Source organism: Rhizobium laguerreae, from assembly GCF_002008165.1.
Taxonomy (GTDB): domain Bacteria; phylum Pseudomonadota; class Alphaproteobacteria; order Rhizobiales; family Rhizobiaceae; genus Rhizobium; species Rhizobium laguerreae.
This window is the reverse complement of the sequence record NZ_MRDM01000002.1, coordinates 54513-109419: the sequence shown is the minus strand read 5'-3', so window position 1 is coordinate 109419 and position 54907 is coordinate 54513. Positions and strand designations below refer to the sequence as shown.

General features: G+C 59.0%; 55 protein-coding genes and 9 pseudogenes (1 of these 64 running past the window's edge). 32 read left to right on the top strand and 32 right to left on the bottom strand.

Annotation, left to right across the window (positions count from 1 at the left end):
- Together BS630_RS00695 and BS630_RS00690 are read left to right on the top strand one after the other, a co-directional pair.
- On the top strand, positions 1-507 hold the 3' portion of the coding sequence (locus BS630_RS00695; protein WP_077975807.1) for an adenylate/guanylate cyclase domain-containing protein. It extends 1200 nt beyond the left edge of the window; 507 of the gene's 1707 nt are visible here — the last part of the coding sequence; the start codon falls outside the window, past its left edge; it ends in the stop codon at positions 505-507.
- Positions 508-575: 68 nt separating this feature from the next.
- Positions 576-1316: a phosphotransferase enzyme family protein gene (locus tag BS630_RS00690; RefSeq protein WP_077976272.1), complete on the top strand. Its 741-nt coding sequence runs from the start codon at positions 576-578 to the stop codon at positions 1314-1316.
- Between the two features lie 9 nt (positions 1317-1325).
- Here the strand turns inward: BS630_RS00690 and BS630_RS00685 are convergent, their stop codons facing one another.
- The 3 genes from BS630_RS00685 to BS630_RS00675 all read right to left on the bottom strand — a co-directional run bounded on the left by BS630_RS00685 (position 1326) and on the right by BS630_RS00675 (position 2871).
- On the bottom strand, positions 1326-1820 hold the full coding sequence (locus BS630_RS00685; RefSeq protein WP_077975806.1) for an SRPBCC family protein: 495 nt from the start codon (positions 1818-1820) through the stop codon (positions 1326-1328).
- The gene (locus BS630_RS00680) at positions 1801-2163 is read right to left on the bottom strand and encodes an ArsR/SmtB family transcription factor (RefSeq protein WP_077975805.1); all 363 of its coding nucleotides are present in this window, start codon (positions 2161-2163) and stop codon (positions 1801-1803) included. Before BS630_RS00680 ends, BS630_RS00685 begins: the two co-directional genes overlap by 20 nt.
- A 66-nt stretch (positions 2164-2229) precedes the next feature.
- A complete protein-coding gene (locus BS630_RS00675; protein ID WP_077975804.1) occupies positions 2230-2871 on the bottom strand; it encodes a dihydrofolate reductase family protein in 642 nt (213 codons plus the stop codon).
- A 143-nt stretch (positions 2872-3014) separates the two neighbouring features.
- On the opposite strand from BS630_RS00675, the gene BS630_RS00670 reads away from it, so the two are divergent.
- The 5 genes from BS630_RS00670 to BS630_RS00650 all read left to right on the top strand — a co-directional run bounded on the left by BS630_RS00670 (position 3015) and on the right by BS630_RS00650 (position 5749).
- Positions 3015-3371, top strand: a complete 357-nt coding sequence (locus tag BS630_RS00670; RefSeq protein WP_020048970.1) for an ArsR/SmtB family transcription factor — start codon at positions 3015-3017, stop codon at positions 3369-3371.
- Positions 3346-3834 (top strand): SRPBCC family protein, encoded by a 489-nt coding sequence (locus BS630_RS00665; RefSeq protein WP_183594459.1) that lies wholly within the window; start codon positions 3346-3348, stop codon positions 3832-3834. The genes BS630_RS00670 and BS630_RS00665 overlap by 26 nt, the downstream gene beginning before the upstream one ends.
- Before the next feature lie 491 nt (positions 3835-4325).
- The gene (locus tag BS630_RS00660; protein WP_077975803.1) at positions 4326-4658 is read left to right on the top strand and encodes an ArsR/SmtB family transcription factor; all 333 of its coding nucleotides are present in this window, start codon (positions 4326-4328) and stop codon (positions 4656-4658) included.
- Positions 4651-5124 carry an SRPBCC family protein gene (locus BS630_RS00655; RefSeq protein WP_077975802.1) on the top strand — a complete coding sequence of 158 codons (474 nt, stop codon included), beginning with the start codon at positions 4651-4653 and terminating at the stop codon, positions 5122-5124. Before BS630_RS00660 ends, BS630_RS00655 begins: the two co-directional genes overlap by 8 nt.
- Before the next feature lie 4 nt (positions 5125-5128).
- On the top strand, positions 5129-5749 hold the full coding sequence (locus BS630_RS00650; protein ID WP_183594452.1) for a glutathione S-transferase family protein: 621 nt from the start codon (positions 5129-5131) through the stop codon (positions 5747-5749).
- Positions 5750-5877: 128 nt separating this feature from the next.
- Here the strand turns inward: BS630_RS00650 and BS630_RS00645 are convergent, their stop codons facing one another.
- Positions 5878-6228 carry an ethanolamine utilization protein gene (locus tag BS630_RS00645; protein ID WP_077975801.1) on the bottom strand — a complete coding sequence of 117 codons (351 nt, stop codon included), beginning with the start codon at positions 6226-6228 and terminating at the stop codon, positions 5878-5880.
- 244 nt (positions 6229-6472) lie between these two features.
- On the opposite strand from BS630_RS00645, the gene BS630_RS00640 reads away from it, so the two are divergent.
- Positions 6473-6847 carry a VOC family protein gene (locus BS630_RS00640; protein ID WP_077975800.1) on the top strand — a complete coding sequence of 125 codons (375 nt, stop codon included), beginning with the start codon at positions 6473-6475 and terminating at the stop codon, positions 6845-6847.
- Between the two features lie 84 nt (positions 6848-6931).
- Here BS630_RS00640 and BS630_RS00635 read toward each other — a convergent pair whose 3' ends face one another.
- Positions 6932-7291 (bottom strand): VOC family protein, encoded by a 360-nt coding sequence (locus BS630_RS00635; RefSeq protein ID WP_077975796.1) that lies wholly within the window; start codon positions 7289-7291, stop codon positions 6932-6934.
- Between the two features lie 77 nt (positions 7292-7368).
- Positions 7369-7498: pseudogene (locus BS630_RS38495) on the bottom strand (LysR family transcriptional regulator); the annotation flags it as partial.
- A gap of 342 nt (positions 7499-7840) precedes the next feature.
- Between BS630_RS38495 and BS630_RS00630 the strand changes: the two are divergent.
- Positions 7841-8779 (top strand): sialate O-acetylesterase, encoded by a 939-nt coding sequence (locus tag BS630_RS00630; RefSeq protein ID WP_077975794.1) that lies wholly within the window; start codon positions 7841-7843, stop codon positions 8777-8779.
- Between the two features lie 140 nt (positions 8780-8919).
- Here the strand turns inward: BS630_RS00630 and BS630_RS00625 are convergent, their stop codons facing one another.
- Both BS630_RS00625 and BS630_RS00620 read right to left on the bottom strand, forming a co-directional pair.
- On the bottom strand, positions 8920-9393 hold the full coding sequence (locus tag BS630_RS00625; protein ID WP_077975793.1) for an AtaL-like protein: 474 nt from the start codon (positions 9391-9393) through the stop codon (positions 8920-8922).
- A 38-nt stretch (positions 9394-9431) separates the two neighbouring features.
- Entirely contained in the window at positions 9432-10301 is an 870-nt protein-coding gene (locus BS630_RS00620; RefSeq protein WP_077975792.1) for an SDR family oxidoreductase, read from the bottom strand.
- Between the two features lie 104 nt (positions 10302-10405).
- On the opposite strand from BS630_RS00620, the gene BS630_RS00615 reads away from it, so the two are divergent.
- From BS630_RS00615 to BS630_RS00605, 3 genes are all read left to right on the top strand, one after another.
- On the top strand, positions 10406-11296 hold the full coding sequence (locus BS630_RS00615) for a LysR family transcriptional regulator (protein WP_077975786.1): 891 nt from the start codon (positions 10406-10408) through the stop codon (positions 11294-11296).
- A gap of 351 nt (positions 11297-11647) precedes the next feature.
- Complete coding sequence (locus tag BS630_RS37765; protein WP_245310377.1) at positions 11648-11803, top strand: hypothetical protein; 156 nt, start codon at positions 11648-11650, stop codon at positions 11801-11803.
- A gap of 172 nt (positions 11804-11975) precedes the next feature.
- A complete protein-coding gene (locus BS630_RS00605) occupies positions 11976-12560 on the top strand; it encodes a GNAT family N-acetyltransferase (RefSeq protein ID WP_077975785.1) in 585 nt (194 codons plus the stop codon).
- 90 nt (positions 12561-12650) lie between these two features.
- On the opposite strand, the pseudogene BS630_RS00600 reads toward BS630_RS00605, so the two are convergent.
- Together BS630_RS00600 and BS630_RS37760 are read right to left on the bottom strand one after the other, a co-directional pair.
- A pseudogene (locus BS630_RS00600) lies at positions 12651-12767 on the bottom strand (CopG family transcriptional regulator); the annotation flags it as partial.
- Between the two features lie 710 nt (positions 12768-13477).
- Positions 13478-13576, bottom strand: a pseudogene (locus BS630_RS37760) (CopG family transcriptional regulator); the annotation flags it as partial.
- A gap of 163 nt (positions 13577-13739) precedes the next feature.
- Here BS630_RS37760 and BS630_RS00595 point away from each other — a divergent pair.
- Entirely contained in the window at positions 13740-14285 is a 546-nt protein-coding gene (locus BS630_RS00595; protein ID WP_077975783.1) for a BA14K family protein, read from the top strand.
- Between the two features lie 222 nt (positions 14286-14507).
- Here the strand turns inward: BS630_RS00595 and BS630_RS00590 are convergent, their stop codons facing one another.
- The 3 genes and pseudogenes from BS630_RS00590 to BS630_RS36235 form a co-directional block, all read right to left on the bottom strand.
- Positions 14508-15425, bottom strand: coding sequence for an RNA polymerase sigma factor (locus BS630_RS00590; RefSeq protein WP_077975781.1), 918 nt, complete (start codon positions 15423-15425; stop codon positions 14508-14510).
- Positions 15422-16165 (bottom strand): SDR family NAD(P)-dependent oxidoreductase, encoded by a 744-nt coding sequence (locus tag BS630_RS00585; protein WP_077975780.1) that lies wholly within the window; start codon positions 16163-16165, stop codon positions 15422-15424. Before BS630_RS00585 ends, BS630_RS00590 begins: the two co-directional genes overlap by 4 nt.
- A 98-nt stretch (positions 16166-16263) precedes the next feature.
- Positions 16264-16404, bottom strand: a pseudogene (locus tag BS630_RS36235) (sulfite exporter TauE/SafE family protein); the annotation flags it as partial.
- 326 nt (positions 16405-16730) lie between these two features.
- Here BS630_RS36235 and BS630_RS00580 point away from each other — a divergent pair.
- Positions 16731-16919, top strand: coding sequence for a hypothetical protein (locus tag BS630_RS00580; protein WP_077975779.1), 189 nt, complete (start codon positions 16731-16733; stop codon positions 16917-16919).
- 335 nt (positions 16920-17254) lie between these two features.
- Here the strand turns inward: BS630_RS00580 and BS630_RS00575 are convergent, their stop codons facing one another.
- Positions 17255-18001, bottom strand: coding sequence for a glucose 1-dehydrogenase (locus BS630_RS00575; protein WP_077975778.1), 747 nt, complete (start codon positions 17999-18001; stop codon positions 17255-17257).
- A 106-nt stretch (positions 18002-18107) separates the two neighbouring features.
- On the opposite strand from BS630_RS00575, the gene BS630_RS00570 reads away from it, so the two are divergent.
- Positions 18108-18452, top strand: coding sequence for an ArsR/SmtB family transcription factor (locus tag BS630_RS00570; RefSeq protein ID WP_077975777.1), 345 nt, complete (start codon positions 18108-18110; stop codon positions 18450-18452).
- Positions 18453-18581: 129 nt separating this feature from the next.
- Here the strand turns inward: BS630_RS00570 and BS630_RS00565 are convergent.
- The 3 genes and pseudogenes from BS630_RS00565 to BS630_RS00555 all read right to left on the bottom strand — a co-directional run bounded on the left by BS630_RS00565 (position 18582) and on the right by BS630_RS00555 (position 22066).
- Positions 18582-19359 (bottom strand): annotated as a pseudogene (locus BS630_RS00565) (IS5 family transposase).
- Positions 19360-19467: 108 nt separating this feature from the next.
- The gene (locus tag BS630_RS00560) at positions 19468-20022 is read right to left on the bottom strand and encodes a c-type cytochrome (protein WP_245310376.1); all 555 of its coding nucleotides are present in this window, start codon (positions 20020-20022) and stop codon (positions 19468-19470) included.
- Positions 20023-20260: 238 nt separating this feature from the next.
- The gene (locus BS630_RS00555; RefSeq protein ID WP_077976269.1) at positions 20261-22066 is read right to left on the bottom strand and encodes an amidohydrolase; all 1806 of its coding nucleotides are present in this window, start codon (positions 22064-22066) and stop codon (positions 20261-20263) included.
- A 202-nt stretch (positions 22067-22268) separates the two neighbouring features.
- Between BS630_RS00555 and BS630_RS00550 the strand changes: the two genes are divergently transcribed.
- A complete protein-coding gene (locus BS630_RS00550; RefSeq protein ID WP_077975775.1) occupies positions 22269-23138 on the top strand; it encodes a LysR family transcriptional regulator in 870 nt (289 codons plus the stop codon).
- 153 nt (positions 23139-23291) lie between these two features.
- Here BS630_RS00550 and BS630_RS37755 read toward each other — a convergent pair whose 3' ends face one another.
- Together BS630_RS37755 and BS630_RS37750 are read right to left on the bottom strand one after the other, a co-directional pair.
- Positions 23292-23714, bottom strand: coding sequence for a hypothetical protein (locus BS630_RS37755; protein WP_245310375.1), 423 nt, complete (start codon positions 23712-23714; stop codon positions 23292-23294).
- A 152-nt stretch (positions 23715-23866) separates the two neighbouring features.
- The gene (locus BS630_RS37750; protein ID WP_376774625.1) at positions 23867-24304 is read right to left on the bottom strand and encodes a hypothetical protein; all 438 of its coding nucleotides are present in this window, start codon (positions 24302-24304) and stop codon (positions 23867-23869) included.
- A 149-nt stretch (positions 24305-24453) separates the two neighbouring features.
- Here BS630_RS37750 and BS630_RS00535 point away from each other — a divergent pair, with 149 nt between their 5' ends.
- Positions 24454-25437, top strand: coding sequence for a phosphotransferase enzyme family protein (locus BS630_RS00535; protein WP_077975773.1), 984 nt, complete (start codon positions 24454-24456; stop codon positions 25435-25437).
- A gap of 367 nt (positions 25438-25804) precedes the next feature.
- Here BS630_RS00535 and BS630_RS00530 read toward each other — a convergent pair whose 3' ends face one another.
- Entirely contained in the window at positions 25805-26539 is a 735-nt protein-coding gene (locus BS630_RS00530) for an NADPH-dependent F420 reductase (protein WP_077975772.1), read from the bottom strand.
- A 135-nt stretch (positions 26540-26674) separates the two neighbouring features.
- Between BS630_RS00530 and BS630_RS00525 the strand changes: the two genes are divergently transcribed.
- Positions 26675-27058 (top strand): winged helix-turn-helix transcriptional regulator, encoded by a 384-nt coding sequence (locus BS630_RS00525; RefSeq protein WP_077975771.1) that lies wholly within the window; start codon positions 26675-26677, stop codon positions 27056-27058.
- Between the two features lie 86 nt (positions 27059-27144).
- Here the strand turns inward: BS630_RS00525 and BS630_RS00520 are convergent, their stop codons facing one another.
- Entirely contained in the window at positions 27145-27801 is a 657-nt protein-coding gene (locus tag BS630_RS00520) for a TetR/AcrR family transcriptional regulator (RefSeq protein ID WP_077975770.1), read from the bottom strand.
- Between the two features lie 126 nt (positions 27802-27927).
- Here BS630_RS00520 and BS630_RS00515 point away from each other — a divergent pair, with 126 nt between their 5' ends.
- Complete coding sequence (locus BS630_RS00515) at positions 27928-28806, top strand: SDR family oxidoreductase (protein ID WP_077975769.1); 879 nt, start codon at positions 27928-27930, stop codon at positions 28804-28806.
- A gap of 76 nt (positions 28807-28882) precedes the next feature.
- Here BS630_RS00515 and BS630_RS00510 read toward each other — a convergent pair.
- Both BS630_RS00510 and BS630_RS00505 read right to left on the bottom strand, forming a co-directional pair.
- Positions 28883-29313, bottom strand: a pseudogene (locus BS630_RS00510) (GFA family protein).
- A 19-nt stretch (positions 29314-29332) separates the two neighbouring features.
- The gene (locus tag BS630_RS00505) at positions 29333-30025 is read right to left on the bottom strand and encodes a winged helix-turn-helix transcriptional regulator (RefSeq protein WP_077975768.1); all 693 of its coding nucleotides are present in this window, start codon (positions 30023-30025) and stop codon (positions 29333-29335) included.
- A 165-nt stretch (positions 30026-30190) separates the two neighbouring features.
- Here BS630_RS00505 and BS630_RS00500 point away from each other — a divergent pair, with 165 nt between their 5' ends.
- Positions 30191-31348 (top strand): acyl-CoA dehydrogenase family protein, encoded by a 1158-nt coding sequence (locus BS630_RS00500; protein ID WP_077975767.1) that lies wholly within the window; start codon positions 30191-30193, stop codon positions 31346-31348.
- Between the two features lie 266 nt (positions 31349-31614).
- Here BS630_RS00500 and BS630_RS00495 read toward each other — a convergent pair whose 3' ends face one another.
- The 3 genes from BS630_RS00495 to BS630_RS00485 all read right to left on the bottom strand — a co-directional run bounded on the left by BS630_RS00495 (position 31615) and on the right by BS630_RS00485 (position 36254).
- Positions 31615-32724, bottom strand: a complete 1110-nt coding sequence (locus tag BS630_RS00495; RefSeq protein ID WP_210283368.1) for a sulfite oxidase — start codon at positions 32722-32724, stop codon at positions 31615-31617.
- A gap of 324 nt (positions 32725-33048) precedes the next feature.
- Complete coding sequence (locus tag BS630_RS00490; protein WP_077975766.1) at positions 33049-34935, bottom strand: adenylate/guanylate cyclase domain-containing protein; 1887 nt, start codon at positions 34933-34935, stop codon at positions 33049-33051.
- 431 nt (positions 34936-35366) lie between these two features.
- Positions 35367-36254: a LysR substrate-binding domain-containing protein gene (locus tag BS630_RS00485; protein WP_077975765.1), complete on the bottom strand. Its 888-nt coding sequence runs from the start codon at positions 36252-36254 to the stop codon at positions 35367-35369.
- 116 nt (positions 36255-36370) lie between these two features.
- Between BS630_RS00485 and BS630_RS00480 the strand changes: the two genes are divergently transcribed.
- The 4 genes and pseudogenes from BS630_RS00480 to BS630_RS37745 all read left to right on the top strand — a co-directional run.
- Positions 36371-37075: an SDR family oxidoreductase gene (locus BS630_RS00480; RefSeq protein WP_077975764.1), complete on the top strand. Its 705-nt coding sequence runs from the start codon at positions 36371-36373 to the stop codon at positions 37073-37075.
- Positions 37076-37163: 88 nt separating this feature from the next.
- Positions 37164-37733, top strand: coding sequence for a pyridoxamine 5'-phosphate oxidase family protein (locus BS630_RS00475; RefSeq protein ID WP_077975763.1), 570 nt, complete (start codon positions 37164-37166; stop codon positions 37731-37733).
- 273 nt (positions 37734-38006) lie between these two features.
- Positions 38007-38852, top strand: a complete 846-nt coding sequence (locus BS630_RS00470) for a class I SAM-dependent methyltransferase (protein ID WP_077975762.1) — start codon at positions 38007-38009, stop codon at positions 38850-38852.
- A gap of 75 nt (positions 38853-38927) precedes the next feature.
- A pseudogene (locus BS630_RS37745) lies at positions 38928-39074 on the top strand (kinase); the annotation flags it as partial.
- A 16-nt stretch (positions 39075-39090) separates the two neighbouring features.
- On the opposite strand, the gene aac(3) reads toward BS630_RS37745, so the two are convergent.
- The gene (gene aac(3), locus BS630_RS00465; RefSeq protein WP_077975761.1) at positions 39091-39906 is read right to left on the bottom strand and encodes an aminoglycoside 3-N-acetyltransferase; all 816 of its coding nucleotides are present in this window, start codon (positions 39904-39906) and stop codon (positions 39091-39093) included.
- 351 nt (positions 39907-40257) lie between these two features.
- Here aac(3) and BS630_RS00460 point away from each other — a divergent pair, with 351 nt between their 5' ends.
- Entirely contained in the window at positions 40258-41379 is a 1122-nt protein-coding gene (locus tag BS630_RS00460) for an NADH:flavin oxidoreductase/NADH oxidase (RefSeq protein ID WP_077975760.1), read from the top strand.
- Between the two features lie 183 nt (positions 41380-41562).
- On the opposite strand, the pseudogene BS630_RS00450 reads toward BS630_RS00460, so the two are convergent.
- Positions 41563-41811, bottom strand: a pseudogene (locus BS630_RS00450) (transposase domain-containing protein); the annotation flags it as partial.
- Positions 41812-42082: 271 nt separating this feature from the next.
- Here BS630_RS00450 and BS630_RS00445 point away from each other — a divergent pair.
- Entirely contained in the window at positions 42083-42271 is a 189-nt protein-coding gene (locus tag BS630_RS00445) for a hypothetical protein (protein ID WP_077975759.1), read from the top strand.
- A gap of 154 nt (positions 42272-42425) precedes the next feature.
- On the opposite strand, the gene BS630_RS00440 is transcribed toward BS630_RS00445, so the two are convergent.
- Positions 42426-43076 carry a pyridoxamine 5'-phosphate oxidase family protein gene (locus BS630_RS00440; protein WP_077975758.1) on the bottom strand — a complete coding sequence of 217 codons (651 nt, stop codon included), beginning with the start codon at positions 43074-43076 and terminating at the stop codon, positions 42426-42428.
- A 348-nt stretch (positions 43077-43424) separates the two neighbouring features.
- On the opposite strand from BS630_RS00440, the gene BS630_RS00435 reads away from it, so the two are divergent.
- Positions 43425-45110 carry an adenylate/guanylate cyclase domain-containing protein gene (locus tag BS630_RS00435; protein ID WP_231285164.1) on the top strand — a complete coding sequence of 562 codons (1686 nt, stop codon included), beginning with the start codon at positions 43425-43427 and terminating at the stop codon, positions 45108-45110.
- Positions 45111-45795: 685 nt separating this feature from the next.
- On the opposite strand, the gene BS630_RS00430 is transcribed toward BS630_RS00435, so the two are convergent.
- Entirely contained in the window at positions 45796-46176 is a 381-nt protein-coding gene (locus BS630_RS00430; RefSeq protein WP_077975757.1) for a hypothetical protein, read from the bottom strand.
- A gap of 875 nt (positions 46177-47051) precedes the next feature.
- Between BS630_RS00430 and BS630_RS00425 the strand changes: the two genes are divergently transcribed.
- On the top strand, positions 47052-47582 hold the full coding sequence (locus tag BS630_RS00425; RefSeq protein ID WP_077976266.1) for a metallophosphoesterase family protein: 531 nt from the start codon (positions 47052-47054) through the stop codon (positions 47580-47582).
- Between the two features lie 205 nt (positions 47583-47787).
- Entirely contained in the window at positions 47788-48609 is an 822-nt protein-coding gene (locus BS630_RS00420) for a DUF1206 domain-containing protein (protein ID WP_077975756.1), read from the top strand.
- A 27-nt stretch (positions 48610-48636) separates the two neighbouring features.
- Here BS630_RS00420 and lov read toward each other — a convergent pair whose 3' ends face one another.
- Positions 48637-49674, bottom strand: a complete 1038-nt coding sequence (lov, locus tag BS630_RS00415) for a blue-light-activated histidine kinase (protein WP_077975755.1) — start codon at positions 49672-49674, stop codon at positions 48637-48639.
- A 206-nt stretch (positions 49675-49880) separates the two neighbouring features.
- Between lov and BS630_RS00410 the strand changes: the two genes are divergently transcribed.
- From BS630_RS00410 to BS630_RS00400, 3 genes and pseudogenes are all read left to right on the top strand, one after another.
- Positions 49881-50906, top strand: a complete 1026-nt coding sequence (locus tag BS630_RS00410; RefSeq protein WP_077975754.1) for a sensor histidine kinase — start codon at positions 49881-49883, stop codon at positions 50904-50906.
- A gap of 41 nt (positions 50907-50947) precedes the next feature.
- Positions 50948-51414: pseudogene (locus tag BS630_RS00405) on the top strand (DUF1214 domain-containing protein); the annotation flags it as partial.
- A gap of 206 nt (positions 51415-51620) precedes the next feature.
- The gene (locus tag BS630_RS00400) at positions 51621-52820 is read left to right on the top strand and encodes a glycosyltransferase family 2 protein (protein WP_077975753.1); all 1200 of its coding nucleotides are present in this window, start codon (positions 51621-51623) and stop codon (positions 52818-52820) included.
- 72 nt (positions 52821-52892) lie between these two features.
- Here BS630_RS00400 and BS630_RS00395 read toward each other — a convergent pair whose 3' ends face one another.
- Positions 52893-54512, bottom strand: a complete 1620-nt coding sequence (locus BS630_RS00395) for an arylsulfatase (protein WP_077975752.1) — start codon at positions 54510-54512, stop codon at positions 52893-52895.
- Positions 54513-54907 lie beyond the last annotated feature (395 nt).

Genomic DNA, 54907 nt, shown 5'->3' with positions numbered 1-54907 from the left:
AACGATGCCGGCTGTCGTTACGTTCTGGGGACCATTTTGGCTTATGAGCGGCAATGGGAGGAATCGGAGGCCGCCTTCGCCAAGGCCCTGGAGCTGGATCCCAACCACGCCGACACCTGGGCCGCCATGTCGGACATGTCCGTGCTGGACGGCAGGATTGCCGACGGACTAGCGCAAATCGAAAAAGCTCTGCGGCTCAATCCCCATCCAACCTGCTGGTATCTTTGTCATCTTGGGCAGGCGCAGTACGCAGCGCGTGACTATGAGGCGGCAGCCGCTACCCTCCGCAGGGAAGACACGTATCGGACCAACTCACGCAAATTCCTGGCTGCTGCGCTTGCGCAGTTGGGCCACCTTGAGGAGGCGCGGCGAGAAGCAGAATTGTTCCTGATCGCCCACCCTCACTTCACGGTCGGCCATTGGCTCAGCTCCCAGCCGCTGCGCGATGCATCTGTACGAGACCACTTTGTCGACGGCTTTCGAAAGGCCGGCCTGCCGGAGATGTGACAGCGGGTGGGAACAATCGCGACGCGTATTTCTTTCGTCATTTGATCATGGCCTCCAAGGTATCGCCAATGGGATGGGAAGCACTCGGGCAATGGGGTGAAGACGCGGTTCGCATCGAACGGCTCGCCGGTGGAGTTGCCAACGACGTGTGGAGCGTTCGCGTCCACGGGCAGCTCGCGGTCGCTCGTCTCGGCTCCAGGAGCGACGCTGATCTTGCATGGGAAGCCGAGCTGCTCCAATACCTCGACCGTGAAGGCATGACCGTTCCAGTGCCAATTCCGACGACTGACGGCCGGCTGTTCGTGGACGGTCTGGTGGTGATGAAATACATGGAGGGCGGACCGCCCGAGACGGGGTCCGACTGGCGTCGCGTGGCCGACACTCTGCGCGAGCTGCATCGGCTGACGCAGGGCTGGCCGCAGCGCCCGGGCTGGCGATCGTCGACCGACCTCCTGCATACTGAGACCGGAACGAGGATCAACCTTACCGCGATGCCGCCTGAGGCTGTTATTCGATGTCGAGCAGCGTGGGCGCGGCTCACCGGGCGTCAGACATGCGTCGTCCACGGCAATCCCAATAGCCCCGGCAACGTCCGCATCACCGCAGATCGGGTCGCGTTGATCGACTGGGATGAGTCACATGTCGACGTCCCCGACCTTGACCTGGCGCTGCCCGACAACGCCGCCGATCTCGACGACGGCGCACATGACATCGCCGCGCAAGCCTCAGCCGCATGGGAAGCCGCCGTCTGCTGGCAGGACGAATACGCCGTCAAGCGGCTTGCCGAGGTTCGAGCGGTGTTGAGTTGAAAGGGGCTGTCACACGCCCGCGCTGAGCGTGATGAGAAGTTCATCCAACTGCTCGAACTGCTCGGGCAGCGCGTCTTCCATGCCGACGAACGACTGGTCGAGCGCTTCCTTCGAGGGATAGAGTTCCTGCAGGACCAGCAGCGTCCTGCCGTCCTCTTCCTCGAAGGTCACCGTGGTGACGGCGCCCTCCTCCCCGCCTTCGTCATTGGTCCAGACGAGGCGCGATGGCGGCGACACGTCGAGATACTTGCCGAAGAAGGCCATGGCGTCGGCGGCGTCGTGTCCGAACGTGATGCGATAGCTGCCCCCGGTGCGAACATCCATCTCGCAGGAAAGCAGGGGCACGCCCATCGACTTCGGCGCCCACCACAGCTTGAACAATTCGGGCTTGGTCCACGCGTCGAATACGAGGTGAACCGGGCCGTTGAAGGTGCGCGTCACCACGAGTTCAAGCTCCGACCTCCGTTCGACCACCGTGCGGCCGTTACTCGCTCTTTCCCCCATCGATTTTCTCCTTCCGTTTCAGGGCCTCGATGACTTGATCAAGCGCGTCGAAGCGTGCGTTCCAGATCTGGCGGCGCGCTTCGATCCAGGCCGCCTCTTCCTCGAGCCCGCGTGAGCCGAGCCTGCAGGTCCGCACGCGCCCGACCTTCTCCGTCGTCACCAGCCCTGCCTGCTCCAACACGCCGATATGCTTCTTCATACCCGTGAGGGTCATGTGGAATGTCTCTGCGAGCTCAGTGATCGAAGCATCCGCACTGCCGAGCTGCTCCAGAACGCCGCGTCGCGTGGCGTCCGAGAGCGCGGCAAAGGAGGCACTAAGGCGAGCTGTCGAAAACTGAACCATATAGTTCAGTGTTTAGCACGCGGAGCGGCGTCATGCAAGGGGCCGAGATCGGCCGGAGGATAGCGGCTAGCGTTGGAAAGTGAGGTGCATGGTGCCGCTCGGTGACGTTTCCGCCTTGACGGTGCAGCCAGCTTCCAGGCCGCGCAGGTCGTCCCACAGGCGGATGCCGCGCCCGAGCAAAATCGGCGTGATCGCAACATGAAGGCGGTCGACAAGGCCAGCTTTGAGATAGTCGCGAACGACGGTAGGACCACCGCCTATCCTCACATCCTTGCCGTTTGCGGCCCTTACAGCCTGCTGGAGCGCATCATCAGGGGTGGCATTGAGGAAGTGGAAAGTAGTGCCACCGGCCATCTCCAGAGAGGCTCGTGGCTTGCGGGTGAGGACGAAGACCGGACACCCGAACGGTGGCTCGTCGCCCCACCAGCCACGCCAGTTCGGATCGTCGGGAAAGTTGTGGAGACCGAACATGCCGGCGCCCATGATCTCGGCGCCCACATTCTCGAAATATTCCTTCGCATAGTCGTCGTCGAGACCTGTGGTCCCTTCCCTCGTCGTATCCTTGAGCACGCGCTCACGGAACGTCCGCGTTGCCGCATACGCGCCGACGAGACGCGGCCAGTCCTCGCCGAACGGGGCTTCAGGCGTCTGGTCCGTCGTTGTCGCGAAACCATCGAGCGAGATCATGAGATCGACACGAACTACCACTGGAGTCCTCCTTGCGGGTTGTTGCACCATATCTGCCCCACCATTCAGGATACTAAGGCAACTACCTTCATATTCGGGGCCAGATACTAAGGCAAGTACCTTTTTATCCTTGACCGCCGCCACCGACCATTTTACGGATTGATATGCCTTACCATTCGACCCCTCTCGACCTCGCCTTTCACGCTCTCAGCGACCCGACCCGCCGTGCCGTGGTGTCGCGGCTGGTCGACGGCGAGTTGCCTGTCAGCGCGCTTGCCGAGCCTTTCGACATGGCGCTGCCCTCCTTCGCCCAGCATCTCAAGGTGCTGGAAGATTGCGGCCTGATCGCCAGTGAGAAGCGCGGGCGCAGCCGCTGGTGCCGGCTAGAGCGGGCGCGCTTCGACGAGGCGGCGGACTGGATGGTAGCGGAGCGCCGGCGCTGGACCGAGCGGTTGGATCGCCTGGAAGTCTACCTGGACAAAACCGAAGAGGATGATGAAGGACATGGCAAGCCTGTTTGAGACATGGTCGCTCGACCGCGAAATCGTACTGGTGAAGGTGCTCAACCACCCGCGCGACAAGGTCTTTGCCGCCTGGATGGATCCCAAGGCGCTTGGCGAATGGTACGGCCCGGCCGGCCTCAGCATCGAGAGCCACGAAGCCGATATCCGCGAGGGCGGGCTCTGGCGGTTCGACATGGTGGGCGTGTTCGAGGGCCGGGAGCAGCGCTTCCCCAACCTCATGCGCTTTCTGGAGATCGTGCCGAACGAGCGGATCGTGATGGATTATGGCACGCCCGACCCTGACGACCCCGACCGTTTCCGCGCCACGGTGACCTTCGATGAGCAGGCCGACGGCAAGACGGTGCTGACCATGCGCCAGCTCCACCCCAGCGCCAAGCGCCGTCAGGTGGTCATCGGCTTCGGCGCGGTGGAATACGGGCTGCAGACGCTGGATGGACTCGCCGCCTGGCTGGACCGCTGAGCGCCAGGCGCCGCGCGCGGCTGGCAAGGGGAAGGAAGGCGCTGCTACACTTGTCCTCTTCTCCTCAGCGGGGAAAGATGCCCGGAAGCAGAAATTCCGGCCAGCCGCCAGGGCAGAAAGATTGGCAAAAGCGCCGCCTCGATCTCCCTCCTTATCATGTGGTTGCTGGCGCCACCTGATTGCAGCGGCAGCCACCTTCGAGCCTCACTCAACCTCCCTTTGGTTAGCGAAACCCCTCCTCCGTCATCCCAGGCCCTGAGCCTGGGATCCATGCTTGCTGCTGATTGAGGAGGCCAGAGTGGATCCTCGGGTCAAGCCCGAGGAGGACGGAGCGCGGGGTGGCGTCTGCAGCAGGAACAAGCGACCTATCCCGACATGATCGGGAGCCATCAACACCGATTTTGTCCCATGATTTCGACCATGCAAAATTACCCTTTGACATTACGCTATCCACAATATATCCATATGGCTATATAGCTAGATGGTGATATATGGACGACAAGCTCGATGCGATTTTCTCCGCACTCGCCGATCCCACGAGGCGGGCAATTCTTGGGCGGCTTGCGAACGGCAAGGCGACGGTGGCCGAACTCGCTGATCCCTTCGAGTTGTCTCAGCCTGCCATATCGAAGCATCTCAAGGTCCTGGAACAGGCCGGGTTGATCCGCTCCGGCCGTGAAGCGAACTCACGTCCCCGCGTCCTCGAGCCGGCCGCGTTGAAGACCGTTGCTGCTTGGATCGCCGATTACAGACGCTTCTGGGATCAAAGCTTTGACCGTCTCGATGACTATCTGTCCAAGGTACAAGGATACGAAAATGACTAATCCAGAGACCAACACCGACAACACCCACCACGTGGTTCTTGTTCGAAAGTTTGATGCTCCATGCGATTTGGTTTTCAGAGCATGGACCGACCCGAAAGCGTTGGCGCAATGGTGCGGTCCGCACGGTTTCAAGGCGGTGGGCGACCGACTTGAAGCCTGGCCCGGCGGTAGACACCGCGCCTGTCTGATCGCGCCAGATGGAGAAGAGCATTGGGTCGGCGGACAATATCTGGAGGTCGAGCCGCCGCACAGGCTTGTCTTCACACATGCCTGGGAGTCCGCAACCGGCGAAAATAGCCCGGAAACAGTCGTCACCATCACCTTCAGGGACAGCGACGGAGGCACGGAAATGACTTTTCGGCAGAGTGGATTTGATAGCGCATCGTCACTTGAGGGTCATGAAGACGGCTGGTCGCAAAGTTTCGAGCGATTGAGCTTGTTTCTCGGGACTGAATCCGAAGGGTGAGATCATGCCTAAGGCCGCGATGAAGCTCTATTATTGCGAGACGCTCAATCCCCGGAAGGCCTGCGCCGCCGCTCGTTTTCTCAAAGCAGACGTCGAGTTCGTCAGGGTTGACCTGGCAAACGGAGAACAGCGCACCGCAAAATTCCTGGCGCTTAACCCGAACGGGAAAGTCCCGGTGCTGCAGGATGATGCCGGAACTTTATGGGAAGCGAACGCGATCATGTGCAGGCTGTCTGACAGCGTCGCATCGGATTTCTGGCCGCATGACCACCGCCAGATCGACGTGCTGCGCTGGTTGAGTTGGGATGCCAGTCACTTCACCCAGCACGGGGCAACGCTCTGGTTTGAAACCCTGATCAAGCCGTTGTTCGGCGGGGAGCCTGACGGCGCCGTGATCGAAAATGCGAAGACGAGTTTTCGGCTCCATGCGCGCGTGCTCGACGATCATTTGGCCGAGAACAGCGTCGCCGTCGGGGCGACACTGACTGTAGCAGACTTCGCATTGGCCGCTGCACTTCCTTATGCGACTTCTGCTGAAATTCCACTTGCCGAGTTTCGGCATATACAGGCGTGGTACGGACGGCTTGAAGAACTGGATGCGTGGCGGAACCCTTTCCCAGCCTAAGAGGGCACGGGCGAAGGACCTTTTTGCCAGGGTGAAAGGCGTTGGCAAAGGCACGTGAATTAATCGAGATCGGCCAGCTGATGTCACAGGAGAAAGATCGCGACGGCAATGAGAAAAAGCACTGCGCTTCAGGCGTGCGCGGGGCGCCAATGCGGATAGGTGACATAGGCGGTGAGCGCGCCCTCCTCATGCGTGCTGATCGTCACCGTTTCACCTTTGGGCATGTAGACGATCTCGCCCGGCCCGGCGGTGACCGTTCCCGCCTCTGTCGCGACGGAAAGACGCCCTTCCAGAACGATCATGACGTCGTCAACAACAATCGTTTCGGTCAGGCTCTGGCCGGGCGCGTAGCGTCCATAGCCGATAGTGATCGGCCCTCCATGCCGCTCGTCGACCAGATTGCCGACGGAGATGTCGGCCTTCTGTCCGGGGGAACGATCGAGGACCGCATCGGTAATTGCGAATTTCTGCATCTTCATCGTCTTCCTCCATGCCGTAGGCAGAGCTAGGGCGGAGGAATTGATACGCCAAGACGGATGATGGAATTCTCGGGCGAGCAATTCCGCTCCGCCGCATGCGGCCATGGCATAGAAGCGCCGACAGCGGACATTGCGGCCCGCGCAAAACATCCTATTTTGCGATGTCGGGAAACTACGGAAAACAAGGCCGCTTCAATCGGGCGCTTTGCAACCGATCTACTGGCTGCCTTACTGGAGATGAAGCATGTTCACCCACGTGATGATTGGAAGCAACGACTTGGAGCGGGCCAGAAAATTCTACGACGCCACGTTCGCTGCATTGGGAGGCAAGCCCGGCGAGATGGATGCAAGAGGCAGGCTGATCTATGCCCACGAGGGTGGTCGGCTGATGATCACGAAACCGATTGATGGCAAGCCGGCGACCGCAGCCAACGGTGGGACTATCGGTATCGCCGCCGCCAGCCCCGACCATGTTCTAGCGTGGCATGCCGCCGGTACCGCGCATGGTGGCACAGCGATCGAGAGCCCGCCGCGGGAACGTCCGAACGGGTCGTTCGTCGCATATCTTCGCGATCCTGACGGAAATAAACTGAGCGTGCGGTCGCAGCCGACGAAGTGAGTTAGCCTTCAGCTGCGCCTACTGGACAGCGTGGTCAGACGGCAGAATTTCGTTCGCTCACATGCAGGAGCGACCCATTCGCCCTCAACCCTGCGCCGGCTCCCACAGCTCGACTGGGTTACCTTCGGGATCATGAATCCGGGCAAAGCGGCCTACCTCCGAGTTCCACTCGTCCCGTGTTTCAACCGTGATCCCGCTTGCCATTAGGTTGGCGATCAACCCGTCGAGATCGTCCACGCGGAAATTGACCATCCATTGTTGTTCCGCACGACCGAAATAATCGGTGTCCTTCGAGAAAGGACCGAATATCGTCATGCCGGCCTCCTGCTGCCAAACCGACTTGTGCAGGTCGTCAATACCGAGATGCTTTTGATACCACTCAGCCAGGCCGGCCGGGTTGGCCGCCCTGAAAAACACACCGCCGATTCCAACGGCCTTCGGCATAGGATTCTCCTCATCTTGAAACAGAAATATGCAATCAATCGGGGACGCGTGCAACCGCCGAGGGCAAACACGCGCTCTCAATATCCAGCCATGGCTTCTGCCACCGCAGCGTCGGAGACATCCTTTGCCACCTCGGCGATCAATGATCTCAGCCACCGGTGGGCGGTCGTTTCGGTAGCGGACATGCCATGCCTGTTCTACCGGGAAGTAGCTGTTCGGGGCGATGGTGAACTGCCGTGTCGCTCGCGCCGGATCGAACGCCTGCTGGGCGGCTCGCTGTATTATCTGGACCCGCCCATAACAGGTACGATCTAACCCATCCGGATGATTGTAATCACTGGTCCGATCTGTAGTTTAGAGCAGGTTTCCGGCGACTCCGCGCGAAATGGTCGTCGATGGGGGCTCGATCTTCGCGACGAACTGTCTTTTCAAAGATCATGCCCGAAGAAAGCAGATGTGGCTGGTGTGTAAAGGAACCTTCATGGCTGGAGCAGCCTTGATCGGCCCGATAGGCTCCATGTGATCGGATGATGTTTGAAAGGTAACGACATGCGCAAAACAATGGCAGTCGGCCTGGCCGCCTTGATCGCCATCTACTTTCTCGGCGGCATGAGCGCGAGACGTGAGATCTTTCCTTGGCCACAACTTTCCGCGCTGAAGAAACAGGTTGTCGGAGAGAAGGTGGGGGCTCCAAGCCGTTACACGTTCGACGACAAGGAACGGCTCATCGGCGATGAATCGAAAACGCTTGTGACCTGCCCGGCGCAGACCGACCGAACTGCCGTCTTACTCATTCTTGGCCAATCGAACGCGGCCAACTACGGAGGACAACGGCACCGGTCGAATTATGGCGCTCGCGTTGTAAACGCCTTTGACAAAAAGTGCTTTGTCGCAGCGTCGCCACTTCTTGGGTCGACCAATACCAGGGGAGAATACTGGACGCTTCTTGCGAATAATCTGATCGCATCGGGACAAAACGACAACGTCATCCTCGCGCCTCTCGCCTATTCCGGATCTGAGGTCGCGCGATGGGCGGCAGATGGTGACTTTAATCCCGTGCTGGTCGATACAGTGAAACAGCTTCAGGATTCCGGTTACCGGATAACGAACGTCCTCTGGGTGCAAGGAGAGGCGGACCTCGTTATCGGCACCACTGCGGAGGCCTACCAGGAACGTTTCATGTCGATGGTCGACACGTTGCGTCAGCACGGCGTCGAAGCACCCGTTTACATTTCGATCGCATCGAAATGCCTCGAGCCGAGCAACGGTGGTTTCAAGGAGCATATTCCGGACAATGCGGTGGTGCGGGCGCAACTGGCCCTGTCAAAAAGCGGCCACGGTATTCGAGAGGGCGTCAATTCCGATGCGTTACTCGATGGAGACGACCGCTACGACGATTGCCATTTCGGGGCCACAGGCGGGGAGAAAGCGTCACAGGCATGGCTGAACCTTCTGCGCTCCGATGGCCGCCTGGAAAGCTCGCGATAGTCTTGCCTGAACTGGTTTTGGCGCCTTCGCGAGTGGCGGCCTCGGGCCCTGCCCGGTATTCGACACCTTGTCGCTTGTGCCCCAGCAAGGCAGGGCGCCTCGTTAAGAGGTCGCCCTGTTGTTCGTGTTTCTTTTGATGATCAGAGCTTTCCCTCTGCCAGCAATTCGCGGGTTCGCTTCAGTGTCGACAGCAGGGCGGCCTTGTAGCCGGTTTCGCCATCGAATTGCGCCTGCTCGGCCTGCTCTTCCGGGCCATCCGGCTGTTTGCCGCGCAGGCCGAGATAGCAGTAGAAGCGCAGTTGCAACCGGCCATCTTCATCTTCGAAAAGCTCGTTGACGATCGCTCCCTCGCGTGGCCCCGCCGCCTGAAAGAAGGTGACTTTGCTTTGCGGCTCCAAGGTGATGATCTCGCGCAGATCCAGCCCGGCAATCGTCGCCTCGCGCACGAAGTGGGTTGGGCTTTCCTCCACGACATCGCAGCGGGTGCAGAGACCGGCGGGAAGAAAGGGCCGGGCGTCGCGTGCCTTGCGTTCGAGACCTTGCCAGGCCTCGCCGCGCGTCAACGGGGTTTCGCCTTCCGGGTTCACCGGAACTGTGGCGGTCGAATAGATCATGACTATACTCCTTGTGGTCAGAGATCGCTGTTGCTGCCTCAGGCGGAGGCAACGGTTTCCGAGGCGAAGGCGCGATAAGAGCGCAGCGGGCGGCCGAGCAGCTTTGTCAGACGTTCGACGTCGCCGGTCTCGGGCAGCATTCCGTCAGTCAGGAAACGCTCGCCCATCAGCCGCATGTCGTAGGCCATCCAGGCAGGCATGAACTGCTTGAGGTTCTGCTCGAAGCCCTCGGTATTGTCGCCGCCATAGGCGATCGGGCGGGCGAGCACGTCCGACCAGATGGCGGCGATATCGGCTCCGGTGAGTGTCTCCGGACCGACGAGGTTGATCCGCTCGAGCGCCAGCGGCTCCGAGGCCTGTTCGCGGCGCAGCAGCTCAAGGGCGGCGATCTCGGCGATATCACGGACGTCGATCATGGCGAGACCCTTGGCGCCGACCGGCATCGGGTAGGCGCCGTAGCCGGTGATGACGTCTTTGACCGTCAGATCGTTCTGGATGAAGTAGGCCGGGCGCAGGATCGTCGCCTTGAAACCCATCTGCTCGATCATCCGCTCGACGCCGAACTTACCGGCGAAATGCGGCACGTTCACGTAGACGTCGGCATGGATCACCGAGAGATAGACGATCCGCTCGATGCCGGCCGACCGGGCAACATTCAGCGCAATCAAAGCCTGGGTGAATTCGTCCGGCGCCACGGCGCTGAGCAGGAACAGCGTCGATACGCCCGACATGGCGCTGCGCAATGAGTCGACATCGAGGAAGTCGGCCTGCACGACGCTGACACCAGCCGGGAAATCGGCTTTCGACGGGTCGCGGACAAGGGCGCGGACATCGGCGCCGCGCTTGACGAGGTGTTCGACGACTTGGCGGCCGACATTGCCCGTGGCGCCGGTAACGAGAATGGTCATGGTTTTTCTCCGTGTTGGGTTGCTTGACACCTCGAATATGTGTGGTTCACTGGTAGTCTGATAGACGGTGATTTTAGACAGACCGTCTCGCTGATGGAACGGACATGGATCTTCTTGCGCTTGCCGATTTCAATCTTGTTGCCCGCCACGGCGGTTTCGGCAAAGCTGCACGGGCGACCGGCCGGCCGAAGGCGACATTGTCGCGCCGCGTCGCCGAGTTGGAAAGCGGTCTCACTCTGCGGCTGTTTGAACGGGGTGCGCGTAATCTGAAGCTCACCGAAGAAGGACGGGCGCTGTTCGAGCGGACCGGGGCGCTGCTTGCCGAGCTGGACGAGACGGCTGCGGCGATTGCCTCGGGCGGTCAAAAACCCAAGGGCAGATTGCGGATCAGCGCCCCTTTACATTTTTCCCAGACCGCCATGGGCAGAATCGCCGCCGGCTTTGCCCTCCAATACCCGGAGGTCAGGCTCGAGGTAACAAGTGAGGACCGGGCCGTCGATATGATCGAGGAAGGCTATGATCTGGTCATCCGGGTCAATCCCGATCCCGACGAAAGCCTGGTCGGACGGGCGTTTCTGCGCGACCGCCTGGTGGTGGTGGCAAGCCCCGATCTACCTCGCCCGACCGGCGGACGCGCCGCTCCCGGCGTTGCGCGTGGCGCAGCCGAAGCGCAGACATGGCAGGTGAAGACATCGGGCGGCCGGTCGACGATCAAGATCGAACCCGTGCTCACCTTATCGACGCTCATCACCATCCGCGATGCGGTGCGCGCCGGCGTCGGCGCAGGCCGTCTACCCATTTCGCTGGTGAGCCACGACCTGGCGGACGGCACTCTGGTCAATTGGGGAGATATCGACGGCCCCGAAATCGCACTCTGGACGCTCTACCCATCGCGGCGACTGCTCAGCGCGCGCGTCTCGGCGTTCCTCGACTTTCTGAAGCAGGCCTTCCCCAACGGCACGCCCGAGGAACTGGCCGCCTATATCGGCAGGTGATGGCCGAACCCGCTTTCGGGCGTAGAGAGTCTGGTCCATAATCGACGAGATCGACATCCGAAGGAGAGCAGTGTGTTTCGTTATCTACTTGGCGCAGTATTAGCGTCCGCGCCGCTCGCTGCCGCCAATGCACAACCTCCAAATTTTTGCAGAACCAGTGTCAAACCTAACGAACCTATCGAGTCGCGTTTCATGGGAATCGAGTACGCGCTGATCATGCATGTGCTTGCGGAGAGATATTGCGGGGCGGAGCCGAAGTCGATGCGCCCGCGATTTTTACAATATGTCGAGAAATAAGGCTGTGGTCCTGGAACCGAGATCTATTCCGATCTCGAGGCGGCGATTGCCAAGATGGAGGGAGCGAGCCTGAAGCTTCTCGCTCAGAATGGAGAAGCCGGACTGACGATCTCCGAACCGCAGGTGCAGGAGTGGGCGTCGGCCACGACGAAAGAGCTTGGGGGATGCGACGCATTGAAAGCCGCGCATGATGCCGAGCTTCAGCAGTAGGTCGCGATAACAGAAACTGTTAGCGGCATGCATTGCGGCTCGGTGAATAGGTTCAAACGGGAGCCACTGAGCCAGTAGCAGTCGGTTTCGCTCCCACGCCATAGCGGTTAAGATGGGTTAGCTGAGAGCGGGCGCGGTCGCTGCGTCGGACCACCTACGTCAGGAGGGCAGTATGAAATCGCCAACAGTGAGAGTGATGGCCGCGGCCGAGGAAGATCTGGCGATCGAAACGGTCCTGCTGGCGTTTGCAGCGGATCCTATGGCACGATGGACCTGGCCGCATGCACACCAGTACCTTGCGGCCATGCCGCGAATGATCCGGGCGTTCGGGAGCAGCGCCTTCTCTAACGGAAGCGCCTTTTGCACCGACGGCTACGCCGGGACGGCGCTGTGGCTACCGCCGGGAGTGCATTCCGACGAGGAAGGACTTGGTGCGGTGCTCGAGAGCACGGTTGCGCGCGCTCTTGCCCCCGAAACCGCGGCCATATTCGAGCAGATGGCCACGTACCACCCGACCGAACCACATTGGTACCTGCCCCTGATCGGCGTCGACCCGGCTCATCAAGGCAAAGGTCACGGCGACGTCTTGATGGCGTACGCGCTCGCACGGTGCGATCACGACCACGCGCCAGCCTATTTGGAATCCTCGAACCCGCGCAACATTCCGTTCTACCGACGCTACGGCTTCGAACCGCTCGGCGCGATCCAGCTCGGTTCGTCGCCGACGCTCGTCCCGATGCTGCGGCGGCCGCGTTGAGCTCCAGTTCGATCAGATAAGTTTGTGGCATACGGGCGCCGAGCGCGCGGCCCCCAACATCCGAAGCCTGGCAGCAGTGATGCAACTGTATCAAGCCGTCTCGTCCACTTCTTCGTCGAGATTGTGCACCGGCAGATAGGCGTTCTTCTCCATCCACTCGCCGACGAGATACCTGATGGCGTCTTCTCGCGTCATCACGAGTTCGCTGCAACTCCACTATCTAGTCGGAAAAGTAGCCGCGTAAAATTTGAGAAATGCTCGAAAAAGGAAAGCATATATTCCGATTAACATGAGCGCCCCAAATGAAATCCCTAAGTACAACACTGCAAACACATGGTCTTTTCTCCCTAACACCCACTCATAAACAAAGCACTTCCCAATAGTGCAGCGATCAGAGCCGGGAAATTTCCATAGAATTACATTGAATATAATGTATGCAGACAATAAAATAACAAAACTTTTTAGGAGGATCGGAGATTCGTTGGGCGTTTTAAGGTTTGCAACCGGCGTTAGGCGAAAACCACTGGCATGCATTATAATAAAAAAGCATAGACTTGAGATTATCTGACTGCCTATTAGAAGAATAGTAGTGTTCTGATTTGAAAGAATTAACTGACACGCGCTCGCAGTCAGACCGCTCGGAAGAAGTATGGCACCTAAAAATGCCTCGCCGCTCGTTGGCATTTTCTTTGCTATAGCGATACCGCAAGCATACGCAGCCCAAACTGTTACTACAATTGGAACTGGGCCAATGACCCACGGCAAAGCCAAAAAAAGACATCTATCCCACGAAGCTTGTACAGGCGCAGCATTTCAAGCATGACCTGCAACTATCGATTTTTTAGCAATGCTGAGGTCACGCTCCAATGTCAATGCTAGCAGGTCTCGAGAGCGATTGATTACGGCCTTGCGCAGCCGAGCGCGGCCTGGCGGAGCATGATCTGGAGATCCGCTCGCGAGATATCCGCGATACGATCGGCGGCGTCTTCGAGGAGGGTGGCGGTGTGGGTGGTCAAGTCGGCTGAACTCTGGTTGGCGGCCACGACAAGAAAAGCCTTCCTGCGAAATTCCTCGAATCAAAGTCGATTTTAGAGTAAAATTAACCAGTGCATAGAGAGGGCGGAAACGTCCTTGCGCGCCGCATGCGTCGCGCAGCGCTTACGAAGGAAAGATGAGCCAATGAAAAGGTTAGCAATCGTTATCCTGTCGCTGGTGACGGCGCTGACGAGCGTCCCGCAGGCCATGGCGTTTCCCACCATTGCCGTCCCGAAGATCGAAGCCCCGGAGGCGCAGCCGGTCCAGTACAGAAATTATCGCGGTGGGTACCGAGGCGGTTATCGAGGCTATCGCGGGCGTGGATACCGCCATGGTGGCGACGATTGGGCCTGGGCACTCGGCGGGCTCGCGACCGGCGCAATCATCGGCGGAATGCTGGCGCAGCCCAGGTATTATGGCCCCAGCTACTACGGTGGGGGCTACTACGACCGGGGCTACTACGGATCGCCCTATTACGGTCCGCCGCGCTACTACGGGTCGACCATTTACCGTCCGCGCTACTACGCGCCTTACCGCCCGCGCTACTACGCGCCGCGTTACCGCCAGGTCTATAGTGGCGGCAACGGACATACGCGCTGGTGCTATGCGCGCTACCGGTCCTACAGGGCTTACGACAACACGTTCCAGCCCTATTACGGTCCGCGACGGGCGTGCATCTCGCCCTATTGATGATTGCGGGCGCGCATGCCTGGGCGCTCGCCGTTGAAGCGTGGCGCGATTTTCGGGACTGAGGGCGATACCCACGGTTCCGGTCAGGCCAAGCCATTGCCGCAGCAGGCATGCGCCCTTTTGACGGTCATAGAGGCCGTTGTTGCCTCGGACCGAAAGCGGCCATCGCATTGCTTTGACACGACGATCTATGCGCCGACACAAGCGGTGAGAGCGCCAGGCCTAATAGCCGCGTTGCGATGCGGCCCGCGTCACAGCCGCGTCCTCCATGACGTAGGTCGCATATCGGTGGTCGCGGATCAGTGTTATCTTTTGATCCCTCCATTCAAGCAGCATGAAATATGCAGGAGCAGCGGACGGCGCAGCCGAGACCAGCAATATTTCCCTGCCCTCCAGAGAAGCCGGTTCGATCCAAACCCGCGGATAGTCCGCATAATAGGAAAAGAACCGGCCAACGTTCGCCGCACCGGAGACCTGCGGCCGTCGTGCCTGACGAAGCTGAACATCCTCGGCAAGCAGGCTGCGCAGGGCCGTCCAATCCCTCGCGTTGAAGAGCGCTGCGAAATTCAGAACCTCGGCACTTGGGGGCTGCGGAACGTCGGACTCTCTAGCGGAGATGGATCGCAATCCTGCCCGACCACGCGAGAGATGGGCTTTGACAGCATCGATACTCAGATCCAATAGTGCGGCGATGTCTGCGATCGGCTCTCCGAGCACATCCTTGAGGATCACCGCGCTACGCTGCGGCACCGGCAATTTGGCATAGTGAGCCAGGGCGATCCGCACCGTGTCCTGCCTTATCAACGCATCCTCCGGATCGACAGCAGTGACATCAGCCAGATCAAAGGCCGTCTCCAGCGGCTCCGACCGGCGGGTACTTCGCTGGCGCAGCGCATCGATGGCGCGATTGTGAACGATGCGAAACAGCCAGGGTCGCAGCGGCGTCTCGGACGAGATCGAACCGACCGTCGCGAACGCACTGACCAACGCGTCCTGTATCACGTCCTCGCCGTCGATCACCGAGCCGACCAATCGCGCGGCATAGCGATGCAGTTCCGGGCGAACTGCATCCGCCTCCTTGGCCAGCGCCGCGTAGAGTGTGTTCTTCGCTTCTGCTTCGAGGGCAGCTTCATCCATCATTCGATGACCGTCACGCCCGTATCTCCACGCACGGCGTAGATCATGGCCTCTTCCAGTGCCGTCTTACCGATCAGTTCGGCTACAGTATCGCCAAAGCCGCGCGGTGTCATGTCCGGCCAGGTCGCGGCCTGTTCGGCGAATGTCCGGCCCGCCGCCACAGCATAGCCGGAGATTCCGGCGTTGCCCACGCCGGTTCCTGCGAACATCTGCCGGGGAACAATGACCCGGAAACGCAGGCGGAGGCCGAGCTGCGTCGACAAGCCCTCGGCATATTTTGCAATGAACCACTGCGCCCGTTTTGCTCCTGCATAGCCTCCGGACAGCGGCGAGCCCTGCACCGCGGCTCCGCTGGAAACGAGAACGACCAGCCCGCCCGGCGCCATCGGCAAGGTCAGAGCGGCCTGTACCCAATGCAGGGCGGCCTTCACATCGACGTTCCAGTTGGTCGTGAACGCCTCCCAGCCAACACGGTCGATCCGTTCCATGGGCGGTTCCGCGCCGGCGTTCATGATGACGACATCAGGTCGTGTCTCCGACATGATCCTCGTTGCGGCGTCGGCACTGGTCGCGTCAGCAGCCACGGTCGTGACGGCCAGTTGCTCTCTGAGCGCCCGCAAAGTCGTCGCGTCGCGCGCCACGACGGTCACTTTAGCTGCGCGCGCTACAAACGCCTCGGCCATTCCGAGGCCCAAACCGCGGCTACCACCGACGACAATTATTCGTTTTCCATCCAAATCCATGTTGTTTTCCTCATTCGATCCAAACCGCGCAAAGGCAGTCGCTACAAGGACGTTCGAATGAGCTGAAAAGAGTCATCATTTTCGCGCTTGTCATTGAGTTAGCTGTGTCGCCAAACCTTTACCGCTAAGGTCAGCAGGATTGCGGCCAGGGCCGGCAGGAGGAAGGCGTTCGGCACTATGCCAAGCAAGAGGCCGCCGGCAAAGGTGCCGACGATCGAGCCCCCCGCCATGACCAGCATCGGGAAGTTCGCTCGGTTCATGGTCCGGGTGTCTTCGTTGCGGCAGGCGCTACGCACATCTTATTCTGGTAGTCCCGTGTCACATATAGTCGCGGGGCGTGTGTCACGCTGATTTCACGCGATTTCGATGGCGGATTTTGTAAGATATCTTCACCACTTCGCCGGGGCGATCTGGTGGGACGCGTTGTCTTCTGGATCGCGTTTCGGACAGCGCCGGCCGCCGAAGTGGCAAAGAGTTTTTGTGCCGATCAAGAATTGTCCCTTTAGGATGGGCCGCGGTCGGTCGTTTTCATTTGGTCATGCTGCAGTGCAGGAGGCAGCTGAAGATGCAATTTCTGGTCCACTCAAAGACGATCGCCGAACTTGAATATGATAGCGAGACCTGCGTCATGCGGGTGCTCTACAAAGACGGACGAGTGAGCTCTGTTCCTGACGTCGCTCCCACTCTGGTGATGAAGATCGTCGCGCGGGTTCCCGTCGAAAAATCTCCATATCTCATGCAGACGGCGATCTGAGACTTGCGAAGGCATAAGGCGTCGTAAAGGGCAGCGGTCCTGAAGTTCAAGGCGACTTGAGGCGGCGGAGGCACACGCCCATCCGCAATGTTCAAACCGGGACAGCGGAGGATGTCCCGGCTGAAGAGCCGGCAACGCCGGCTATCCGATCATGCGTGCCAGGATGCTGTTCATCGATTACCCCTCGACATTATCGAAGAGGTGGACGTCGCCGTTTGCATCTGCGGGGTTCAGGTCTCCGCCCTGGAGCAATTCCAGTAAAACTGCGAAGCGCTTTTCCGACGACATGATGTTCTCACTCTTTCATGAGAACAGGATTCGGTGATCATCGCGCTTTAGCGGAAACCGCCGCTGGCAGCCAATCGTTCGCCGGTCAACCAGCGGGCATCGTCGGAAGCCAGGAAGACGGCGACGCTGGCGATATCGTCCGGCTGGCCGATGCGGCCGAGCGGTGTCTGGGCGACCATGGTCTGTTCGAAATCCGAGCCGATGACGCCGGCCGAGTGCGCGCCCTCGGTTTCGACCATCCCTGGCAGGATGGCGTTGACGCGGATCTTGCGCGGGCCGAGTTCCTTGGCAAGCACGCTGTTGATGCCCTCGACCGCTCCCTTCGTGCCGGTGTAGACGGCAGTGGCTGGCAGCGCCAGGCTGGTGACCACCGAGGAGATGTTGATGATGCTGCCGCCCTCGCCGAGATGTTTGACCGCTGCCTGCGTGGTCAGGAGAACGCCGAGAACATTCACGTCGAACATGCGGCGATATTGCTCCTCGGTCACCTCCTCAATCGAGGCGAATTCATAGACCCCGGAATTGTTGACCAGCACGTCGAGCTTGCCGAATTCCTTGACCGCCGCATCGACCAATCCCTGCGCCTCAGCGGCTTTGGAAACGTCGCCCTGCACTGCGATGGCTTTGCCCCCGGCCGCGCTGATTGACGCAACCACGGCGTCGGCTCCCGCCTTGCTCGATGCGTAGTTGACCACCACTTGCGCGCCTTCCGCCGCGAGCGCCTTGGCAATCGCAGCACCGATACCCTTGGAGGCCCCGGTTACGACAGCGACTTTTCCGGTAAGCTTAGCCATTTCTCGTTCCTTCAGATCTGGACAGCCGCCGGAGTGGCGGCCTTGTTCCATAGTTCAGAAATTCGGAACTGTTGATCTCGATGTCAAGGGTGGCTATATAAAATTCATGAGACCGCTCTTTCACCCAGCCCTGGAGGACATCAAGCCCGAGGCGATCCTCTATGCGCTGTCCGATCCGGAGCGCCTTGCCATTTTTGCAAAGCTTGCCGGCGCCGGCGGTGGCGGGACGTGCTCGGCGCTTGCCGATCTCGGCGACCGCGTCATTCCGAAGTCGTCGCTGTCCAACCATTTCAAGGTGCTGCGCGAGTCCGGGCTGATCCGGAGCGAGCGGCAGGGTGTGGAGATGCGCAATCAAACGCGCTGCACCGAGCTGGACGAACGCTTCCCGGGCCTGATCAGGGCCATTCTGACGGCTTACGGCCAGCTTCCGGGGCAACCGAAGGCGGACTGATCGCGCCTAGAGCATGTCGCGCAAAAGTGCGCAGTAAAAACAAGGACCTAAAGCGCGAGGAGCGAATCTGAAAGATCGCGACGCGCTTTAGAGCACAGCCCCCAATGGCCGCTGCCGGCGGAGGTTCGCCTAGGACGCGGACTCATAATTTGAAGCAATCCACATCCTCGCAGCGACGATCTTGAGAGCAGCGAGATAGTTGTCGGCACGTCGATCGTATCGTGTTGCTATGCCTCGCATATTCTTGATGCGATTGAAGATGCGCTCGACAAGGTTTCGCTGCCGATAGACCCAGCGACTAAAGCTGAACGACTGTCTGCGATTGGCCTTGGCATGGATGTTTGCCCAGCAATTGCGCCGCTTGACCAGACCTCTGATGGCATCGGTGTCATAGGCCTTGTCGGCTAGAACGATTGATCCCGGCGGGAGATCACAAAGCAGCTTCTCCGCAACGGGTGCGTCGGCGACCTGTCCGGCCGTCAATCCCTGCGAACGGGTCGACCCTCAGCGTCGACCAATGCATGTATTTTGGTGGTCAGGCCGCCACGCGAATGTCCCATGCAAGGATCGGCAGAGCCCCCCTTTTTGCGTTGGCACCATGCTGATGAACGCGGACGCAGGATGAATCGGTCATCACGATATCGGCGTCGTATCGTTTTGAAACCGCATCGAGAAGGCGATCCCACACTCCGGCTTTGCGCCACCGGGAGAAGCGATTGTAAAGTGTCGTGCGTGGCCCGTAGCTCTCGGGCACATCGCGCCAGGAAGACCCGGTTCAAAACCGCCAGAGGATACCGTTGATCACCCGACGATCATCGACACGCTTCACGCCGCGAATGTCATTCGGCAAAAGCGGCGCAATCACTACCCATTCTTCATCACTCAACTCATGACGGCGCATCGCGATCTCCTTTCAAGGAGATTGAATCACACCGATGCCAAAACTGGAACCCTGTATCGCCGTAACGCTATTTCGGCGGCCCTATTCGGTGCATCGCCGACCCCGAACTGATCGTCAGAGGCCGGCAAGATAGTGAGCCATGGCAGCGATGTCGTCGGCCGAAAAATTGCGCACCAAGGCCGTCATGCGGGGCATGTTCGGGCGCTTGTTATCGTGAAAGTCGGAGAGGGTTTTGATCAGGTAGTCCAGCTTCTGATTTGCGACGCGCGGAGTGTTGCCGTATCCGACGAAATCCTCCCGGTGGCACGAGGTGCACTTCTTCCCGGCGTCGAGCGCTTGGGAGCGGGTAATGCTCGCTGCGTCGGCCGGTTCGCGGTAGGCGGGCCAGGGCAGTGCGGAGAAGTAGGCCGCAAATGCCTTCATGTCGTCGTCGGAAAGATTCTTCGCGATCCGGCCCATGAGGTCGTCGGTGCGCGCTCCATTGCGATATTCCTGCAAAGCTATCAGCAAAGAGGACTCGTGCTGGCCGGCGATGATCGGCGTGTTCTTAACAGTCGGCAGACCTTTCTTACCGTGACACATCCCGCAAAGCTTGGCCTTCTGGGAGATCGCCGCCGGCGATGGCGCAGCATTGTTCTGCGCTCCAGCCGGCAGCGGACCGAGGGCCACGAGAGCGGCGATGACGAACGGAGCGAGCGCGCTGCTGCAGGGCATGCGAGGCCTCCAGATGTGTGATGCTGATCTTATCAGAAGATGCAACCATTGGCGAGCGGACCCCCGTCGCCTCCATCCGACTATGGCTGCGTTTTTATGAGTTCACCCCTAGGGTAAGGACTCGTTGATCACAGCCAAAAGATGACGGAAGCTGGCTCTTTGACGCGAAAAGCGGGAGAACCTTTCTGCTGGTTCATTTTTCCCCATGATAGCTGCCGAAATATTTTACCGGTGACCAAGCGGGAAGGATTTCGGGCAGTTTTGGCGATAGCGCGCTATAGTCCTGCGCACCAAACACGACCTTTCCGTCCATAATAGTCAGTACAGAAGATATAGAGCTGATTTGATCTTCCGGCACGGCGAAGTAGTCCCTGTCGAGAACGGCGAAGTCTGCCAGATTTCCAGGGGCGATTACGCCCAGCTCGGCTTCTGCATTCATGAACCAGGCTGCCCCACTGGTGAACAGTTTCAGCGCCTCAGCGCGGGAGAGCCGGTTGTTCTCGGCGAGAACCTCCGATCCGGACACAGACTTGCCGGTGACCATCCAGCTTATACCAACCCACGGGTTGAACGTGGCTGCCCGGAATGCATCGGTGGTCATGGCCAGAGGGATGCCACTATCCACGAGTGTACGCAGGCGCGGTGTCTCCAACGCCTTCTCGCGACTATATGTCTTGATGAAGCCATCGGCGTGCAGCGCCATTTTGGCGTCCAGGGCGATGCCGCCCCCCAGCTTTTTCACCCGATCGATGTTCTCCGGACTAATGGTCTCAGCGTGCTCGAGACTCCATTTCAGGCCATCAAGCGGGGTCGTTTCGTTCACCTTCTCGAGGGCGTCGAGAAAGGGGGAGATGTTCTCGTCGTAGCTGGCGTGCATACGAAACGGGATACGCCGCTGGATCAGCTTCATTACATCCTGCTCGACGAAGCGTCGCATCTTCTCGGGCGCGATGATGACCGCCGGACGGTCGAAGTTCTCATGATCGTGCACTTCCCCGCTCAGAACCTCCCCGGCCCCTCGATATTCATGGCCATGTGCCAGGGTGGGGTGCAGGTTTTGCCCTGGACTTATCGGCGCGGTCTTCGTGATCGCCTTGAGTTCCAGATCCACCATGTTTGCCGGCCCGCCGTCGCCGAGTTGCAAGTCCACAAAGGGCATGCGCACATTGAGGCGGTTGTCTCGTGCAAGCACGTCTACCCTCGCCTGGGCCTCGGGGTATGGCCACCTGCCGCCGTTATCGATGATCGAGGTCACGCCGACCCGGTTCAGACCGTGAATGCTATAGACGATCGAACTCACTTGTTCGTCTAACGTAGGCTGCGGCACCATGGTCTCGAGGGCGAGAAACAACCAGGTATAGCCGTGGACCACACCGGTCGGGTTGCCGCGGCTGTCCTTTTCGAATTCGGTGTCCGGCAACTTTGGGAACCGATCGGTGCCGACGCCAAGTGCCTCCATCGCCTGCTTGTTCAAGAAGGCGCGGTTGTAGGCATATTGCACGATCATAGGGCGATCGGGCACGGCCTCGTGCAGTTCGGCCAGCGTGGGAAAGCGGTTCTCCTCGAATTGGGAGGGGGACCAGCCTCCGATTACCTTGACCCATTGGCCCTCGGGTGTGCGTGCGGCCTGCTCGCTGAGCATGGTCAACGCGCGACGCAACGTCGGCACGCCATCCCATCTTACATTGTAGTTGTAAGCCATGTCGTTGAGGACGTGTGTATGAGCATCGATGATGCCGGGGATGAGCCGGCGGCTGCGCGCATCAATCACCTGGGTCTTGAAATTCTTCAGATCAAGAATATCCACATCAGAGCCGACGGAATAAATGCGGCCTTCCTTGATCGCCAAAGCTGAAGCTTCGGGCTGAGCACGGTTGCCGGTGAAGATTTTTGCGTTGAGAATGATCAGGTCAGCACCGGGCTGTTCCTGCGTCGTTTGTGCCTGAACCGCAGAGAAAGACAAACTTGTCACAAACGCGATGAATATTTTTCTGATGATTTTATCCTCGTTCGAATGATTTTTATGAATTGCGGTCATGCACAAGCCGGCGCTTACGGATGCGTGCGATGGACGAAGAAGTGAGTCGAAGCCGCAGCGAGGATGCTCATGGGAGAGTCAGCCGCAGCGAAGTTGTCATTCTCTTCTTTGCCTCGGTAGTCCTCGGTCGTGTGAAGCCGTGTTGCAAAATAAGGAACGCTTTGTGGAACTTGAGGATCTCAGAATATTTGTCGAAGTCGCTGATGCGGGCGGAGTATCGTCTGCAGCGCTGCGACTGGGTATCTCCAAGTCGATGGTCAGCCGGCGGATCACCAGGCTTGAGGCGGAACTCGGCGCACAGCTATTTGCAAGGACGACCCGTGGCATAGCGCTCACGGAAGCAGGTTCTACATTCAGAGATTACGCAGCACGGGTTTCTGCTGACCTGGATGTGGTGCGCGAAACGATCCTGCCCGCCGGTGAGCTTCGAGGCCGCATGCGCGTGGCCGCGCCACTGTCATTTGGTCCGACCTATTTTGCTCCCGTCCTCTCCCAGATGGCTAGCCGACACCCGCAGCTGCAAATCCTTTCTTCCTATACCGATCGCTTCGTAGATCTCGTGGGAGAGGGTTTTGACTGCGCAATCCGGCTGGGGCATCTGCCGGACTCGAACCTCGTCGCAAGACGTATCGGACCGATCCTTGGCAAGCTGGTTGCGAGTCCTGCCTACATCGAGGCTCACGGTGCCCCCGAAACGCCGGACGAGATTGTCAATCACCAAGTCGTTATGCGGGACGCCGAGAAGTGGCAATTCATGGATGGCGACGAGATTGTCACGGTGCGTCCCCAGGGACGCTTCATAGCTGATAACGCGTTGTCCCTCGTAGTGGCCGCTCTGGATGGGCTCGGGGTCGCCTATCTGCCAGAACCGCTTGTCGCGGACCATATCTGTTCGGGTGCACTGGTGCCAATCATGACGCGCCATCCGATTCCGCCAGCCGGCATCTTCGTCGTGAGGCCGCCCGGCCAGTATCCCTCTCGAAAAGTGCGAACCCTCACTGAGATGCTTATCGAACGATTTGGAACTCGTTAATTACAGCGTGCGCCGCGCCCGCCTTTATGGTCTCCGCGCCACGGAGAAAAGCTGGCCAGGTCAGCACTGCGCCGCGAATGTTGAAAAATGCGGCATCCGCGATCTCAGCAGCCTTCCCAATGCGCGGAATCACCAACAGCGGACGGCAGCAGATCAACGAGCGCTTCTGGCTACGATCCCGATCACGAGCTCTTTGTATTTGTCCGTCCGGTAGATTCCCTGCACCATGCAGCCGCGCATGGTTTCATAGTCTTCGCGGTTCTCCGGGTTCGATCGCTTGAGTGCAACAATCACGTCGTTCGGCCCCCTCCACTGGTCCGCAAGCCGGCTCCGTGTCCAATTGAAAGACAATGGACCCTGCTGAACGCTCCCCTTCAGGTTCTCCAGTATTTCGAGGGTCACCCGCGCCTCATGGCCCGGCCTTAAGACTTCATATTTCAGAAAAGCCCCCCGAACGATCACGTCAGCGTCGAACAGCTCCGAAAAAAATGGTCGAGGTACTGCGCACGCGTCGGCGCTCGTCGCTGCAGTGAAAACGGACATCAGGGCGTAGACTGCCGGAAGCAAAAATTTCATCCCAACCCCAAGCGCAACGAATAAGCTCACCGCATCCGCAATCGTAGCTAAGCCTGTTCACGACCGCAACAGACCGTTGCGGAAGGAGACTTAACCCCGCTTCGCGACGATATTATTGAGAAAGCCGCATAAGCCCAGCTCTGCCGGCGACTTTAGTTCTTGATCACATTGATGTTGACGGTGACGTCCTTGATGGTTCCCTCCCCGTAGGACACCCTCACCTTGTACATGTCACGTCCAGAATAGCCGCTGTTGGAAGTATAGTATTCCGACACGCCGAGAGATTTCCTCGAATTGCATTTATTGCGGATGCCATCTTTGTAATTGGAATAAATATTCTCTTTAACGAATTCAACCGAGCCATGCGCCGGGGCTTCCACCAATTTTATATTGGCTATTGTTGCAGCCGTGCAGTCTTCATTCAAATTGTAGGACTGGCCCATCTTTGTCCGCTCTCCACTCAGAGCCCGACTGTGATCCGCAGAAATAGCGACACCGTTTTGAGTGGTGACACATCCAGACAGACCGAAAATGATGGAAAGGACAGAAATCGAAAGAGAGTTTTCTTTCAAAAATCGCGAAGCCTGCATTTTGTTTTTCATCTCTTGGTTTAGTAATAGCGCCATTCACCTTATCCAAACAGCAGCCTATTGCAATCGTAGGTGCCTGCGGCCGCCACCGCCTTCATGGTCTTTCACCGCGGAAGCAGCCTGCCAGCAAAGCCGATGGTACAGCGCCCATGCTCGACTTTAATCCGCTCTATTCGACCCCGCAGATTGCGGCCATCGAACAGTTCATCGATCAGCATTATCCGCTTGCTGGGCCGGTTTCCTGCCGGATGCTGCAACGCGGCTTGAATGATGTATATCTTGCCGTTGCGAGCAGCGGCGAGCGTTATGTGTTCCGGCTTTCCCATCGTCGCGCTCGTGGTCCGGCCGACGTCAAGACCGAAACGGCGTTCCTGGCGCATGTTTCGCAATCGGACGTTCCGGTCGCAGCAGCCATCCCGACCCGCGAAGGCAGCTTGTTCGTTGAGGGAGATGCGCCGGAGGGTCCGCGCCAGGCCGTGCTCTTCCGGGCGATCGAGGGCCGTAAGCCGGATACGGCGGATGCCGGCGATGCGCGGGCCAACGGCAAGACCCTTGCTCTGCTGCACAACGCCGCTGAGACATTCCAGCCGGAGGGAGCGCTCTATCGGCTCGACCTCGAACATTTGCTGCATCGGCCGCTCGCGCGCATATGCGATAGCGGCGTCGTGGAAGACGCCGGCGTCCGCAGCGACCTTGAGGACATCGCGGCGCGGACCGCAAAGGCGATCGAAGCCTTCGCCGATTTGACGTGGACGTATTGCCATGGCGACTGTCACGGCTCCAATGCGCGGATCAACGACGCCGGCGAAGCCGTCTTTTTCGACTTTGACGACGGCGGTCCGGGGTACCTCGCTTACGACCTCTCGGTGTTTTTGTGGGCGCAAACATCCTTCGGCCGGAGGTCGACCGCCATGTGGGACGCTTTCGTCGATGGCTATCGAGCCGTCCGGCCGATCACGCCCGATGACTTCGAAGCCGCCCACCGCTTCGTGATCGTCCGCCATTTTTGGCTGATGGGCGAATATGCCAGCCGGACCCAGGAATGGGGAAGCGAGGCGGTCGGCTGGATTGCCAGGCAGGCGAATTTCCTCAAGACGTGGGAGACCGAACGATGTGTCGATCGGCTGCTCTGAATTCAGCTCTGCTCGGCAGCCGGAGGATCGGCGGTGCGTCGGCGCAGTCGGCGATCGCTTCGACCTTCGCCCACTTGGCCTAGTGCAGATAATGGGACGCCCGAGAAGGTCGATATATGGGAACCTGTCGGGATATCAGCACTTAGGGGCCACCGGCCCCGTTGGCCATAAGCGGACTTTTTTCGTTATCGAAGGATAAGGTTGCTTTGCGCCGCTTGTCAGCCATGGATGCAGTATCTGCCCGAAAGCGGCCATCGCATTGATGTTTGAAGCCATGACATGTGTGCGCCGATATCGTTGGAAAAACTCGAGTCGCCATCGTGGCGTGAAATTAGTCCGAGGATACCAACCTTCATCTTCTTGTCGCTCACGCGGTCCCGGCGCGGTTTAGGGCTATGATGTCATTGTGAGTAAGACTGTCGCCTTTTTCCATGAAGACCTTGATCAGGGCCTCGCGATTGTCCGCCGAGCGGTTCTGATCAGCTTTTTCGAGCGCCGTTTGCAGCTCGTCAGCAGTCAGTTCCGTGCAATAGGCAGGCGTGCCTGGCTGTTGTCGCCATGAGGTCGCGAGACCCCCGGCATCGAGAGCGGCGAAGCCCGTCGCCTCTACCAGTTGCATAACAATCGACTTCTTTTCGAGGTCATCACCCGCTACCGGAAGGGCGATGCGGCCGGGTTGCGACTTGTCTACGCCTTTTTCCGCGAGAGTCGCAGAAAGCACCGCATTCCAGGCTTTAATGATCGGTCGGTTGATCTGCTCGCTGACCCAGACCGCTTCCGGTTTGCCACCATCAACATCGGTGATCGCTCCGTCACGGAACGGATAGTAATTGGACGTGTCTACGACAACGACGTCCTCGGGAACATTTGCGAATAAATTGGCAAGATCGCGATGAGCCGAAAACGGGATGGAAAGGATCACAATGTCCACCCCCGTCACGGCATCTTCCTTGGTCGTTGCCGTCGCACCGACTTCCGCGGCGAGATCGCGGATGGATTCCGGACCCTTTGAGTTGGCAAGCTTGACCTCGTGATCTGCGGCCGCGAGCTTGCGTGCAAGTGTCGCGCCGATGTTCCCTGCGCCGACAATCCCGATGTTCATATCATTTCCTTGCTGCGAATATTGGATTCAACGCACGCCAACGGAAGCGTGACTTGTTGTGCTCCAAAGAATAGGATCAGCTACCGGGTACGGCAAGAACCGACTAAAAGGTGGGTAACCTACCCAGAGGTATGTATGGCAGTTGAACGAGACTGGCGCTGCGACGACCCGAAGCAGCGAATGGTATGGGCGGCGGCAACCCAGGATGCTCTGCGGGTCCTTGAAGGGAAGTGGAAGATCGTCATCATCTGCCAGCTCTTCGCTGCAAAGGGTCCGCTGAGATTCTCGGAACTCGAAAAGCGCGTCGAGGGCGTGAACCAGAAGATGCTGATCCAGCAACTCAAGGAGTTGGAGAAGGATGGTATCGTGACAAGAACCGTCTATCCACAGGTGCCGCCAAAGGTCGAATATGCACTGAGTGATATGGGGATCGCACTCGGTCCATCGATGGCGGAACTCATCGACTGGGCGTTCATGCGACGTGATGCGCGTGCCGCAGCGTCGCAAGATCCGGCGTAAGCGACCAGAATATTTCGGTGACTGCCCACTGTGCATCGCCAGATCAAAAGGAAGCCGCTGCGTCGAGCCGCGCCGGGCGAGATCGTCTACCCCACCGCTGAACGAAATTCAGGTTCAGGCGACGTGATCAACGCATCCTCAAGCAACACCCTGGCTGCATCGCGGTTTGCCTCCACTATGGCAGGATCGCGCGTCGATTGTGCGATCACCATCGCGCCCTGGAAGAGCGACAGCATCTGGATCACGGCTCTTTCGGGTTTGCTTAATGGCAAAGGCTCGATGAGTGACGCAACAAATCCATGTAAGCCCTTAAAATACGCGGCGATGGTTGCCTGCACGTCTGGGGAGTTAGCCTCCGGTCCGAACTCGGCCAGTCCTTTCACGAAGGGACAGCCGCGGAAGGAAGGCGCACGGAACGGTTCCTCTAACGCATCAAAGATGGCGAGGACGCGCTCCAGCGGCGACAGCCCGGCTCTTTCAGTCGAGGTTGCGAGCATCTGAAACCAGGTGTCCGTTTTGTAACGCAAATAGGTAGCGATCAGGTCTGCCTTTGATGGAAAGTGCTTGTAGAACGTCATCTTGGCCACGCCGCTTTCGGCAATGATGCGGTCTATCCCAACTGAGTGGATACTGAACCGGTAAAACAGGTCCGACGCCGTCTTTAATATACGTTCTCGCGGGGCAAGGGCGTTGAGCGGCTGCCCCTCCACATCCACGAACTCAAGCATGCCGCGCGTTTCCATCCTTCGCCACCTCAGATTCTTCGGACACTGGTATACAGACTATTCTGTCAATTTAAAGATTGCAAATACATACAGGTCTGTCTATGAGGATGGGACGCCCCTTGGATTTCAGAGAAAGGACTTAAGATGAGCAGAAAAGTCGTTGTTGTGACCGGCGCGAGCAGTGGTTTTGGGAAACTAACAGTATTGGAGCTCGCCAGGCGGGATCATACGGTGGTTGCGACCATGCGAGACGTCGAAGGAAGAAATGCCAAGGTCCGGAGCGAGCTCATCGACGCGGCGAAAGCTGAAGGGCATGTATTGCACGTCCTTGAAATGGATGTCGCCGACGAGGCATCGGTCAACTCCGCGATCGAGCAGGTCATCAGGCAGCACGGAAAAATCGATGCCCTGATCAACAACGCGGGAACGATGGCCGTCGGGGTCACGGAAGCCTATACGGTCGCGGACGTCGAACGGCAATTTGCGGTCAATTTCTTTGGCGCCCTACGGGCCGACCGCGCCGTACTACCGCACATGCGTGCCGCCGGCAGCGGACTTCTCGTTCATGTGACATCCCTGATGGGGCGCGTGGTTTTTCCGTTCTTCGGCGTTTATTCTGCGAGCAAGTTCGCGCTTGAGGCCCTTGCCGAAGCCTATCGGTACGAACTGAAGGGCTTTGGAATCGACTCCGTCATCGTCGAGCCTGGGCCATTCCCGAGCAACCTTATCTCGTCGAGCCCGGAGCCCTCCGACCAGGGCGTGCTTACATCATATGGCGAGGTCGCGGCGATACCGGGTCAAATCAAGGACAACGCCAGCCATGGACACGACGCGGCCAATCCGCCACGGCCCCAACGTGTGGCCGATGCCATTGAGCAGTTGGTCGAGGCCACGGAACGGCGTCCATTGCGGACGGTCGTCATGCCTGAAGGCATGGATCTCGGTGTCCAGCGGTTGAACGAGGCCGTCAGCCCAATCCAGAACGACCTGCTCACTTCGCTCGGCATGTCGAGCATGATCTGACACTCTGCGGTTGGCGGGACCGTGTCCTACTGGTATGCAGCAAACCGTTGACGGGCAGGTGGTCCAAATTTCGAGCCTAATCGGCTTCTTTCCGCGTTAGGTGCCCTTCGTGCTGGGGCAATGCGTCGGTGATGGTGAACCAGGGCGCTTTCGAACCGACGAACATGTGGTCCGTCGGTGAAATTGACGGAGCATCGACCAGCGTCCCCATCGCGACGTGCCCGAACCCTCCGTCAACGCGAGAAAACAGCAGCGAGCCGCATGTCTTGCAATGCTCATCGCTGAACTGGTCTTTTTCGAATGAGGAGATCTCGCTTTCACCCCGAACGATGGTCAGTTCGTTACCATGGATGCGGGCGAATGCCTTGAACGCCGACCCCGTTGTGCGACGACACGCTGCGCAATGACAGTTTGCTGCGAAAATGAACGCGTCTGTGACCCGATAGCAGACTGCTTTGCACACAGGCAGGTGCCCAGTAACGGGCGCTTACGGTTGGTCTCGCTCATCTAGGTTCTCCGCACGTCGTCAAGCCCTCATCCGGGGGGTTTTGGCAAACACACTAAGACCGAGCCATTCCTGCATGTCGCGCGCGAGGACCCTGTCCCCGTCAAGTTTCAGCGTTTCTGCATCGGTTTCCTGACGTATGGTCGTGAGGCCCATCCAAATTGCGGTCATCGAACGGAGCGACCCTTCAACGAGAAGGTCTACATCATAGCCCGGATCGAAGTTGCAGAGATCGACTTTTCCGTTTTCGACCACAAGCCACCAGCTCTTTTGCGCGGCCGAAAGTTCCGGGTACAGAAACTGTATCGTACAACGGCGGGTCGGAAGTCTTCTTGTATCGAGGCTCCGCCGCATGTCCCACATGAGCAGAGAAGGGTCCAGATTCTTCAAGGAAAGTCGCGATTCCATCCACCGTTGAGCCCAATTTCCGAGACCTATGATCAGAGGTCTCAATTCTTCGCCCGCTGCCGTGAGTTGGTAATCGGTAATGCCGTTCGCACTCCTTGTCACCGTAATGACGCCCGATTGTTCCAGTTCTTTCAGTCGTTTTGATAGGAGTGCCGGAGACATTTTTGGTAGACCGCGACGCAACTCATTAAAGCGCGTCGATCCGCAAAGGAATTCGCGGACGACCAAGGTCGTCCACCGCGAGCAGAGGATTTCCGACGCCATTGATACCGGACAGAATTGCCCGTAGCCGTCACGCTCTATCATAAGGACCTCCACCGGTCTGGATCAGGCACAGTATTGCAAAACAACCGGTCCGCCAAATGCTCCTTGCCTGGCCATACGGCGGCGGCGTTCAGTACAGTTCGTGTACTAGCCGCAATTGTGAAACGAGCGCAGAGTCTCAATCCTCACGAGATAGGAGGCATTGATATGCTCGGGCTTACAGAACCAAAACAGAACCTTGCCGGCGGTCGGACCATTGTCGAACTAACCAATTCGGTCCTGCCCACCATCGCGCAACGCGCCGCATCGATCGACGAGAGCGACACCTTCGTCGGCGAGAATTACGCGCTTCTAAAGGAATCTGGACTCGTGCGGGCAGGCGTCCCAATCGAATTGGGCGGGCTGGGCGCGGAAGTGCCCGAACTTTCTGAGATGCTCAAATCCATTGCTCGTGCATGTGGGTCCACTGCGCTTGCCTTTTCCATGCATACCCATCAAGTCGCCATCCCCGCCTGGCGCTGGCGGCATCAAAAGGTGGCCGCGGTGGAGCCGCTCCTGAGACGTGTTGCATCGGAGCAAATCATATTGCTCTCGAGCGGCGGATCGGACTGGATCGGCGGATCGGGCAAGGCCATGAAAGTTGATGGCGGATACCGGATCACCGCGCGTAAACGCTTCACTTCCGGCGCGGAGGCAGGAAACATCCTGATGACCGGTGCTGTTTATGAAGAACGGGACGGCGCGCGCTCCGTCATTCATTTCGGCGTTCCGATGGCATCGCCAGAGGTTTCGATAGAAGATACGTGGCGAACACTTGGAATGAGGGGAACCGGGTCAAACGATATCATCATCGAAAACCTCTTCGTGCCGGATGCGAGTGTCGCATTTTCCAGAAGTGCGGGGCAATGGCATCCAGTATTTCAAGTCATCGGCATGATCGCGTTTCCTCTGATCTACGCGGTCTATCTTGGCGTCGCCGAGAGCGCCCGCGACATCGCAGTCAAGATGGTCCGTAGCAAGGCCAACAGCGATCATGTGATCGGGTTGGTCGGGCGCATGGAAACGTCTCTGAGAGCCGCACAGATCGCACATCGCTGGATGTTAGAGGTAGTTGCTCGAAACGAACCGTCCGCGGAAACCGTCAACGACGTTATGATCGGCCGTTCCTTGGTCGCACGGCACGCTATCGAGGTGACGGAGCTTGCAATGGAGGTCGCAGGCGGCGCGGCATTCTATCGAGAGAACGGGCTGGAGCGCTGCTTCCGTGACATACAGGGCGCTCGCTATCATCCGATGCAGCCCGGAGCCCAGGCGCAATACGCGGGTTCATTCGCGCTCGGACTTCCCACCGAGAAGATTTTCTAGCGCCTGGCGCAACGACGAACTCCGCGGAATCATAGGCTAGGTGGGTAGTTTGACGTCCAGAATTCGAATGGACGAGCCCCGCCAGCAGGGACGACAGAACAACCTCTTGTGCGCTTTGGACCGATATGCGACCTCGACCACGGCAGCAATGCGCCCTCATAATGGTCATCGAGCCACCCGTCGCTGTTGCTGCAAAGCGGACATAACTCATTGACAACGCGGCTCGCAGTTGCGCCAAAAGCCGCCATTCCGCCCCATGCGGGTGATTAGATCACGAATTCCTCCTCGTACGTCTGTGGCTCGGGAACGACCGTAACCTCCACCGGAACGATCCAATTGGCCGCGTAGCTCTCGCAGTCGGAACGCTGGAGGTCGGGCTGCACGCACCCCGCCCCATCGATCGCGCGGCATCGCAGCATGTATCGCCCCACTTTTTCAGGGGTCCACATGTACTCCCACAAGCGCCATGCAAAGGGACGTTCTGTTTCGAGGAGCCTTCCCTCGCGCCAGCCCGTGCCATCTCCGGTGCAGATCTGCACCTGCCGGATAACAGCCTCTCCGCTCCAGGCGGCTCCGAAAATCCGGTACGGTTGGCCGGCGATGAGACGCGCCCCCTGCACGGGACGCGCGATCTGCGCTTTGACCTCCATCTCCGCAAGGGGGACCAGCCTGGGTTCCCCGAGGCTGCGCTCCCAACGGAAATAGTCGCGCGCCTGCCAGTAGCCAAGGAACGGTTGCTCCACAACCGTGATATGCGTGATCCACTTGACCCAAGCCATGCCGAACCAGCCACCCACGACCGCGCGTAGCGGGTAGCCGTGATCACGCGTCAACGGCTCCTCGTTCATCGAATAGGCAAGGATCGTGCTGTCAGCGATGGCCTTCTCAAGCGGTAAACTGCGCGCAAAAGCGATGGGGCCGGGAGAAGCCGTTTTCTTGTTCGTGTCGACGACGCCGCTGTCGGCGCCTGCGAGCAGAACCTCACGTGCGGTTGGCTTAACGCCTGCCATTTCCAAAATCTCGCGCAGAAGAACACCTGTCCACGCGGCATTGCCGACGGCTCCGCTCTGCCACTGCAACCCCTCCTTCGGCGGCTCATAATAGACACGCCCGTTCCCAGCACACTCGACGACGGCGGTGAAAGTCGTGCTCCGCATCGCCTTGATGCTGTCGAGGTCAAGTTCGATCGGCCGCTCCACCGCCCCGCCAACGCGCAATCTCCAGTCTCGCGCATCGAGGTCCGGCGACGGGAAATGGTTTCGCACGAAGAACAGCTCGGTTGGGATCAGCCAATCGGAGAGCGACGCAAACGGAAACTCGATGTTCTGTGGGGATTTCTGTCGAACTATTAGACTGGGTTGCTGTGGTGTCGGCATCGTCCTCGTCTCCCGTTTCAAGAGCACAACGTCGGCTCTCGGTCGCGCGAACTCCGGTACGATCACACCGCCCCTCGCAGTGCGTCTGTCGCATTCCGCCTTCGGGCCGCATGCTAGCACATACCGCACGTTCTCGGATCGACCTCGAACGGCAGCAAAGGGGCCGACAGCGGTCTTGACCGCTTTGCGCCCATTTCCAGACATACGTCTCGCCGATCGGAACGAGCGACGAGCGCCGCATCTGGGCTTTCGCGGTCGGTGAAACGAAGGTCGCGTCTCGGACCCTTCCAAGCGTTTGTCATCTGTGGCTGCTCGTCAACGCGATTACGGCGCAGCACACTCCGGCAGGCGCAACGGCTTCTTTAGCTTCGTGAGCTCTTCCGATTTGGCGCAATCAGGAAAGCCCACGAGCTGCATGGTTTCGATCAACCGCTGGCGCTCCGCTTCGTTGAATCCGGGAATATTGACAAATCCCTCGACGGTTAAATTGGGAAACCGCCTGAGTGCGTCCGTTACCGAGACCTTCGCCTCTTCAGTTCGGCCAAGAGCCGCAAGCGCGCCAGAACGCATAACCCAGTGTTTCCTTCCATAGTTTTCCGGCGTCAGGCGGTCCAGCATCCGCAGGGCATCCTCATACCGGCCCGCCATGAAATAGGCATGAGTGAAAATCCTGGCACTCCACATCGGGAAACCGGGGTTGAGACTGACCGCCTTGTCGACCAGTTCCGCGGTGCGCTCTGGCTCGCCGAAGGTCGAGGCCCCATCGATATAGAAAGTCAGAACTTCGAACTGGCCGGGAGCGAGGCGCAGCGCGGTATCGAACTCTGCCTTGGCGCGTTCGAATTCGCCTCTATCGCCTAAAGTCACGGCATAAACAGCATGCGCTTCGGCATCGCTCGGGTCGAGCTGGACGGCGCGCTCGGCAGCCTCGGCAGACAGAGCCCGGTTCTTGTCGGCTTCAACCCCAAAACCGATCAAGACACCATGGGAATGGCTAAGTTCGACCCAGGCGCGGGCAAGGCCGGGGTCCAGTTCGACCGCGCGGGTGAGCAGCCTGACGGCCTCTTCGACATCCGCCTGATTGACTTGCTCGAGTTTTTCGGTGCCGAGCAGATAAAGTTCGTAGGCGTTGAGATTCTCGGGTGGCTTTCGGTGGGCGGTGATGCGGCCTGCCTCCTGGACCAAACCTGCGCCGCCACCGAGGCGGTTCGAAATCTGCTCGGAAATTTCAATCTGGATTGCGAACAAATTCTCGTCCGGCCGGTCCCAGCGCTGCGTCCAAAGATGTTTGCCCGTTTTGGCGTCGATGAGCTGCGCCGTAATTCTAACGCGGTCAGACTCACGCTGGATGGAACCCTCGACCACGAATCCCGCACCGAGCGCCTTACCCACTTCACTCGGCACAGCTGGTTTGGCCCGGTATTGTTCAGTCGAGTTACGGGCGATCACGTGGAATTCAGGAAACCCCGCCAGATCGGTGATGATGTCCTCAGTGAGGCCATCGGCGAGGCGTCCGGTCGCCTCGTCGCCGCCATAGTTGTCGAACGGCAGCACCGCTACCGACGGCTTGCCGCTTACTGTCGCGGTCGGCCAGAATTGCCAGACCGTCCCGGCCAAGACCAGCATAAGGACTGGCACGGCTGCTGCTGCCCAAATCCAGCGCGGAGGCGATGACCGCCCTGGTCGGCGTGGGTGTCCCTCAAGGAGGACGCGGAAGGCCTGTACCGGTTCGGCGATATTCTTCACCTTCTGCTCGCCCATCGGCTCGAAACCGAAAGCCAGCTTCTTCTCAACCTCCCTGGCGACCTTTCCCGAGACACAAATGCCGCCAGGGTCTGCCAACTGCTGAAGCCTGGCCGCGACGTTGACGCCCTCGCCATACCGGTCCTCGCCCTCAACGATCACCTCGCCGAGATTGATCCCGATCCTGACCCTGATCCGCTGGCCCTCGGGAACGGCGGCATTCCGTTCCGCCAGCCCGCGCTGCAGCGAGACGGCGCATTCCACCGCGTCCACCACGCTGCCAAATTCGGCGAGCATCCCGTCGCCCATCAGCTTGAAAATCTGGCCGTGATGGCGAGCAATATCCGGCTCAAAGAGTTCCTTGCGTCCCGCACGAAGGCGCTCGAATGTACCAGCCTCATCGCGCTCCATCAGCGCAGAATAGCCCACGACATCAGCAGCGAGGATGGCGGAAAGCTTGCGGTCCATTGGTTCGGCCTCACCCGCCCTATTATAGGACTGGTCGCACCTAAATGACACGACCGACCTCAACAGCGCTTCAGGGGAACCCGCGTTTCATCCAACACTTCCACTGAACGCCGCAGGCAGTCCCTCGGTGTGGAATGCCCATGTGAGCCCGATTGTTCGTGTGCCTACCGCAGCAATGTGAGGACCGGCGTCGAACGCAGCCCCACTGTCCGGTGTGGGCGGCGAAGCGGCGCATGACCTAGCTTTAGACTAAGTCCATTTCCGCAAGTCTCGCGATATTCGAATTTGCCTTCCGTTATGTCATTGCGGGCCTTTATAATTTATAAAACGCCGTCCGATTTGGGCCAAACCCTGGCCTTGGCGGCAAGAACTGCTGCTGGGCGCAAGCCTGCCGCAGCTGGTTCATTCCTTGAGCGATGGCTTTCCAGCCGTCAGGCCTGGACTTGCGAGCGCAGCCACTCCTGAAGCTTTTCGACCGCTTCGGACCTCCGGTATCGCGGCTTCACCAGATAGAAGTGCGACCGGGTTTTGAGGGCGCCGTCGAAGATCTGCCTCAGCCTGCCCGCCTCGATGTCGGTCGAGACGAAAGCGCGGGTCGCCACAGCGATGCCCTGTCCGGCGATGGCAGCTTCGATCGCGTGCGATGTCTGTGAGAAGCTGATGCCCCGAAACAGCGAGGGATCGCCGCCGCCGAGGAAGCGATCGATATATTCCGGCCAGGAATTATGGGCATCGTGAAGCAGCGTGTAGTGCGAGAGTTCTTCCGCGTTCTCAGGCTCGGCTCCCTCGGCGACGAGGCTCGGATTGCAGATGGCAATGATCTCCTGCTCGAACAGCAGCTCGGCCGCAAGGCCGGGACCGAAGGGAGGGCTGCCATAGCGGACGGCGAGATCGACGCCGTCTGCCTGGAAGCTGGAAATGCGGTCCGTCGCCAGGATGTGGAGATCGAGATCGGGATGCCTCGAGGTGAAATCAGGAAGACGCGGGATCAGCCATCTCGAGGCGAAGGTCGGTGTCGTGCTGACCACCAGTTTGACTGGCTGAGGCTTCAGGTTCGCCGTCGCGTTTGAAAGCAGCTCGAAGGCACGCCGGACGTCGGCGACGTAGCTTCGCCCCTCGCCCGTCAGCGCCAATGACTTCGGCAGGCGCTCGAACAATGTCACCCCGAGTTCCGCCTCGAGCCCTCGCACGTGCTGGGCGACGGCTCCCTGGGTGACGCCGAGCTCTTCGGCCGCGAGCCGGAAGTTCAGATGACGCGCCGCCACGTCGAAGGCCTTGAGGCCGTTGAGAGATGGAAGATTGCCAATCAGCATGGACATTCGATAGTTTTTCTACTGGGACATTTCACGAAAACTGGTTCGCTCTCGCTTTGGGCCCATGGTATCGGGGGGATCGACGCCCGGCAATGGGTGCAAACCGAGTAGGGAGAGCGACGATGGCAGTAGAAAAGGTAGCGATCATCACGGCTGGCGGGAGTGGCATGGGTGCGGAAGCCGCCAAGCGGCTGGCGGCCGATGGTTTCAAGATCGCCATCCTGTCCTCGTCGGGCAAGGGCGAGGCGCTTGCCACCGAACTCGGCGGCATCGGCGTCACCGGCTCGAACCAATCGAACGACGACCTCAAGCGCCTGGTCGACGCATGCATGGAAAAGTGGGGCCGTGTCGACGTCCTCGTCAACAGCGCAGGTCACGGTCCGCGTGCGCCGATCACCGAGGTCACCGACGAACAGTGGCACGCGGGCATGGACATTTATTTCATGAACGTGGTCCGTCCCGTGCGGCTGGTCACGCCGATCATGCAGGCGCAGAAGTCGGGCGCAATCGTCAATATCTCCACTGCTTGGGTGTCCGAACCGTCGGCGATGTTCCCGACCTCGGCCGTCTTCCGCGCCGGGCTTGCCGCCTACACCAAGATTTATGCCGATACCTATGCGGGCGACGGCATCCGCATCAACAATGTGCTGCCGGGCTGGATCGATAGCCTGCCGGCGACGGAGGAGCGCCGCGACAGCGTGCCGATGAAGCGCTACGGCACCAGCGCCGAAGTGGCCGCAACGATTTCCTTCCTGGTTTCCGAAGGGGCGGGCTATATCACCGGCCAGAGTCTCAAAATCGACGGCGGCCTTACCCGGTCCGTCTAACAGGATCGCTCTCAACGCCAAGGAGAACAGCGATGTGCTTCAACTGGAGCGTCAAGGCCGGTGAGATAAAGAACGCGGAGGCGACACAGTGAACCTCGCCGAGGTCGATGCATCGGCCTGGGCCGAGCTGGAAGGGGCCGCCGCCGATCCGCAGTCGGCCTTCCGCTACCTGAACCTCTGTTCGGTCGACGCGTACGGCCGGCCGCAAGCCCGCATGGTGGTGCTGCGGCGCGTAGATGTGGCGCGACGCCTGCTGGAAATCCATACGGATGTCAGAAGCCCGAAATGGCAGGAAATATCGGCCAATCCTTTGGTCACCATCCTCGGCTTCGGCCCGCAGCCGAAAGTGCAGCTTCGCCTGCAGGGATCGGCCGAACTCAACGGACCGGCAAGCGAGTGCGCGGCCGAGGCCTGGAGCCTGCTGCCGCGATCGACACGCAGCACCTATATGGGCGGGCCGCCGGGCGACGACATCGGCGAGCGGCCGGCCAGTGAGAGTACGGCAGCAGACGCCGATGGACAGGCCTTCTTCGGGGTGCTGATATTCCGGGCCGAGACGCTGGACTGGTTCCAGCTGCGCCACGCCGACAATCGACGCGCAGTCTTTGCCTACGACCATCTGGGCGCGCTGACCTCTTCCCGCTGGGTCAATCCCTGAACGCCAGACGACGTCGAAGCCGCCCATCGGTTTGCGATCGTCGGCCACATCTGGCTGATGGGGAGTATGCAGGGCACAGGAATGGGGAAGCGAGACCGTCGGTTGGATGGCTGTTGACAGTCCTCGAAAAGCGGTATCTTTTCGCTGCGTCCATTAGGCGATGAGAGCTGCGAGCCGGATTTTGTATCATGGCTGGGGCGCAAGGCTGACGAAGCTGTGCCACAAGCCCATGCCTATGAACGCCGTCGTTCGGAACCAGGACGGGCAGACAAAATGAACACCGCATCAAATTCCGAACAGATTACATCAACTGGGCATAAGCTTAGCGCTGGCGGACATCTTGACGTTCATTACCTGGCATTAAAGGACGAGTACGATGCCACTCTTCGTGCCGCCGGTATTCGACCCGGATGGTCAGTGCTTGACGCAGGTGCTGGCAATGGGGTCTTTCTGCCGTTGATGGCGGAGTTACTGGGCAGCGAGGGACATATTGAGGCCTTTGATTTGGCGCGGGAAAATGTCGAGGCAATCGAAGCCTCGATCGCAAACCAACCGTTTGCCTGTCCGATAAGCACGCGGATCGGAGACATCACTGCGCTGCCGTATGAGACCGGCACGTTCGACGCAGTCTGGAGCGCGAACGTCGTCCAGTATCTGAATGACGAAGAGCTGACTCAAGCAATCGGTGAGTTCCGCCGTGTCGTAAAACCCGGCGGACTTGTTGCGGTCAAGGAGGTTGATATCTCGGTCTGGCAGTATCAGCCCCAGGATCCTAAACTGACGTGGCGTCTGCTCGACGCGCTGTCTGATGACGTGCAGATGTCCGGCGCGATGAGGGGAACGCGCGTAACGGCGTGGTTTCGAGCAGCCGGCCTTGAGAACGTCTTCGCTATCACCACGCTCGCGGAGCGCCGTCAGCCCCTCAGGCCCGTGGAGCGTGAATATATTCGCAACAATCTCGAATTTTTATCCGGACTTGCCCAAACGTGCGACTTGACGGAAGCGGACCATCGCCAATGGAAGGCGATCGGCGAAGAGCCAGAGCGTCTGATTTCCGATCCCGACTTCTGCTATCGCGAAATGTGGGTCCTCAGCTTGGGTGTCGTGTCGACGGGCTGAGCCAATTTTCGCTGATGATGGTTTGGGCGTGTCGCTCGCACTCATTTATGTCAGTGTCAGAACGACGTGCTTTGAACGGCTGACGACGTCGAAGCCGCCCATCGCTTTGTGATCGTCCGCCACATCCGGCTGATCGGCGAGTATGCAAGCCGGGCCCAGGAATGGGGAAGCGAGACTGTCGGCTGGATTGCAAGGCAGGCGAATTTCCTCAAGCACGTCTGACGCGCGGCTTAGCCGCTCAGCCTTCAAGCCGAACATGATGCTCCAGCCACGCGACAGCGAAGCTGCAGATCGCGGCCGCGTCGACCAGCACCGATTGGGCGTCTCCCACCAGGCCCTGCGCACCCTGCCCGCTGGCCAGAAACGCCCGCACGATCGCGCCGAAATAATCATCGTCGAGGCCATGCACGACCGGGTCGCTTGTGTCGAACTCTTCCAGCATGCGCCACACCACGCCGGCCGATGTGGCAAAGGGCGCCTCGTAGCGGCGCAGGCGCTTGTTCGGAATTCGCGCCAGGTGTTCTGCATGGTGGAGCAGGGTCATGGTGTCGAGCGGGGCTCCGGCCATCAGAACCTTGCCGCCTGCCGCCACCAGCCTGCCGAGCGGCGATGTCTCTCCATAGCCGTAATCGAGCGGGTGATCGGCGGTGAGCCAATCCGCGCAGGCACCGATCGCCGCGACCGAGGCGCCCGGATTGCCGCTGCGTCTTGCCCCCGGTGTCGTTCGAATGAATTCGGCGAGCACGCCATTATCGCGGGCAGCGCGGGAAACAGCCGGATCGAACGGCGCGATATGGGCGCGCCATTCCGGCGGGACGCGGCCATTCTCATCCAGCAAGGCATCATAGGCACCGTTCCAGTCGGTATAGGCGACGATGGTGCCGGCAGCCCCCACGGCATCGCGAAGCGCTTCGATCAGTACATCAGGCCCGTTGAGCAGCCGCCCCACCCGCTTCATCGCGGCGTGGACCATCACCATGTCGCCGGCGCGAATGCCGAGACTGTCGAGATCCCTGGCGAGCGAGAGGCGAGTGTGAATGCGCGGAACGATCATCGGCAGACGATCATAGGGTCGCGTGCCGGAGTCAAGCGGTCGAGACCGTGCTCTGATACTCACTTTTAGCCGACAATGCGTTGCAACGGCGTTCGGCCTCGTTGCGGCGTAAGCGGTGTTTTCCGCGTACATTGACCAAGCTCGGCTAGCCATTCCGAAAAATGCCGCTACAACATTGGTGGCAAGAATGCGCCAACAGCGGACGTTAGTCGATGGCGACGGTCGCCAACTAATAGCGTGCCAACGTGACTTGGCCGGGCGAGCTGCATCTGCGTATCGGGGGTTGCCAAGGCAGCTTAGTGATGCGCATCTAGCCGCGTATTTTCCTTCCAATTGTATCTGGCGGCCCTCATGTCCAAGCTCTTTTCACCGATCACCCTGCGTGGTGTCACGCTGCGCAACCGCACAGTCGTTTCCCCGATGTGCCAGTATTCGGCTCAGGATGGCTTTGCCAATGAATGGCACTATGTACATCTAGGGCGCTTCGGAATGGGAGGCTTCGGCTTGGTTCTGGTTGAGGCCACAGGGGTCCTGCCCGAAGGGCGCATTTCGTACGCCGACCTCGGTCTATGGAAGGACGAGCACATTGCCCCGCTTGCCCGGATCGTGAATTTCCTGCACGGCCAGGGTGCCGCCGTGGGCATTCAACTTGGCCATGCAGGCCGCAAAGCCTCGACGCCGGTTTGGCGGGATAAGGCAGATCAGCCCGCAACAGAAGAGCAGCGCCGCGCCGTTGGCTTCGAGCACTGGATTCCCGTAGGTCCGAGCGCTCAATCGAACGACCCAACCAACGCTGACTATCAGGTCCCCAAAGCCCTCGACAGAGACGGCATCCGCCGTGTGGTCGACGGATTCGCGGCTGCTGCTACGCGAGCCAACCAGGCAGGCTTTGACACGGTTGAAATCCATGCCGCCCACGGTTACCTGCTCAATCAATTTCTGTCGCCGCTCGCCAACCATCGAACTGATGAATATGGCGGTAGCCGACTAAATCGAACGCGGCTGGTTCTGGAAGTCACCGAAGCCGTCCGCAGCGTGTGGCCAGCCGAAAAACCGCTCATCGTTCGCCTCTCAGTCAGTGACAACAATGCCGACGGCTGGCGGGTGGACGACAGCGTTGCGCTGGCCGCGGAACTGAAGGCACGTGGTGTTGATGCTATCGATTGCTCTAGCGGCGGCTTTGCTCAGGGCCGCATTAGGTCCGCTCCAGCCTATCAAGTCCCCTTCGCTAAGGCGGTAAAACAAGGCGCCGGTATCCCGACTATCGCAGTCGGACTATTGGGCGATGCCTTTGAAGCCGAAGCGTTCATTGAGAACGGCGATACAGATTTTATAGCTTTAGCGCGGGGCGCGCTCAACGATCCCAACTGGCCGCTACATGCCAATCGCGAACTCGGCGGCGACTACACTCTTTGGCCGGTCCAGACCCGTCAAGTCGCTGAACGTGATCGCGTCCTTTCCTCTCCTCAGTGAAATTTCGCCGTGATCGGATGTGGCGGCCGGACACGATTGATATCACGGCCACGGTCGTCGGAGAGCGCATAGCGATCTCCGTATTTTGACGACGATCACATTGAGATATCCCGCTTTGTCGGAAACGAAGACGTCCTCGATGAGAAGGTCTTGGACGACATTTTGAGAAGGAACGGCTGAGCGTTATTGGCGGTCACTGAGGTTCATTGTCGGATGGTTCCAAGGCAGAAGCTCATCGATCCGGCTCTGTTTGTGGCCGGTGACGATAGCGGTGAGCGTGGCGCTCAGGTAGGCAAACGGCTCGACGGCATTGAGTTTGCATGTCTCGATCAGCGAGGAGATGGTTGCCCAGTTCTCAGCCCCGGCATCGTGGCCCGCAAAGAGCGCGTTCTTGCGATTGAGAGCAATCGGCCGGATGGTTCGCTCAACGCTACATCTTATTCTGGTGGTCCCGTGTCACATATAGTCGCGGGGCGTGTGTCACGCTGATTTCACGGGATTTCGAGGGTGGATTTTACTAGATTTCTTCACGACTTCGCCGGCACGATTTGGCGGGACACATGGTCTTCTGGATCGCGTTTCGGACAGCGCCGGCGCCGAAGTGGCAAAGAGTTTTCGCGCCGATCAAGCATTGTCCCTTTAGGATGGGGCCGCGGTCGGTCGTTTTCATGTGGTCATGCTGCAGTGCAGGAGGCAGCTGAAGATGCAATTTCTGGTCCATTCAAAGACGATCGCCGAACTTGAATATGACAGCGAGACCTGCCTCTTGCGGGTGCTCTACAAAGACGGACGAGTGAGCTCTGTTCCTGATGTCGCTCCCTCGCTGGTGATGAAGATCGTCGCGCGTGTTCCCGTCGAAAAATCTCCTTATCTCATGCAGACCGCGATCTGAGACTTCTGCGAAAGGCACAATGCGTCGGAGTGGGGCGGGTAGCGCCGTTCCGAAGTTCAGGCGAGTTGAGGCAGCGGAGACATGGCGCCCATCCGCAATGAGTCGCCAGCCTGTTTGGAGCGTGCCATCGCCCGCTTCGGCCGGCGCCGGGCAGCTAGTAAAGTGTCCTTCGGTAGGCTTGTTCCAGGTCTTCGTCCATCTTGCGCATTTCATCCCCGTCCCGCGGTGCCCCTGTCGTCTCATCCAGAATGATCCTTATCAGCGAGGGCATCTCCGTGCGGTCCTGGAAATGATCCGGGCTCCACAGGCGGGACCGTCTGAACGCCTTGGCGCAATGCATGAAGACTTCGCTGACGTTGACGATGATCGCGAGTTTCGGGAGACGATCGGCAACGCTCATGCTCGTCAGCAGTTGAGGATCATTGGTCAGACTTGCCCGCCCGTTGACGCGCAATGTGTCGTCGAAACCGGGGATAAGAAACAAGAGCCCGACATTCGGGTTGGCGATGATGTTGCTTAACGTATCAAGACGATTGTTGCCGGGTCGATCCGGGATCGCCAGGGTGCGCTCGTCAAGAACCTTGACGAACCCCGGAGGGTCGCCGCGAGGACTGACGTCAGCCTTTCCCTCCGAACTTTGCGTGCCGATGCAGAAGAATGGCGAGCGCCGAATGAAATCCTGCGCGTGCTCGCCAAGCGAATTCTGACACTTCACGATTGCCAGAGCATGGGTCGGCTCGAACAGCGCCCGAAGCGACTGCTCATCGGCGATGGCAAAATCTGGATTGAGTTTTAAGTCCGTCATGATCCCCTCCCGAAATCCCTCTCATCGCATGGCCGAACTGCAGGTCTGGAATTCAGACCTCGCAAAGCTCGTCTCCGCCCGCAAGCCATGGTTATGATGTACGTACCTCAGAAGATATACACGAGTTGGTATCCGGGATCAATGCGGGATCGAGCCATCGGATTGCAGCTCAAGGGCGACTGATGACGCGTTATCAGATGTAATCACGTTTCAGAGAGGGCAGCCGTCGCGGAGATCACCTCCGTGTGCATGACATCAGTGCCGTAAGACTGTACATTCCATTCGAAGCACTTGCCGTTTACTCGGGTTTTGTCACAGATGTCCTCTTCGCCCACTACCAGACGACTGATGGCAATCCTGACGACGGACGTTGTCGGTTATTCGCGCATGATGGAAGCCGACGAAGAAGGAACACTGGCAAGCCTTAGCCGCTTGCAAGAAGAGATCCTCAAGCCTCGAATCCTCAAGAGTGGCGGTCGGACAATCAAAGTTATGGGTGACGGCCTACTTTCGATCTTCGATAGCCCGGCCGTCGCCATCTCGACGGCGTTACAGGTACAGCATCTGCTGGCAAGCGAGGCTGTAGGTGCCAGTGGCACCGATGCTCTTCGAATTCGAATTGGTATAAACTACGCCGAGGTCATGATCACTCAGGACGATGTGTTCGGCGACGGCGTGAATGTTGCGGCGCGCCTCGAACAATACGCGTTACCGGATGGCATCTGCATCTCAGAAACAACGCACGACATCCTTCCAGAGGAATTGCAGCGGCTGTTTGTAGATGGAGGACTGCTACATCTGAAAAATATTTCCAGGCCGGTGCGTGCATGGCATTGGCCTCGCACTCCCACGATAGTGCAGTCAATTCGAACTGTCGTCGCCGTCCTTCCCTTTCAAAGCGCAGATGAAGCAGCGAACGAGTTCCTCGTCGACGGCTTTACTGAGGACATCATCTCCGGTCTGGCAAGATTCAGGAGCCTGTCGGTGATTGCGGTGTCCTCAGCGTTTGCGTTCCGTGATCGCTCGGAGGGTTTAAAGGAAGTTGGGCGCAAGCTCGCTGCCAACTATCTCGTGACAGGCAACATGCGTCGGTCGGGAGACGAGGTTCGGATCACGGTGCGGATGATCCAAGCCGACACGGAGCGGTTGGTCTGGTCTGAGAAATATCAGCGGCAAGCGGCAGATATTTTCGGCATCCAGGACGAGATCGTGAAAATGATTGTCGCAAATCTCGTGGGCCAAATTGAAAGCTGTGATTATCGAGAGTCCCTCCGGCGGCCGCCGGCCAGCCTCGCTGCTTACGAATATTATCTGCGAGGGCTCGTGCATCTCAGAGGCTACGAGCCGGATGACAACGTCAAGGCGGTGGAGATGTTCGAAGCAGCGGTTGCCGGCGACGGAGGCTTTGCACTGGCACACGCTCATCTTGCGTTGGCGAGGATAGCGGTCGGCGGCTATGCCAACGCGCCGGAGGCTGTACTTCGCGACGGGATCGCCCTCGCTCGTCATGCCGTAAAGTTGGACGAGGGAGAGGCTGGCGCCCATCGTGTACTCGGGCTCGCTCACCTTTACTTGAAGGATTTTGACAACTCCGAGAGAGAATTCCGCTTGGCATATAAGCTCAATTCCAGTGACGCCCATGCATTGGTCCAGCTCGGCGGACTTCTGGCAAGACGAAACCGTGTAGAGGAAGCGCTTCCCTTGGTCGAAGAAGGGATGCGACTCAACCCCTACCCGCCTCACTGGTATCACGCGGTTTTGGGTAATCTTCTCTATTTTAAGGGCGACTACGAGCAAGCCCTAGCGGCGCTAAAGCAGCTACCGAACCCCGGAAAGTATACGAGCACCCGAATGATCGCCTGCTTGTCGATGGCGGGCCGCTCCCGCGAGGCTGCCGCACTTGCCAAAAGCGTTCGCGAAAATCATCCAGATCTGACGATCGGAGAGTTTTTGGCGCGAGGGATCGTGGTTGAAACCGCCGAACAGACTGAGAAGTTCAGACAGGGCCTGTTGGGAACGGGATTGCCGGAGTGATAGGACGCTGAGGCCACGTCCAGAGGCGGGGGAGTATGGCCATGCCATGAGCAAGCTAACAGCCGCCCACTCGTCTCTGGGAAAACGGAGTCAGTCCGGACAGGAATGATCAGGCAGCGCGCTCGCAGAGACGGGGCGGTCCGTCGGTGGTGCTTGGATACCGGACGCGGCCGTCCCTGACCAGCTTGTCGAGGCCTCGGGATAGCACGTTGCCAAGCTGGCCAAGTCATGGATCGTCCTCGGTCAACCCGATCTGCAGCGCGACCTGCTAGAGCGAGATTGTTTTAGGTCTGTTCATATCCGGCTTCCCTGAAGTAGCTATGGCCCCGGCGTGACGTCCGACGTCTGGAACACTTCCTCCATCTTTCGGTCGATGACGACATCCCGGTATCGGCGATCGACGACGTCCAGGGCCGACGCTTCGTGCTTCGTGAAGGTGTAGTCCTTTCGGGTGAGAAGCGGAACCGCCGAACCCTAAGCGGGTTTGAGAGCCGGTCGCTCGGCTGGTTTTCACCCCGAAAACCGCTGTCTCCTGTTAAGCCGGGCGGCCGCCCCGGCTTAACTGGTCGACGGTCCTCTTGATCGATGTTGCAGATCCTTCAATTGGAAGAGGACGAAAGCTCACCTGCTTCACCGATGCTTGCAGCGCCCGCGCCCGGCTTGCAAATCGATCACGGCCTCGAGGCTATTTCCAAGAATTTTTGCCAATATTCTCTTTTCCGTTCAACACGCTAACAGACTTCGGGCCTGTATTATTCCAGGTATCACACACCGCCTTGCCCGCGTCCCTCCCCCCCTTCCAGGTACGGCAGAACGTGTTGCCAGAAATGTGCCACACGCCGTCAATTGAGATTACATCTCCGGAATCGAGTTTAACCTGACCATGTGCGGTGCCGTCCTTGAGTACAGAAAGCTCCCCACTGTAGCCCTCTTTTGGGCCGCCCAGCGCAATCACTTTGCCGTCTGAAAGCAGAGCCTGAAGCTCCTTTCCTATCATCGCGGTAGCAGCAATAGCTTGCGTTCCGAGAAACATCACAGATAGTCCAATCAGTATAGTTCTATGCATTGGCCGATTTCTCCCATCTTTGTCAAGCACAGTTTCTATCCGACATATACGAACCACAAGTCATCTCTTGTAATTAGCTACAACCCTCCTTGCCGAAAAAGCGAAGTCGCTCGATAATTTGATAGTTGTCAGCAGATATCTGGGGAAAAGTTAGTTCATGGATTATTGTTTTATTGAAAACCTATGATTTGTGTTCGAAATAGTTTTTGCGGCGCAATTAATTCGCCAGCCCAGAAAACACCCCCTTTCCTGATCCCGCTCCAGCGGGGTTTTTCTTTTCTGAACTCAACAATCGTCGAGCAAGTACAGATTAATCCAAGCATTGGTGCGGAAACGCACAGGAACCTTTTCGACCAATCGTTGTTTTGACATCAGGATCGTACAGGTGGCCCCAATCCCGGGGCCGTCCGCCATCCCTTCCTTCCTGTACGATCCGTCCTTTCCAGATTGCCCCGTTTCGGCGGGGCTCCTTTTTTGATCTGCGGCGCGAGCAAAGCGCAACCAGCCGGTTCCGCCGAGAAACAAACCTCGCCGAGAGTTTGACAGCCGGACCGCGCGGAGCATGATGCCATCCCTGTAGGCGGTAGCCGTCCCACTTCAGCCCGTTGCGTCGGATCTGACGTTCGCCCAAAAGACCCTGGAGGGGGCGCTGACATGGCCGCTCGTTGCTGGCGCATTGATATGATGGTGGACCGGGGAACGCGGGACGTCTGGGCGTACAAACGTGATCATTCGATCCGAATGCCCAGAGCGGCCGCTGTTCGAAGGAACGAAGTGGGTATTTCCTATCTCGCACCGGCGAGTGGTTCCATCGTCAAGGAGGTCGGCAACAGCCGCAAGAAGGTCGGAGACGGACTCGATCATAAGTGAACAGCATGATCTTCTTCACCAGCGACACCCATTTCGGCGACTCTCGCGTTCTTCGCATCGATCGGCGACCATTCCCTGATATGGCGACCCACGATGTCGCCCTCATCAGGAACTGGAACCTGATCGTCGGGATCGACGACGAGGTTTGGCATTTGGGCGACTTCATGTCATCGCGTGCGGGCGATTGCGACGCGCTCCTCGACCGCCTGCACGGCAGGAAACATCTCATTGTCGGCAACAACGATTCAGAGGAGACGACCGGTGCATCGGGCTGGAGCAGCGTCCAGCATTACAAGGAGTTGACCTTGGACGGCTACCATCTGGTGCTGTGCCACTACGCGTTTAGAACCTGGAATAAGATGGGCAAGGGCTCGGTCAATCTACACGGACACTCCCACGGTAGGCTGAAGCCGGTCCCCCGTCAGTTCGATGTCGGCGTCGATGCGCGTGAACTCCAGCCGGTCCGGCTTGACGCTCTGCTTGCCTCGACCCGCCGAAAGGCCAACGCGCGGCGAGCTAAAATGAACGCGACCTGAGCTTTGCGCGCTTTCTTGCCGCAAACTCCAAGTGGCACTTGCCTGGTTGCCCTCGATTTCGAGCGCCAGCCGCTATCGGCGGTTCAAGGGACGGGTCCTTTTGGAAGACGCGCCGGTCAGGCCGAAGAATGCATCGCGGCTTCTCAGGAAAACTTTCAGCGGGTTGGCGCGTTAACATCGCGCGCCCAGAACACGAGGACCGCTGATGACCAAGGGATTTCGATTCGATCTGCTCGCCAAAGGCGGTTATGCCGCGCGCGGCGTTGTCTTTTTTCTTGTGGCCGGGCTTGCTCTCTTCTCCGGCCTGGCGGGTGGCCGGCCGGAGACGAAATCTGCGGTTTCGGCACTGCTCGGGCAGCCGCTCGGTCGCGTTTGGGTCGGATTGATCGGGCTCGGCCTTCTCGGTTTTGTCGCCTGGAGGTTGGCGCAGTCTCTAGCCGATAGCGACGGCCATGGTGGCAAGGCAAGAGGATTGGCGATCCGATCCGCACTCTTCGGCAGCGCCATCACCTATCTCGGGCTTGCCGGATATGCACTCGGCAAGGCTCTTTTCATGGGCGGCAGCAGCGGAAGTTCCGGTGAGAAGGATCTGGCAGGATGGATCATGTCGCAGCCCTTCGGCTCCTATCTTGCGATCGCCGTCGGAGCTGGCTTCGTCATCGGCGGCTTCGTGACGGCCGCCAAGGGCATCACCAGGAAGTTCGAACGCCACCTTCGGATATCTGATCAAAAGGGTATTGTGGCATTGGTATGCATCTACGGTCTTGTCGCCCGCGGCGTCGTGTTCGCGATTACCGGGGTCCTTTTCGCCTATGCGGGTTTCAGGGTGGATCCTGGACAAGCCGGCAGCATGGGCGACGCCTTGGAATGGCTCCGCCACCTTCCGCTGGGATCCTTTCTGTACGTCGCCGTCGCCGTGGGATTGGCGGCTTTCGGAATTTATAATCTTGTTGAGGCAAGGTACCGCATCGTTCGGAGTCCTTCGCTAGCGGACGCTAAGCGTTCGATCTCGATGGCGGGTTCCTGACATTACTTTTCCTGTGCCAAGGTGCCGTTATGCGGAGGTCGAGCTGGCAGCTGGAACTTCAATGTCGATAAGCAGCCCTTCCTCCGACCAGGTTTTCTCGAGACGTCCTTGAAGCTGCTTTTCAACCATTGCGCCGACGATCACCGTACCAAAACCCCGCTTGGCCAATTTGGGTGGAGTGGGGGCGCCTACCTCCTGCCAGCGGATGTTAAAGCCGGCCCCGGACGGTCCGGGCTTCCAACTGATCGAAAGCCTGCCTTGCGCAGTCGCAAGCGCACCGTGATGGGCTGCGTTGACAGCGAGCTCATGGAGCACGAGCGCAAGAGGCTGGACGACCGGCGCAGGCATTTTGAGATCCGGCCCGCTAAAAAAGGCGCGGGTGGCCGCGAATGGCGCCACCTGCTGGCGAATGAGTTCCTCAAGAGAAATGCTTGTCCATCTTCGTGCAGCAAGCAGGCTATGCGCACGGGCGAGCGCCTGCACGCGGTGTTGGATGGCGGCGGCGTAAAGCGCGGGGTCTTCGGCGTTGCTCAGGCGGACGATGCTGTCGACGATCGCCAGGACATTCTTGGATCGGTGATCGACCTCCATCAGCAGGCGATGTTCGGAGGCTTCCAGTGCCTCGATCCGCCGGTACTCCGTCATGTCGATTTGCGACCCGAAGAAATACAGGATCCTTCCGTCATCACCATGGATGGGACTGAGATGCAAGCGGTTCCAGAACTGCTCTCCGCTGCTCTTGTAATTGAGGATCTCGACGGTGATCTCGCGCTCTTCGGCGATAGCGGCACGAATTTCGGCAACGGCGATCGGAGACGTAGCAGGACCTTGGAGGAAACGACAGTTGCGGCCTAGTATCTCCCTGGCCTCGTAGCCTGTCAGTTCAAGGAATGCCTTGTTGGCGAGCACGATCGGCAGATCGGGCTTGCGCGCATCGGTAACGACCATCGGCATCCTGGTGCGTTCAAATGCGATCGCTGCCAACTCTTTGCGATCGGCAGAAGCTGCTTTTGAAGATGCGGAGGGCAAATCCCCGTGGAGTTTTTCTTTGGTATGGGCTGTCATGCTTGTACGCTCACAAAGTCGTCGGCTGATAACGTAGCTCGTGTATCTTTGTTTCCGAGACAGTTGCATGGCTCAAGCGATCGCTACTCCCGAGACTTGCCGGACAACGTGTCACGGCTGCGGCCTTTGCCAACGCCACGCCGTCCGGTATAAATCAGGAGGAGGCCTTTCAGGCTTGCAGGCCCTGAAGGGATCAGACGCAGCATATGATCATGAAATTCTTTTCCAATTCCAGCCGCTCCCGGGAGCGCTTTCTCGAAGCGATCCTCCAAAGCGCGATCGAGTATGCGATCATCTCCATGGATCTCGATGGCCTGGTGACCACGTGGAATGAGGGCGCGCGCCGGATTCTCGGATGGGATGCGGATGAGATTGTCGGCCAGCCCGCAGCGGTCATTTTCACCGAGGAAGACAGGCAGGCCGGGATTCTCCAGCTGGAAATGACTGCCGCTTTGACCGAAGGTCACGGCAATGATGAGCGCTGGCACGTTCGCAAGGACGGCTCATTGTTCTGGGCGTCCGGTCAGATGATGGCGTTGACATCGGACGACGGCGAAGTCGAAGGTTTCGTGAAGATCCTGAGAGATCGCACCGAGCAGAGAGAGAATGAGGAACGGCAGCGCATCCTGATGCACGAACTCTCTCACCGCATGAAGAATACGCTGGCCGTCGTTCAGGCCATCACCAGCCAATCCTTCCGAAACGCCAGCTCTCTGGAGGATGCGGAGCATTCGATCACGGCACGCATCAATGCTTATTCAAAGGCGCACGACATTCTGCTTCAGCAGAACTGGCTGGGCACGAGCATGACGACAATCGTCGAGGCGACCGCGATCAATCTTGGACTTGAGACGTCAGGACGTTTCAATGCGAGCGGTCCTGCGGTTGAATTGGGTCCACAGGCGGCCCTTTGCTTCTCCCTGGTGCTGCACGAACTCGTCACCAACGCCAGCAAGTATGGTGCGCTGTCGGTAGATACAGGGACGGTCGAAATCGAATGGTCCGTACGCGATGAGGCGGGCGACCAACGCCTGAAATTCACTTGGCAGGAGGTTGGAGGCCCGGCGGTGGAAGCTCCGAGCAAGAAGGGGTTCGGCACACGCCTCGTCAGTTCCAGCCTGTCCGCCTTTGGAGAGGTCGCACTTGATTATGCGCCGACAGGGCTCATCCTAAGACTGGATGCGCCGCTCCAGAAGCTGCAGTATAAAAACTATTCAGACGCTGAGGAATAATTTGACTACGAAGCTAGGCCGCAGGCGCGGCGAGGCACCCCGCTCGCACCGTAAGTGATGCGCGCACCAATTTCTTTTATGGTATCACCGGCATCATGCCCGGCATGGCTATGCGCCTGACCGGCATCGGGTCGCAGTATTTGTTTGCCTTCACGGATGCCGACAAGAATTACTTTGACGGCACCAAGACCTACAAGGTGACGTTGCCGAAAGACATCCCGGAAACGAACTTCTGGTCGTTTACGCTCTACCACAACATGACCCGCTCGATGCTCGACACGCCACAAGGCCATCCGCGCGCCGGCAGCCAGAGCTTCCCCTCGCCGGCAGCCGAGGCTGCGGCGGACGGCTCCACGGCCGTCTACTTTGGCCCGACCCAGCCCGACGGCGTTGCGCGGGGCAACTGATCCAGACCGACCCGAAGAAAGGCTGGTTTACGCTCCTGCGCCTCTACAGCCCGCTTGAGCCATTCTTCACCAAGGAGTGGCGTCCGAGCGAGATCGAGTTGGATGGCCGCTGGCTGTTGAAGGGTGGCGCCTCTCCACGCTCTGCGGGGGCGCCGCTCGAGCGAGTGTACGTTTTTGACCGAACTTCTGAAGGGCGGCTGCATCGGACGAAAGTCCATTTCGGGTCGCCCGAAGTTAGAATAAAGCGGGACTGATCGCCCATCATCATAACGAAAAGATTTATTGTTGGCCGAATGAGGGATCTGGAATGCTTTCCTCTTCAGACAAGGATCGGAGGGACGTTCGTCATTTCAGCGAGCCGTTGGTTTCGGTGGTCATCCCGGCGTTCAATGCTTTCCGCTATATTGAACGCACTCTTCGATCTGCCGGTCGCCAGACCTACCGGAACTTGGAGATCATAGTCATCAACGACGGCTCTACCGATGATACCGCAAAGGTGGTCGAGCAAGTGGCGCTGGAAGATTCCCGGATTCGCTTGCTGTCCACGCCAAACCGCGGCGTTGCCGCAGCAAGGAACACCGGCATCCAGGAAGCAGCAGGTTGGTTCGTCGCATTTCTTGACGCGGACGATCTCTGGCACCAGACAAAAATCGAAAAGCAGGTGAATGCGCTCAAGTGCTTATCCCCACAGTGGGCTGCGGTTTATGTGCTGCATTACATCATCAATAGTCACGACGAGATCCTTCGCTCCTGCCGGCCCGATGTCGCGAGAGGATATATCTTCGCCCGGCATCTGACTTTCAAATATGTCGGCAATGGAAGCGCCCTTCTTGTCCGTCGGGATGTCGCGCTCGAGATTGGCGGGTTTGACAGCTCATATGCAGCGGCAGGAATTGGCGGCTGCGAAGATCTCGATTTCGAGCTCAGGCTGGCTGCGCGCTATCATATCGAAGTCGTGCCTGAACGGCTCGTTGGATACAGGCAGTATCCCGGCAACATGTCGTCCAATCACCTGCAAATGGGCCGAGGCGCTCTGGAAGTTGTCAGGCGTTCGCTGGCCGCAAATGCTCCGCTTCCAAAATACGCAACGAAAAGCGCAACCAACGCCACCCAGAAATATGCATTTTGGGAATTTCGACAAGCCAGGAACACATATCTGTCACTTGTGACCATTTGGTCGATAGCACGAAGCGAGCCAGGTTTCATCGTTCGACTTGTACTCGATAAATCCCTGCGCCTGATACAACACTGTCTTCGTCTCGTGACCACAACAGCGAACGGTCAAGCTCCACCGCGAATGAACAGGTCGAAATTCGACCAGCAAATTGTCCCTTCCCCTGTCGAACGACCGGACGAGACCGAGCAATTTCGACGTCACCTGATGCGACTGGCAGCGGTGGATGCCGAGCTGAGTTCAATGCTAGAACCCCTTGCGAAGGAGTTCGCTCCGGCGGCTATAAATCACAAGCCCCGTCTCCGCAGCCGGACGCTAGAATCAGACATTTGAGCCGGCATCCCAGCGGTGGTTTCGTGGAGGCCAGAGGGCGGCCGTTGCAAGCCGCCCGCAACGTAGCTTCGATTATTTCGCCATTGCGGCTCTAGCCGCCTCGATTTGCGCCTTGACGGCGTCGAGATTGAAGCTCGCTCCTTTCTGCATCGGCGGGAATTCGATGGCGGTTTCCGCCAGCTTCCCGACTTCCTGCTGGACAAACACGAAGCGCCAGAATTGGAACATGAACCATTCGTTGAAATACCCCTGTGCGCCGTCCAGCGTTCCGTTTGCCGGCGTGCCCAGGCGTTCGAAGGGATCGAGGCGCAGGTTCGTGATTGAGGGCGCGTCGACATGCTCCTTGGCTCCGAGCCAGCCATTCGGCTGCTCGATAAAGCGATACTTGTAGTCATCAATGCGCACCGCGCCCAGCGTGCTTTCGCCAAAATAGAAGATCTCGTGGCGCTTCGACGGGCCTTTGCCAGTGAGCAGATCTAACTGGTTGTAGCCGTCGAGATGGTTCTTATAGGTCCGGTCTCCGATCTGCTTTCCCTTCAACAGTTCGTCCGTGATGTTCGGATTTCCGGCAGCGGCCACGAAAGTCGGCAGCCAGTCCAGTCCGGAGATCAGGCCATTCTCCACAGTTCCGGCAGGAATCTGGCCGGGCCAGCGAATAAGCGCCGGCACGCGGAAGCCGCCCTCGTAGATCGTACCCTTCTGCCCTCGAAAGGGTGTGTTGCCGCCGTCCGGCCAGGTGAATGTCTCCGTGCCGTTGTCGGTCGTGAACAGGACGATGGTATTGTCGTCGACGCCTAAATCCTTGAGCTTCTGCATCACCAAGCCGACGTCGTCGTCGAGTTGAGCCATGCCGGCTTCCTGGAGCGACCAGCCATTCTCCGCAGTCCGCAGCGCCTCATACTTGGGCGAAAGATGAGTGATGACGTGCATGCGCGTGGGATTGAGCCACAGGAAGAAAGGCTTGTTCTCCGCCTTGGCCTTCTCCACGAACTTCAAGGCTTGGTCGCGGATCTCGTCGTCCACCGTTTCCATCCGTTTCGGATAGAGCGTGCCGGCGTCTTCGATTCTCTGCTTGCCGACCTTCCCCCAGCGCGCATCTACGGTCGCGTCGTCTGTTGTCGTTGCCCAGCTATGGACCATGTTGCGCGGCCCGACCTTGTCCAGCAAGTCCTGCGGATAGTTGGGATGGGCGGGATCTTCCATTGCGTCGAGGTGATAGAGATATCCGAAGAACTCGTCGAACCCGTGAACCGTGGGCAGGAACTCGTTGAGGTCGCCAAGATGGTTCTTGCCGAACTGGCCGGTGGCATAACCCATGTCCTTGAGGGCGGTCGCCAACGTCACGGCTTCCGCCGGCAGGCCGGTCTTGGCACCTGCCTGCCCGACGGTGGTCATGCCGGTACGGATCGGAAGCTCGCCCGTGATGAAGTTCGCCCGGCCCGCCGTGCAACTCGCCTCGGCGTAATAGTCGGAGAACAGCATGCCCTCGGCGGCGATCTTGTCGAGGTTCGGCGTACGGCCGGCCATCAAGCCGCGGTGATATGCACCGATGTTCCACATGCCAATATCGTCGCCCATGATGACAACGATGTTGGGTTTTTGCGCTTCTTGTGCCTGCGCCGGGACAAGCGCGCCCCAGAGAACGGCCGAAGCAGCCAATGCTCCGATGCCGTAGATGATCCTGCGATACATTTGACTCCTCCGTTGTGAATTCCGGCCGAACGACGAACCATCCGAACGCACGGCAGCAAAATTCAACGAGCGCCGCAGTCGCGTATTCACTCTGAATTCAATCGAAACAACTGGAGCAATTTCAGTTTCGGACGCCCTTCAATTGGGAACGGCACCGCCCAAGCGTGAGGTCCCTCGGTTTGCGAAAGGAGGCTCACAGCGCGCAACCTACCAAACGGCGGCCCGTCGCGATATTGTACCTTGGGGCAGCCATGGCCGTTCTGCAATTTTCTTGAAAGGAAACAGACATCTCTTTCGACACTCGCTGTTCGCGAGCCGATAGCCGGAAAGTTGGCGGTAGAGCAGGTCGCCTGAATTCGTGTGACTAGGCGCCACGATATCGGCGGATGCAATGG

Excerpts from the sequence above, each read along its gene's own strand:
- BS630_RS00690 (WP_077976272.1), top strand. The coding sequence starts at position 576 with ATGGGATGGGAAGCACTCGGGCAATGGGGTGAAGACGCGGTTCGCATC.
- BS630_RS00685 (WP_077975806.1), bottom strand. The coding sequence starts at position 1,820 with ATGGGGGAAAGAGCGAGTAACGGCCGCACGGTGGTCGAACGGAGGTCG.
- BS630_RS00680 (WP_077975805.1), bottom strand. The coding sequence starts at position 2,163 with ATGGTTCAGTTTTCGACAGCTCGCCTTAGTGCCTCCTTTGCCGCGCTC.
- BS630_RS00670 (WP_020048970.1), top strand. The coding sequence starts at position 3,015 with ATGCCTTACCATTCGACCCCTCTCGACCTCGCCTTTCACGCTCTCAGC.
- BS630_RS00665 (WP_183594459.1), top strand. The coding sequence starts at position 3,346 with ATGAAGGACATGGCAAGCCTGTTTGAGACATGGTCGCTCGACCGCGAA.
- BS630_RS00660 (WP_077975803.1), top strand. The coding sequence starts at position 4,326 with ATGGACGACAAGCTCGATGCGATTTTCTCCGCACTCGCCGATCCCACG.
- BS630_RS00655 (WP_077975802.1), top strand. The coding sequence starts at position 4,651 with ATGACTAATCCAGAGACCAACACCGACAACACCCACCACGTGGTTCTT.
- BS630_RS00650 (WP_183594452.1), top strand. The coding sequence starts at position 5,129 with ATGCCTAAGGCCGCGATGAAGCTCTATTATTGCGAGACGCTCAATCCC.
- BS630_RS00645 (WP_077975801.1), bottom strand. The coding sequence starts at position 6,228 with ATGAAGATGCAGAAATTCGCAATTACCGATGCGGTCCTCGATCGTTCC.
- BS630_RS00640 (WP_077975800.1), top strand. The coding sequence starts at position 6,473 with ATGTTCACCCACGTGATGATTGGAAGCAACGACTTGGAGCGGGCCAGA.
- BS630_RS00635 (WP_077975796.1), bottom strand. The coding sequence starts at position 7,291 with ATGCCGAAGGCCGTTGGAATCGGCGGTGTGTTTTTCAGGGCGGCCAAC.
- BS630_RS00630 (WP_077975794.1), top strand. The coding sequence starts at position 7,841 with ATGCGCAAAACAATGGCAGTCGGCCTGGCCGCCTTGATCGCCATCTAC.
- BS630_RS00625 (WP_077975793.1), bottom strand. The coding sequence starts at position 9,393 with ATGATCTATTCGACCGCCACAGTTCCGGTGAACCCGGAAGGCGAAACC.
- BS630_RS00620 (WP_077975792.1), bottom strand. The coding sequence starts at position 10,301 with ATGACCATTCTCGTTACCGGCGCCACGGGCAATGTCGGCCGCCAAGTC.
- BS630_RS00615 (WP_077975786.1), top strand. The coding sequence starts at position 10,406 with ATGGATCTTCTTGCGCTTGCCGATTTCAATCTTGTTGCCCGCCACGGC.
- BS630_RS37765 (WP_245310377.1), top strand. The coding sequence starts at position 11,648 with ATGGAGGGAGCGAGCCTGAAGCTTCTCGCTCAGAATGGAGAAGCCGGA.
- BS630_RS00605 (WP_077975785.1), top strand. The coding sequence starts at position 11,976 with ATGAAATCGCCAACAGTGAGAGTGATGGCCGCGGCCGAGGAAGATCTG.
- BS630_RS00595 (WP_077975783.1), top strand. The coding sequence starts at position 13,740 with ATGAAAAGGTTAGCAATCGTTATCCTGTCGCTGGTGACGGCGCTGACG.
- BS630_RS00590 (WP_077975781.1), bottom strand. The coding sequence starts at position 15,425 with ATGATGGATGAAGCTGCCCTCGAAGCAGAAGCGAAGAACACACTCTAC.
- BS630_RS00585 (WP_077975780.1), bottom strand. The coding sequence starts at position 16,165 with ATGGATTTGGATGGAAAACGAATAATTGTCGTCGGTGGTAGCCGCGGT.
- BS630_RS00580 (WP_077975779.1), top strand. The coding sequence starts at position 16,731 with ATGCAATTTCTGGTCCACTCAAAGACGATCGCCGAACTTGAATATGAT.
- BS630_RS00575 (WP_077975778.1), bottom strand. The coding sequence starts at position 18,001 with ATGGCTAAGCTTACCGGAAAAGTCGCTGTCGTAACCGGGGCCTCCAAG.
- BS630_RS00570 (WP_077975777.1), top strand. The coding sequence starts at position 18,108 with ATGAGACCGCTCTTTCACCCAGCCCTGGAGGACATCAAGCCCGAGGCG.
- BS630_RS37755 (WP_245310375.1), bottom strand. The coding sequence starts at position 23,714 with ATGAAATTTTTGCTTCCGGCAGTCTACGCCCTGATGTCCGTTTTCACT.
- BS630_RS37750 (WP_376774625.1), bottom strand. The coding sequence starts at position 24,304 with ATGCAGGCTTCGCGATTTTTGAAAGAAAACTCTCTTTCGATTTCTGTC.
- BS630_RS00535 (WP_077975773.1), top strand. The coding sequence starts at position 24,454 with ATGCTCGACTTTAATCCGCTCTATTCGACCCCGCAGATTGCGGCCATC.
- BS630_RS00530 (WP_077975772.1), bottom strand. The coding sequence starts at position 26,539 with ATGAACATCGGGATTGTCGGCGCAGGGAACATCGGCGCGACACTTGCA.
- BS630_RS00525 (WP_077975771.1), top strand. The coding sequence starts at position 26,675 with ATGGCAGTTGAACGAGACTGGCGCTGCGACGACCCGAAGCAGCGAATG.
- BS630_RS00520 (WP_077975770.1), bottom strand. The coding sequence starts at position 27,801 with ATGGAAACGCGCGGCATGCTTGAGTTCGTGGATGTGGAGGGGCAGCCG.
- BS630_RS00515 (WP_077975769.1), top strand. The coding sequence starts at position 27,928 with ATGAGCAGAAAAGTCGTTGTTGTGACCGGCGCGAGCAGTGGTTTTGGG.
- BS630_RS00505 (WP_077975768.1), bottom strand. The coding sequence starts at position 30,025 with ATGATAGAGCGTGACGGCTACGGGCAATTCTGTCCGGTATCAATGGCG.
- BS630_RS00500 (WP_077975767.1), top strand. The coding sequence starts at position 30,191 with ATGCTCGGGCTTACAGAACCAAAACAGAACCTTGCCGGCGGTCGGACC.
- BS630_RS00495 (WP_210283368.1), bottom strand. The coding sequence starts at position 32,724 with ATGCCGACACCACAGCAACCCAGTCTAATAGTTCGACAGAAATCCCCA.
- BS630_RS00490 (WP_077975766.1), bottom strand. The coding sequence starts at position 34,935 with ATGGACCGCAAGCTTTCCGCCATCCTCGCTGCTGATGTCGTGGGCTAT.
- BS630_RS00485 (WP_077975765.1), bottom strand. The coding sequence starts at position 36,254 with ATGTCCATGCTGATTGGCAATCTTCCATCTCTCAACGGCCTCAAGGCC.
- BS630_RS00480 (WP_077975764.1), top strand. The coding sequence starts at position 36,371 with ATGGCAGTAGAAAAGGTAGCGATCATCACGGCTGGCGGGAGTGGCATG.
- BS630_RS00470 (WP_077975762.1), top strand. The coding sequence starts at position 38,007 with ATGAACACCGCATCAAATTCCGAACAGATTACATCAACTGGGCATAAG.
- BS630_RS00460 (WP_077975760.1), top strand. The coding sequence starts at position 40,258 with ATGTCCAAGCTCTTTTCACCGATCACCCTGCGTGGTGTCACGCTGCGC.
- BS630_RS00445 (WP_077975759.1), top strand. The coding sequence starts at position 42,083 with ATGCAATTTCTGGTCCATTCAAAGACGATCGCCGAACTTGAATATGAC.
- BS630_RS00440 (WP_077975758.1), bottom strand. The coding sequence starts at position 43,076 with ATGACGGACTTAAAACTCAATCCAGATTTTGCCATCGCCGATGAGCAG.
- BS630_RS00435 (WP_231285164.1), top strand. The coding sequence starts at position 43,425 with ATGGCAATCCTGACGACGGACGTTGTCGGTTATTCGCGCATGATGGAA.
- BS630_RS00430 (WP_077975757.1), bottom strand. The coding sequence starts at position 46,176 with ATGCATAGAACTATACTGATTGGACTATCTGTGATGTTTCTCGGAACG.
- BS630_RS00425 (WP_077976266.1), top strand. The coding sequence starts at position 47,052 with ATGATCTTCTTCACCAGCGACACCCATTTCGGCGACTCTCGCGTTCTT.
- BS630_RS00420 (WP_077975756.1), top strand. The coding sequence starts at position 47,788 with ATGACCAAGGGATTTCGATTCGATCTGCTCGCCAAAGGCGGTTATGCC.
- lov (WP_077975755.1), bottom strand. The coding sequence starts at position 49,674 with ATGACAGCCCATACCAAAGAAAAACTCCACGGGGATTTGCCCTCCGCA.
- BS630_RS00410 (WP_077975754.1), top strand. The coding sequence starts at position 49,881 with ATGATCATGAAATTCTTTTCCAATTCCAGCCGCTCCCGGGAGCGCTTT.
- BS630_RS00400 (WP_077975753.1), top strand. The coding sequence starts at position 51,621 with ATGCTTTCCTCTTCAGACAAGGATCGGAGGGACGTTCGTCATTTCAGC.
- BS630_RS00395 (WP_077975752.1), bottom strand. The coding sequence starts at position 54,512 with ATGTATCGCAGGATCATCTACGGCATCGGAGCATTGGCTGCTTCGGCC.